At 43.2% G+C, this 57671-nt stretch carries 58 protein-coding genes (2 of these 58 running past the window's edge); 19 read left to right on the top strand and 39 right to left on the bottom strand.

From position 1 onward, the window contains the following. The 3 genes from FXV91_RS03940 to budA all read left to right on the top strand — a co-directional run. Positions 1-348: the end of an isocitrate/isopropylmalate dehydrogenase family protein gene (locus FXV91_RS03940; protein WP_229388529.1), read on the top strand. The gene continues 645 nt to the left of window position 1, outside the view; only the last 348 of its 993 coding nucleotides appear in the window; its start codon lies beyond the left edge, outside the window; its stop codon occupies positions 346-348. Positions 349-572: 224 nt separating this feature from the next. Next, on the top strand, positions 573-1208 hold the full coding sequence (locus tag FXV91_RS03935) for a cyclase family protein (protein WP_229388527.1): 636 nt from the start codon (positions 573-575) through the stop codon (positions 1206-1208). A 925-nt stretch (positions 1209-2133) separates the two neighbouring features. Continuing rightward, positions 2134-2982, top strand: coding sequence for an acetolactate decarboxylase (gene budA / locus FXV91_RS03930; protein ID WP_229388525.1), 849 nt, complete (start codon positions 2134-2136; stop codon positions 2980-2982). A gap of 433 nt (positions 2983-3415) precedes the next feature. Here the strand turns inward: budA and FXV91_RS03925 are convergent, their stop codons facing one another. The 10 genes from FXV91_RS03925 to FXV91_RS03880 all read right to left on the bottom strand — a co-directional run bounded on the left by FXV91_RS03925 (position 3416) and on the right by FXV91_RS03880 (position 9583). After that, a complete protein-coding gene (locus FXV91_RS03925; protein WP_229388523.1) occupies positions 3416-3559 on the bottom strand; it encodes a hypothetical protein in 144 nt (47 codons plus the stop codon). 547 nt (positions 3560-4106) lie between these two features. Beyond that, complete coding sequence (locus tag FXV91_RS03920) at positions 4107-4613, bottom strand: ferritin family protein (protein ID WP_229388521.1); 507 nt, start codon at positions 4611-4613, stop codon at positions 4107-4109. A gap of 45 nt (positions 4614-4658) precedes the next feature. Then, complete coding sequence (afpA, locus tag FXV91_RS03915) at positions 4659-5297, bottom strand: archaeoflavoprotein AfpA (protein ID WP_229388519.1); 639 nt, start codon at positions 5295-5297, stop codon at positions 4659-4661. Positions 5298-5425: 128 nt separating this feature from the next. Continuing rightward, a complete protein-coding gene (locus FXV91_RS03910) occupies positions 5426-6115 on the bottom strand; it encodes a flavodoxin family protein (RefSeq protein WP_229388517.1) in 690 nt (229 codons plus the stop codon). Between the two features lie 137 nt (positions 6116-6252). Further along, complete coding sequence (locus FXV91_RS03905; protein ID WP_229388515.1) at positions 6253-7629, bottom strand: cytochrome c family protein; 1377 nt, start codon at positions 7627-7629, stop codon at positions 6253-6255. A gap of 46 nt (positions 7630-7675) precedes the next feature. Further along, positions 7676-8161 (bottom strand): desulfoferrodoxin family protein, encoded by a 486-nt coding sequence (locus tag FXV91_RS03900; RefSeq protein ID WP_229388513.1) that lies wholly within the window; start codon positions 8159-8161, stop codon positions 7676-7678. Positions 8162-8352: 191 nt separating this feature from the next. Then, positions 8353-8700, bottom strand: a complete 348-nt coding sequence (locus tag FXV91_RS03895) for a carboxymuconolactone decarboxylase family protein (RefSeq protein ID WP_048137634.1) — start codon at positions 8698-8700, stop codon at positions 8353-8355. Between the two features lie 187 nt (positions 8701-8887). Beyond that, positions 8888-9109, bottom strand: coding sequence for a DUF2180 family protein (locus FXV91_RS03890; protein WP_229388510.1), 222 nt, complete (start codon positions 9107-9109; stop codon positions 8888-8890). Between the two features lie 11 nt (positions 9110-9120). Then, a complete protein-coding gene (locus FXV91_RS03885) occupies positions 9121-9351 on the bottom strand; it encodes a DUF2180 family protein (RefSeq protein ID WP_229388508.1) in 231 nt (76 codons plus the stop codon). A 106-nt stretch (positions 9352-9457) separates the two neighbouring features. Then, on the bottom strand, positions 9458-9583 hold the full coding sequence (locus FXV91_RS03880) for a desulfoferrodoxin FeS4 iron-binding domain-containing protein (RefSeq protein WP_229388506.1): 126 nt from the start codon (positions 9581-9583) through the stop codon (positions 9458-9460). A 729-nt stretch (positions 9584-10312) separates the two neighbouring features. Between FXV91_RS03880 and mer the strand changes: the two genes are divergently transcribed. The 3 genes from mer to FXV91_RS03865 all read left to right on the top strand — a co-directional run bounded on the left by mer (position 10313) and on the right by FXV91_RS03865 (position 13016). Continuing rightward, positions 10313-11299: a 5,10-methylenetetrahydromethanopterin reductase gene (mer, locus tag FXV91_RS03875; protein ID WP_229388504.1), complete on the top strand. Its 987-nt coding sequence runs from the start codon at positions 10313-10315 to the stop codon at positions 11297-11299. Between the two features lie 102 nt (positions 11300-11401). Next, a complete protein-coding gene (fpoF, locus tag FXV91_RS03870; protein WP_229388502.1) occupies positions 11402-12442 on the top strand; it encodes a F420H2 dehydrogenase subunit FpoF in 1041 nt (346 codons plus the stop codon). Between the two features lie 52 nt (positions 12443-12494). Next, entirely contained in the window at positions 12495-13016 is a 522-nt protein-coding gene (locus FXV91_RS03865; protein WP_229388500.1) for a nicotinamide-nucleotide adenylyltransferase, read from the top strand. 492 nt (positions 13017-13508) lie between these two features. Here the strand turns inward: FXV91_RS03865 and FXV91_RS03860 are convergent, their stop codons facing one another. The 8 genes from FXV91_RS03860 to FXV91_RS03825 all read right to left on the bottom strand — a co-directional run bounded on the left by FXV91_RS03860 (position 13509) and on the right by FXV91_RS03825 (position 22725). Further along, a complete protein-coding gene (locus tag FXV91_RS03860) occupies positions 13509-14069 on the bottom strand; it encodes an adenylate kinase family protein (RefSeq protein ID WP_229388497.1) in 561 nt (186 codons plus the stop codon). A gap of 102 nt (positions 14070-14171) precedes the next feature. After that, positions 14172-16526 (bottom strand): PEP/pyruvate-binding domain-containing protein, encoded by a 2355-nt coding sequence (locus FXV91_RS03855; RefSeq protein WP_229388495.1) that lies wholly within the window; start codon positions 16524-16526, stop codon positions 14172-14174. Positions 16527-16666: 140 nt separating this feature from the next. Continuing rightward, entirely contained in the window at positions 16667-17188 is a 522-nt protein-coding gene (locus FXV91_RS03850; RefSeq protein WP_229388493.1) for a pyridoxamine 5'-phosphate oxidase family protein, read from the bottom strand. Positions 17189-17254: 66 nt separating this feature from the next. Continuing rightward, positions 17255-17485, bottom strand: a complete 231-nt coding sequence (locus FXV91_RS03845; RefSeq protein ID WP_229388491.1) for a cytochrome b5 domain-containing protein — start codon at positions 17483-17485, stop codon at positions 17255-17257. Positions 17486-17574: 89 nt separating this feature from the next. Next, positions 17575-19668, bottom strand: a complete 2094-nt coding sequence (locus tag FXV91_RS03840; protein ID WP_229388609.1) for a thioredoxin domain-containing protein — start codon at positions 19666-19668, stop codon at positions 17575-17577. A 21-nt stretch (positions 19669-19689) separates the two neighbouring features. Continuing rightward, positions 19690-20478: a rhodanese-like domain-containing protein gene (locus FXV91_RS03835; protein WP_229388489.1), complete on the bottom strand. Its 789-nt coding sequence runs from the start codon at positions 20476-20478 to the stop codon at positions 19690-19692. Positions 20479-20923: 445 nt separating this feature from the next. Further along, entirely contained in the window at positions 20924-21820 is an 897-nt protein-coding gene (uppS, locus tag FXV91_RS03830; RefSeq protein ID WP_229388487.1) for a polyprenyl diphosphate synthase, read from the bottom strand. A gap of 635 nt (positions 21821-22455) precedes the next feature. Beyond that, a complete protein-coding gene (locus FXV91_RS03825; RefSeq protein ID WP_048109002.1) occupies positions 22456-22725 on the bottom strand; it encodes a DUF2551 domain-containing protein in 270 nt (89 codons plus the stop codon). Between the two features lie 1254 nt (positions 22726-23979). On the opposite strand from FXV91_RS03825, the gene FXV91_RS03820 reads away from it, so the two are divergent. From FXV91_RS03820 to FXV91_RS03790, 7 genes are all read left to right on the top strand, one after another. Further along, complete coding sequence (locus FXV91_RS03820; protein ID WP_229388485.1) at positions 23980-24642, top strand: hypothetical protein; 663 nt, start codon at positions 23980-23982, stop codon at positions 24640-24642. Between the two features lie 298 nt (positions 24643-24940). After that, on the top strand, positions 24941-25186 hold the full coding sequence (locus FXV91_RS03815; protein WP_229388483.1) for an acyl carrier protein: 246 nt from the start codon (positions 24941-24943) through the stop codon (positions 25184-25186). A gap of 5 nt (positions 25187-25191) precedes the next feature. After that, positions 25192-26670, top strand: coding sequence for a class I adenylate-forming enzyme family protein (locus tag FXV91_RS03810; RefSeq protein ID WP_229388481.1), 1479 nt, complete (start codon positions 25192-25194; stop codon positions 26668-26670). Continuing rightward, positions 26651-27688 carry a hypothetical protein gene (locus tag FXV91_RS03805; RefSeq protein WP_229388479.1) on the top strand — a complete coding sequence of 346 codons (1038 nt, stop codon included), beginning with the start codon at positions 26651-26653 and terminating at the stop codon, positions 27686-27688. Before FXV91_RS03810 ends, FXV91_RS03805 begins: the two co-directional genes overlap by 20 nt. Before the next feature lie 168 nt (positions 27689-27856). Beyond that, a complete protein-coding gene (nadE, locus tag FXV91_RS03800) occupies positions 27857-28921 on the top strand; it encodes an NAD(+) synthase (RefSeq protein WP_229388477.1) in 1065 nt (354 codons plus the stop codon). A 159-nt stretch (positions 28922-29080) separates the two neighbouring features. After that, complete coding sequence (locus FXV91_RS03795) at positions 29081-30214, top strand: DUF362 domain-containing protein (RefSeq protein ID WP_229388474.1); 1134 nt, start codon at positions 29081-29083, stop codon at positions 30212-30214. Between the two features lie 176 nt (positions 30215-30390). Then, a complete protein-coding gene (locus tag FXV91_RS03790) occupies positions 30391-30939 on the top strand; it encodes an acyltransferase (RefSeq protein WP_345945461.1) in 549 nt (182 codons plus the stop codon). Positions 30940-31098: 159 nt separating this feature from the next. On the opposite strand, the gene FXV91_RS03785 is transcribed toward FXV91_RS03790, so the two are convergent. Both FXV91_RS03785 and FXV91_RS03780 read right to left on the bottom strand, forming a co-directional pair. Then, a complete protein-coding gene (locus tag FXV91_RS03785) occupies positions 31099-31686 on the bottom strand; it encodes a metal-dependent hydrolase (RefSeq protein ID WP_229388470.1) in 588 nt (195 codons plus the stop codon). 219 nt (positions 31687-31905) lie between these two features. Then, positions 31906-32967, bottom strand: coding sequence for a radical SAM protein (locus FXV91_RS03780; RefSeq protein WP_229388468.1), 1062 nt, complete (start codon positions 32965-32967; stop codon positions 31906-31908). Positions 32968-33134: 167 nt separating this feature from the next. Here FXV91_RS03780 and FXV91_RS03775 point away from each other — a divergent pair, with 167 nt between their 5' ends. Together FXV91_RS03775 and FXV91_RS03770 are read left to right on the top strand one after the other, a co-directional pair. Further along, positions 33135-33320 (top strand): 4Fe-4S binding protein, encoded by a 186-nt coding sequence (locus FXV91_RS03775; protein WP_229388466.1) that lies wholly within the window; start codon positions 33135-33137, stop codon positions 33318-33320. A gap of 62 nt (positions 33321-33382) precedes the next feature. Then, positions 33383-34111 (top strand): cyclase family protein, encoded by a 729-nt coding sequence (locus FXV91_RS03770; protein WP_229388464.1) that lies wholly within the window; start codon positions 33383-33385, stop codon positions 34109-34111. A 53-nt stretch (positions 34112-34164) separates the two neighbouring features. On the opposite strand, the gene FXV91_RS03765 is transcribed toward FXV91_RS03770, so the two are convergent. After that, positions 34165-34767: a hypothetical protein gene (locus FXV91_RS03765; protein ID WP_229388462.1), complete on the bottom strand. Its 603-nt coding sequence runs from the start codon at positions 34765-34767 to the stop codon at positions 34165-34167. 305 nt (positions 34768-35072) lie between these two features. On the opposite strand from FXV91_RS03765, the gene FXV91_RS03760 reads away from it, so the two are divergent. Beyond that, positions 35073-35432, top strand: coding sequence for a hypothetical protein (locus FXV91_RS03760; protein ID WP_229388460.1), 360 nt, complete (start codon positions 35073-35075; stop codon positions 35430-35432). A gap of 43 nt (positions 35433-35475) precedes the next feature. On the opposite strand, the gene FXV91_RS03755 is transcribed toward FXV91_RS03760, so the two are convergent. The 14 genes from FXV91_RS03755 to FXV91_RS03690 all read right to left on the bottom strand — a co-directional run bounded on the left by FXV91_RS03755 (position 35476) and on the right by FXV91_RS03690 (position 49023). Beyond that, the gene (locus FXV91_RS03755; RefSeq protein ID WP_229388458.1) at positions 35476-36030 is read right to left on the bottom strand and encodes an XTP/dITP diphosphatase; all 555 of its coding nucleotides are present in this window, start codon (positions 36028-36030) and stop codon (positions 35476-35478) included. Then, a complete protein-coding gene (locus tag FXV91_RS03750; protein WP_229388456.1) occupies positions 36023-37711 on the bottom strand; it encodes a bifunctional N(6)-L-threonylcarbamoyladenine synthase/serine/threonine protein kinase in 1689 nt (562 codons plus the stop codon). Before FXV91_RS03750 ends, FXV91_RS03755 begins: the two co-directional genes overlap by 8 nt. A 232-nt stretch (positions 37712-37943) precedes the next feature. After that, positions 37944-41006 carry a tetratricopeptide repeat protein gene (locus FXV91_RS03745; RefSeq protein ID WP_229388454.1) on the bottom strand — a complete coding sequence of 1021 codons (3063 nt, stop codon included), beginning with the start codon at positions 41004-41006 and terminating at the stop codon, positions 37944-37946. A 473-nt stretch (positions 41007-41479) separates the two neighbouring features. After that, entirely contained in the window at positions 41480-41644 is a 165-nt protein-coding gene (locus FXV91_RS03740) for a hypothetical protein (RefSeq protein WP_229388452.1), read from the bottom strand. A 370-nt stretch (positions 41645-42014) separates the two neighbouring features. Beyond that, complete coding sequence (locus tag FXV91_RS03735) at positions 42015-42164, bottom strand: 30S ribosomal protein S27ae (protein ID WP_229388450.1); 150 nt, start codon at positions 42162-42164, stop codon at positions 42015-42017. A gap of 21 nt (positions 42165-42185) precedes the next feature. Continuing rightward, entirely contained in the window at positions 42186-42491 is a 306-nt protein-coding gene (locus FXV91_RS03730) for a 30S ribosomal protein S24e (RefSeq protein ID WP_229388448.1), read from the bottom strand. Beyond that, positions 42472-43059 carry a GTP-dependent dephospho-CoA kinase family protein gene (locus FXV91_RS03725; RefSeq protein ID WP_229388446.1) on the bottom strand — a complete coding sequence of 196 codons (588 nt, stop codon included), beginning with the start codon at positions 43057-43059 and terminating at the stop codon, positions 42472-42474. The genes FXV91_RS03730 and FXV91_RS03725 overlap by 20 nt, the downstream gene beginning before the upstream one ends. A 1-nt stretch (position 43060) precedes the next feature. Then, entirely contained in the window at positions 43061-43246 is a 186-nt protein-coding gene (gene spt4, locus FXV91_RS03720; protein ID WP_229388444.1) for a transcription elongation factor subunit Spt4, read from the bottom strand. Between the two features lie 32 nt (positions 43247-43278). Continuing rightward, on the bottom strand, positions 43279-43863 hold the full coding sequence (locus FXV91_RS03715; RefSeq protein WP_229388442.1) for a DNA-directed RNA polymerase: 585 nt from the start codon (positions 43861-43863) through the stop codon (positions 43279-43281). A 61-nt stretch (positions 43864-43924) separates the two neighbouring features. Beyond that, positions 43925-44290 (bottom strand): DNA-binding protein, encoded by a 366-nt coding sequence (locus FXV91_RS03710; RefSeq protein WP_229388439.1) that lies wholly within the window; start codon positions 44288-44290, stop codon positions 43925-43927. Further along, entirely contained in the window at positions 44287-45513 is a 1227-nt protein-coding gene (locus FXV91_RS03705; protein ID WP_229388437.1) for a translation initiation factor IF-2 subunit gamma, read from the bottom strand. Before FXV91_RS03705 ends, FXV91_RS03710 begins: the two co-directional genes overlap by 4 nt. 380 nt (positions 45514-45893) lie before the next feature. Continuing rightward, a complete protein-coding gene (locus FXV91_RS03700) occupies positions 45894-47057 on the bottom strand; it encodes a formate--phosphoribosylaminoimidazolecarboxamide ligase family protein (RefSeq protein ID WP_229388434.1) in 1164 nt (387 codons plus the stop codon). Between the two features lie 283 nt (positions 47058-47340). Beyond that, positions 47341-48084, bottom strand: coding sequence for a stage II sporulation protein M (locus FXV91_RS03695; RefSeq protein ID WP_229388431.1), 744 nt, complete (start codon positions 48082-48084; stop codon positions 47341-47343). Positions 48085-48165: 81 nt separating this feature from the next. Next, positions 48166-49023, bottom strand: coding sequence for a DUF63 family protein (locus tag FXV91_RS03690; protein ID WP_229388429.1), 858 nt, complete (start codon positions 49021-49023; stop codon positions 48166-48168). An 833-nt stretch (positions 49024-49856) separates the two neighbouring features. On the opposite strand from FXV91_RS03690, the gene FXV91_RS03685 reads away from it, so the two are divergent. From FXV91_RS03685 to FXV91_RS03675, 3 genes are all read left to right on the top strand, one after another. Next, positions 49857-50927, top strand: a complete 1071-nt coding sequence (locus FXV91_RS03685) for an NAD(P)-dependent glycerol-1-phosphate dehydrogenase (protein ID WP_229388426.1) — start codon at positions 49857-49859, stop codon at positions 50925-50927. A gap of 284 nt (positions 50928-51211) precedes the next feature. Further along, a complete protein-coding gene (locus FXV91_RS03680) occupies positions 51212-51661 on the top strand; it encodes a UPF0179 family protein (RefSeq protein ID WP_229388423.1) in 450 nt (149 codons plus the stop codon). Positions 51662-51736: 75 nt separating this feature from the next. Next, positions 51737-52372: a DUF2150 family protein gene (locus FXV91_RS03675; RefSeq protein WP_229388420.1), complete on the top strand. Its 636-nt coding sequence runs from the start codon at positions 51737-51739 to the stop codon at positions 52370-52372. 130 nt (positions 52373-52502) lie between these two features. Here the strand turns inward: FXV91_RS03675 and FXV91_RS03670 are convergent, their stop codons facing one another. From FXV91_RS03670 to FXV91_RS03655, 4 genes are all read right to left on the bottom strand, one after another. Then, a complete protein-coding gene (locus FXV91_RS03670) occupies positions 52503-53666 on the bottom strand; it encodes a glycosyltransferase family 4 protein (protein WP_229388416.1) in 1164 nt (387 codons plus the stop codon). A gap of 502 nt (positions 53667-54168) precedes the next feature. After that, entirely contained in the window at positions 54169-55179 is a 1011-nt protein-coding gene (locus FXV91_RS03665; protein WP_229388414.1) for a DUF4921 family protein, read from the bottom strand. Positions 55180-55212: 33 nt separating this feature from the next. Continuing rightward, a complete protein-coding gene (locus FXV91_RS03660) occupies positions 55213-57033 on the bottom strand; it encodes a glycosyltransferase family 4 protein (protein WP_229388412.1) in 1821 nt (606 codons plus the stop codon). A gap of 380 nt (positions 57034-57413) precedes the next feature. Next, positions 57414-57671, bottom strand: partial view of a DUF1638 domain-containing protein gene (locus FXV91_RS03655; RefSeq protein ID WP_229388410.1) — the final stretch only. The gene runs 531 nt beyond the window's last position; the window shows 258 of its 789 coding nt (coding positions 532-789); its start codon lies off the right edge, out of view; the stop codon is at positions 57414-57416.

Here is a 57671-nt window from a genome sequence, read left to right as displayed (position 1 = left end):
GTGGTTACAACCAATCTTTTCGGAGACATTCTGAGCGATATGTGTGCAGCCCTTGTAGGAAGCCTTGGCCTCGTCCCGAGCGCTAATATCGGGAAAAAATACGCATTTTTTGAACCTGTGCATGGGAGTGCGCCTGACATTGCAGGAAAAGGAATTTCAAACCCTCTTGCTGCAATTCTCTGTGTAAAAATGTTTCTTGAATGGATGAACAAGCCCGAAGCCCTGCTGATTGATGATGCAATAGCCGATATACTTCAGAAAAAGACTATTACTCCTGACCTCGGGGGTAGGGCAAGCACGGCAGAAGTAGGGCATGCGGTTGCGAAATATATTATACAGAACCTGTAAACAGAAATATGTAGAGCAGAATATCCGTAAATAAATGCCGGAATAAACCATATATTCTCATTTTACTCCTTGCCTGAGGAGGGATTTTAATATTTTAAAATCCATTTTTATTGCAGGCATGGTTTTGCTGTTAAAGGCAATAGAGTTATACGGCATAGAATTATGCTGTTACAAAGGCTGTTACAAAGAACAATCAGTAATGAATTTCGTATATGTCGCTACGAATGAATGGGGGTTTCATTCTGCCAGAGTTTTTCGATGTTTCACAGCTTATTAATGAAGAGATGGTTGTATATCCCGGAAATCCCAAACCTTCGATCGAGAGGTATGCATCCTTACCGAAGGACAGGGTAAATGAATCTATTCTTACTCTAGGAAGTCACACAGGCACACATGTTGACTCAAGGCTGCATCTCAAGGAAGGTAGAGAAGGAGTCGCTTCCCTGCCTCTTGAAAGTTTTTATGGGAAATGCAGGGTTTTTGACCTTGTCCATGTGGAAGAAGAGATTAACAGGCAGGACCTTGAAGAATTCCAAATAGATTCTGGAGATATAGTGGTCCTCAAGACAAGAAACTCTACCCTTGGGTACGTAAAATTCCTTGAGAACTATGTGCACCTTAAAATGGATGCAGCCGAATACCTTGTCAATGCAGGAGTCAAAACCCTGGGATTTGATTACCTGAGCGTAAAAAAGCTTGAAGGGGATGACGAGGTTCATGAACTGCTTATCAATAATATGACCCTGTTTGAAGGGCTCAACCTTGCCGGTGTTCACGAAGGGGAATATATGTTTCTGGGTTTGCCTCTTCTTATAGATACTGATGGAGCTCCGGCAAGAGTTATACTGGTTAAAGAATGATAAAATCATGAAAAACAATAAAGTTGTCTAGACAAAAACAGTAATCCATTACATTTTAACTCTAAAGCGGGAAGTCCCCTTCCTCTACAGGTCGGATTTATCCGAGATGGCAGGTGGGGGATGAAAGCCGTCAACTTTCACACCTTCTATTGTTATTGATTCAGTAAATTTTCTTATACTTTCAACTCCTATTGAATGTTATCCGTAGCTCTTCCTCGCCCTCGTGGTAACAAAGTAGGGAATAGCCGGAACTGTCAGGTACAAACTTTCTGAACTTAGACTATAAGGTTCKTCGAAGAAGTTTCGAAGGTAAAAGTTTGAACGRTGAACAGTARAGCTTGACTGAGTATCTCGCAAYTGAAGGTTGTGAAACCTATTGCAAAATGCTCTGTGRACGAGCTTTCGGTAGCTTGCTACTGGAAATCTRCGATAAACRGGCTTATTGAGGAATTGAGGATCTTTGAGATCCGAAGCCATAYGAGATAATGTACTCGTAGGAAGCTCACCCCGCGAAACTGAGCCGGAAGGCGAAGAATTCAGGGAGGAGTAGTTCACAAGCCAGAAAAGAAATGAAATGCAGGTTGATTCTACCTTATATGCTCTCTCCACATTTAGTATTTGCTATCCGGCCTTTAATATTCTTTTTGTTTAATTCTTAATTATTTTTTCCGTTTCTTCCGGAACTGTACACTCCTGCTCAGTTCCATTTAAAACTTTCTGGTATCCATATCTAAAAAATTCAAACATCGCATAATATCGGACTCTCCCAGCAAGTTCTTTGAAACATCCATAAGTTCTTCTCGTTTCCCACACAATACTTCTGTCTTCTGTTTGATAAATATTTGTAAGTCTATCTCCTATTATACTAAAAAAATTTATAATATCGATAACGAGAATCTTACTAAAAATTCTGTGAGGGACATACATGAATAAAAAAAGTTTTTTGATCGTTTTAATTCTTTTATCAGTTATTTTAGCTTCAGGTTGCACCGGTTCTGAAGATAGCTTTTCCGAAGAATCTGACAATATTGAGAGCAATGAAGACTCAGGCTCAGGTAGTCGCGGGGGTGAGGCTGATGTTCTCTATCAGGTCTCAACAATCGACGCTCTGCTTCAGGGTGTTTATGATGGGGTCCTACCACTTGCAGAACTTGAAACCCATGGGGATTTTGGTATAGGAACCTTTGACGGGCTCGAAGGGGAAATGCTTGCCCTCGATGGAAACTACTATCAGATAAAAACAGATGGAATTGCCTATCCGGTATCCGGGGAAATGACCACTCCTTTTGCCACTGTCACTTACTTTGAAGCTGATGAAAATTTCCGGCTTGAGGAACCTGCAAACCTTACCGAGCTTGAAGCCTTTCTTGACCTGAACCTGCCTTCGGAAAATCTTTTTTATGCGATTCGGGTTGATGGAAATTTCTCTTACATAAAGGCGCGAAGCGTACCCATACAGGAAAAGCCCTATCCCAAACTTGCGGATGCTGTATCCACCCAGTCCGTCTTCGAATTTGAAAATATAAGCGGCACACTGGTAGGGTTCAGAGCCCCCGAATACGTGAAAGGTGTAAATGTGCCGGGATATCATCTTCACTTTATTACAGCAGACAGAAATGCAGGAGGGCATGTTCTGGATCTTGAAATGGAAAATGGAGATGCTGCCCTGGACACTACCAGCGCATTTTTCATGGAGCTTCCTGCCAGCAGGGATTTCTACACCGTAGAGCTGGGTCAAGATCTACAGACTGATCTGGAAAAAGTTGAAAAGTAATCTCAAATTTTTACTTTTATATTTTTCTTTCGATTTTTGGAGGAAAATTCCCCCCTCCCCTTTTGATTTTGTTTTTATTCCTCTTACTCCCTATTAATTTTTTAGTTAATTCCTCCGTAACTTTCCTTTAATTATTCTATCCTGTTTCCCTTAACTCCTTTTTAGTTTAATTTATATTTTGCCTATTTCCGTTTTGCACTTAATATGTTCTTGTAAATTTTCAGGTCTGTTAGTCCTGTTTACTTTTTTATTTTTTTCTTTACTTCTTCTTTACTTCTTCTTTACTTCTTCTTTACTTTTTCTTAATTTAATTTTTTGTTGAGAAATGAATCTCAACACTCCGCCTGTTCATAGAGGTTTTGCAGCTTTTACTCTCCTGATTTATTATTCCTTATGCATTATTCCCGATATATCTTTTAACTCTATTTTGGTCTTACAAGTTCAGTACTGAAACTTTCAGTTTCAGGTTCATTCCCGTTATGTCCCCAAACTGACCGGAAATCTCTGCGTTTCTGAAGCTTTCAAACTGTTCATAGTACTGAGCTCGTTCAACCAATCCTTTGAATATCTCTTCCATTGTATTCACCTCTATTCCTAAAAACTACTTCTGTATTTATTAACCTCCGCCAAGCAGGGTGAAAGTATTTTTTGATAGAGTCTCGGAGCTAAAGGTTTTAAATCTATGACTACTAAGCCTGAAAATCTCTCAAGAAGGCGCCTGGAAAAATCTCGGAAAGTTTCAAAAATAAAAAAAACGGCTAACTTTAAATCCTGTATCCTGAACTATATAACTGCATTCGCCGCATTGATTCTACTCTCTTTCGGGAAGGCACCGCAAGACAGGCTGGTGAAGTCACTTTATAGTTTGGGTTAAAAACAGTTCGAGATTAATGGAAATCTTTCTCGTGTCAGAGGTATTATTTCTCCATAGTATTTATTTATCAGAAGGCATTAAAAAAGAATTTAAAATAAAAAAGTTATAGAGAGATTTGCTTACAGCTTTTTTACAACAATCGCAGGCTGTTCTGCAAGTTTTCTGCATCTCTCCAGTTCTTTTTCTTCTATATCTATTACTAACAGTCCATATCCTAACAGTCCATATCCTAACAGCCCTCTCAGTTTTTTCAGGTCTGCATCCGGAACTGAGTGACATCTTCAAGGTAGTTGTCAATAATTTCGTAGTGACCTCTTTCATACCTTGACAGCATCTGGAAGAAATTTCTCTGGTTTTCGTCTTCGGCTCTTTTTGCCAGTTCCGAATAGAAATCCTCACTTTTTCTTTCATGCCTCATGGCTGCAAGAAGAATCCCTGCATCTCCAAGGGTGATCTCTCCCCCTTTTGTCCGGGCTGGATCGAACTCAGGACTGAAAGACTGCCCGCTTGGAACTTCAGTACTGATTGCAGGCAGTTCTTTCTTGTCGCGGTATTCTTCGAGATAACTGAGATGCTTTACTTCCTCACCTGCCAGATGCTCATACAGTTCCTTAAATTTCGGGTTTTCCATTAAGGCAGCCTGCTGCATGTAGAAGTCCTTTGCCTCTATTTCTCTCTCAATTGCCAGAGCTATGGTTTCTTCGATTCCTTTAAGATTTTTTACTTCCTCTATTACATTTTGATATGCACTTTTCATACTTCTTACCCCCACTGATGTCTTATCTCTTTAGATTTCCTCATCTTAAAGTTTCCCGATTTCTTCCTTCATTTTCGCCTTCTTTCGTTCTTTCACTTTCATTATTATATCTTCAGAAGGCCGTTCAAGTCCGAATATGTCATATATTTCATAAGGACTGGCAAGTACGTTTATATTTTCCATCTGAGCAAGTTTTTCCGAATTTGTAACATCTACTTCACGCATGCTTAGCTCAAATGCTCTACCACTGGGCGCAGCAGTTTTTACACTCCCCCTTTTCTGGTCTACAGGCAGGATGAAAATAGGCGTTTTTCCTTTTGCGGTCTGAGAAACCGCATTAGTAACAAGGGTATCTGCAATCCCGTATACGATCTTTGCCACTGTATTAGCAGTTGCCGGGGCTATCAGCAGAAAATCATAGTATCCCATCTGCAGCGGGCCTGCAATGAACGGGGAGTTGGGACCTGCGTCCACTTTGAAGTTAGGGAAATCGTTCTGAATTTTATCCCACAGATGATACCATTTCATTACGGTTTCCCCTTCTTTGGACAGGAAAACCATTGCTTCAACCCCGGTTCGGTTCTTAATGTCCACCAGAATACTGTAAGTCTCAATCATCTGGTCTCCTGAACCCGTAATTCCCCATGCTATGCGTTTAACTTGCTTGCCTAACGATTCTACCAAGATAACACCTCTTTAGGTTTCAATCTAAACTCTAATACTTTATTATCCTGATTATATAGTCTCTAATCGGACTTCTAAATCTCCAGTCCTTTATTCAATCATGCTGATTTACTGCTTATTGTGCTTGTTTACTGTTTATTTGCCTCTTCTTTCGTTTTCTCAGGTGCCGGAGTTTGAGACTCCTCTACGGAAGCAGCTCTCTTCACGAGCTGGGCTGTCTGGATAAGCCTCTTAAGAGTTCTTCTAAGGCTTCTCATACCTTCCGAATCCTCTGAGACCCCTTCTGCTCCTTTGTCTTTTGACCAGAAAGTTCCTCCCAGGTTTGCCCCAAAGGAACCCCCACCAACGGGAATCATTTCATTAATTATATAAAAGTTATGAATCGTCTGGATAGCATGTTCCTGCCCTCCTATCCGGTCTCCTCCGTCCGCGATCCCCATCCCAACCTTGTTCAAAAAAACCTTAGGATCTTTTGCAACCACAGCTCTGCAGCGGTCCATAATTGTCTTCGTCTGAGCACTCACGGTTCCCTGATAGACAGGAGTGCCTATAATCCAGGCGTCTGCCCAGATCATTTTGTCGTACAGCTCAGCCGCAATATCGTCCTTATGGATGCAGCCTTCCTTTTTTCGAATACAGAAGTCACAGTGGATACAGAAGTTTAACTTTTTTCCTTTTGAAGAAAAATAATCTGTCTCTGCGCCGTACTTCTCCTTTGCAATCCTTAGGGCTTCCTGAACCAGAAAATCAGTTGCCATATTCCTGGGACTTCCCGATATTCCCAGAATCCTTATTGGTTTGGTTTCGGTTTCCTGCATGTCCCCTCGCCTGTATCTATTATAAAAAGTGCCTGCTCGAATATGTCTGTATGATAGTGTCTCTTCAGGGCAATAATCTTATGCCTGAGTTACTTTATCCTTGATTTTTAACTTTTCTCCTCTTCCTGCCTTTATTTTTACTTCTTACGCCTTCTGAGAGTGATCCTTAGAGAAAGGGCAATAATAGCCCCTGTGATTCCAAAGCCTGGAGTCGAGGTTTTTTCCTCCTCCGGGTACGTTGCCATATCAATTACAGGCACGTTATAGGCTCCCTCTCCGAAGAGCTTGTCGATATGCTCCTGAGGAGCCGACCTGTAGTGAAGAACTGCCTTTGTACTGATAGGATTCGAGGCATTTTCAGGCATTACAAAAGAATGCTTTTCAACTACAGATCCTTTCGGACCTATCCTGTTGTCCGATAGAATACTTTCTGCTTCCCATAATTTAACTGTGGGCTTTCCCCCAGAGTCTGCAAAGACCGTATGATAGATTGTTGCTCCAGAATCAATTTTTCCTGCGCTGTCAAGAGCTCCTGAGTGATAAAGTTCTCTACCTTCTGAATCGTTTACTGTAAGTTCAAGCCACATTTCTCTATCTTCAGTGACTCCGGTTGGAATTTTATGCCCTGCCCCTACATTCGTGATTTTTATTTCCACTTCTACGCTCTCTCCCGGTCCTGTCGAATCAGGAGCATTTACTTCAAGTTCTGCAGCGTGCTGGAGATATTCAATAGCTCTCTTTTCGTGCCTGTTTTCGCCCATAACATCTGTTACGAAAGCATTTGCGCCCACAAAATGATGAGTATATACATGTTCCCTCTCAGGACCTGTCGAGGCAGCTTTTCCGGGGTTCTCTTCGAAGCCGATAATCCCGGGAGTCATGTGGCAGGCCTGACAATTTACTCCTTCTTCAGCATACGGGCTTTCCTCCCATTCGGTATATGTGGCTCCGAGAGTCAAATTGTTTACTGGATGGTAGATGTTATGGCACATACCGCAGTACGCGGATTCGTTATAAAACTCGTGTGCTTCTGTCTCATGGGAAGCAGACTCCGTATCTGGCCTGTTTCCCCATTTTACATCTCCGGGTTCAAGGACAAAGGGAGCATTTCCTATCCCTTCGCTTTCGGCAACTGAATGGCAGAAATCACACTGTACCCCTTCTTTTGAAACCTCACTCAGGTGAGAACCGTCAAGGGGCGGAATTTCAGCCGAAACCACCCCTATAGGGGTATGGCAGCGGGAACAAAAATCGGGGGAAAGCCCCTGGGCTTCTGCAGCCACACCATATTCCTGAAGCGTTGCCTGGTAAAAGAAGTCGCTGTCCGCATTTGAATGCATGGAGCCGTCCCATTCTCCAAAACTGCTACCATGACAGTTCGAACAGATGCCGGATTTCGAAAATTGGTCAGATGTAAAATCTCCGGGCTCGCTCGGCGCTGCGGCTCCGGTAAATACAATCAGTCCTGCAAAAAGAGTAGTTATGATTAGACTTAGAAGTCCAGGGCTTTTCACTGCCTTTTCCCCCAGTTACTTTTGTCCCCCATTTATTTTCTGGTCTTCAGGCTTTCCATACGCATTTCTTGCCTTCTTCCTTTTCCTCTCCGGACATGACCTCTATCTGTCTGTACGTCTCCCAGACCCCATGAATATTACACTTCTCCACTGCACGAAGGTTTGCGATCACTGATTTTTCTCCGCAGTTGCCGCAGATATTTACTCCGCGCACCCTGCATGTTTCAATTTCTTTGATAGCAATCAGAGCCTCATCAGCTTCTACTCTGAAAGTCACTTTTGCTGTTTTCTCGCCGGAAGGAGACAGTTCTTCTCTTCCTATGAGTTTGTTTTGAAGATAAAGCTCAACCCATTCTATGAAGTGCTTTTCTTCCATCACATGAGGAATACTGCCAACGGTAACAATAACTTCAAAAGGCTCGCCCGCAATTACCGTTTCAGGAGCTTCGATAACAGGTGTGTGTTTTTTCTCTCCTTCTGTAAGGTTTGCCAGGTCCACAGGTTTGTTTATTTTTTCTTCAGTTCCAATCATAGTCATAACCCCGTCTTCTACAATCTGTTTTTACTCCGAACTTTTTACCCCTTGCATTTTGAGTGTATGTATCCAGTCTCTTTCCATCTGGATTTCTGGATACACACTATTCTCTCTGCATCTATATTTATAATTGAATACGTATCCAGATGTTTAACAGGTTTCTATTCTGGATAACTCTAAGTATTCCTTTATTTTAATAGTTTGAGGGCTTCTCTGCAGGCAGCTACAGCCGGAGCTCCCGAGGTAATGAAGATGACATCCATTGTCTCCATAATTTCTTCTTTAGTTACTCCGTGGTTCAGGGCGCTTTTCATCTGAGCCACGGTACAGGCTTCACACTGTTTGGATGCCACGACTGCAAGAGCCATAAGGATCTTTGTCTTTGCAGGCAGTGCTCCATCAGACAGTAATTTTCCATCACAGCGCCTGTACTTCCCAAGGAATTCAGGATCAAGTCCTTCAAGAGTTTCCAGAATATGGGGTTTGAATCCCATTTTCTTTCCTATACTTTCCACTACTTCTTTATGTTCTGTCAATTGTTAACCTCCTCTTTACTACGTTTTTATTTCTTAACTGTTATGTCTGTTATCGGATACCTGATTAATTCAATAGATATCTTTTGCTATAAGGAACACCCTTCTATGACTTTTGCTTTTTATTGTTCATACATGAATAAAGAAAGGAAAGAAAGGCATTTTATTTTCAATGGTGTAAACATTGGAATTATACGCAGAAGTCCTCACCAAGAGTAGAGTCGATGCACTCACGGCACATCATCCTGGGAAGTTCTTTCTTGAGCGTCACATGAGGCAGCGGATATCCCCCTTTCATGGGGAATTCTACCTGCTTGATATGCTCCATACATAGACCTTTCCCGCAGATGATGCATACACCTACAGCTTCGCTATCCTTGTTCTTTTCAAGGCAATCGTAACATTTCAGCATATTTGACCACCTCAACAAACTTCATCAAACAAACAGTTTTCTTTCAGGGCTACATGGCAGGGGACACAAACAATTCTTTTAATGTGTTCCTGGTCAGCTTTGAGCTCAATAGGATAGCTGCCTTCCCAAGCAGGGGTTTCCTCATGGATAAGGTGCTCTTTGCAAACCCCTCTCCCACATACGATACAAATTCCCACAGCATCCATATCTTTACCTTCTCTGGCACATTCGTAACATTTCATCACTTTCCCTCCAAAATCAGGAAATCCTGTTTTTTCGAATTTATCCGAATTTTAAGGTCTAAAACATCCTACCTATTTTTATGTGAGAGAATTTCTGACCCTCTCATTATTCTTCTATGAGGGTCATGTCCTCTCCACAGCAAACGAGCGTTCCACCGCCTACTTTTGTTACGGTAACTTCGTTGCCACAGATCTCGCAGAGGTATTTTTCTCCTTTTTTGGATACAGCCATAGCTAATTCACCTCCTTATTTTTTAGTTTAAATTCCTCAAAACCTCTAAGAGGGCTTTCCCCTTGCCCTGTTATTCCCGGTACTTACTTCGGGTTTTTATTAACATCCATACATATTAACCATTCTTTGTATATAATTGTAAGGATTTTTTAAAAAGTAACATAAATCTTCCCCTTCTACCCACATCTGTTTTACTTTTTTCATACACTTCTGTCAAGGGGCTTGAAGCTTTTTCTTTTCATCTTTTCGGTAGCTTTAGACACGAAATATATCACTTACTTATCATGGAAAAAATTATTCAAATTTCGACTCCTATATTTTTATGATATAAACCTTTTCCTGCTTCCGGAAGAAAAACTTCCTTTAAAATAATCGAATTGTTCTTTTTACTACACTTTATCGTTCTCGTTTGAAATATGGATTAAAAATGTCCTGTTCTGGAAAAGGTTTATAAGGTTTGATTATTTCTTTTGAATGGGTCAGGTCTTGAACAGGTCTTCGCCATAAGGACTGTTTAAGGAATTCTTTTATCAGTCCTTTTATATACATTTCATTTAATACAGTTAATTATATATAGATTCTTAAATACTGTTATGTGAATTCTAGTTAGAGGTTGTAATTAACACCTACTATAATGGATGTTAATTATAATTTAAACTCTATACTTTTATGTGGGACGAAAAACAAACCCATCTAGCCATTAAGCAGTAGTTAAAGGAGTAATCAAAGATGAAGTTCGGAATCGAATTTGTGCCAAGCGATCCTGCCTTAAAGATCGCATATTACGCAAAGCTCTCAGAACAGCAGGGATTTGACTACGTCTGGATCACTGACCACTACAACAACCGTGACGTATATTCCACTCTTACCGTTCTCGCTCTGAATACCAACAGCATCCAGATCGGCTCCGGTGTTACAAACTCCTATACCAGGAACCCTGCAATTACAGCATCCAGTATTGCATCTATTGCCGAAATCTCAGGCGGCAGGGCAGTCCTCGGTCTCGGACCCGGAGACAAAGCAACTTTCGATGCTATGGGCATTGCATGGGAAAAGCCTCTCGCAACCACAAAAGAAGCAATTCAGGCGATCAGAGGTTTCCTTGCAGGTCAGAAGGTCTCCATGGACGGCGAAATGGTTAAGTTCGGAGGCGCCAAGCTTGCTTTCAACGCTGGAAAAGTCCCTATCTACATGGGTGCCCAGGGTCCCAAAATGCTCGAACTTGCCGGTGAAATTGCAGACGGTGTCCTGATCAATGCTTCTCACCCCAAGGACTTTGAAGTCGCTGTGGAACAGATCCGCAAGGGTGCCGAAAAAGCCGGCCGTGATCCAGGTGAAGTCGATGTTACCGCATATGCCTGTTTCTCCATTGACAAAGACCCGGCAAAAGCAATTAATGCTGCAAAAGTAGTGGTTGCCTTTATCGTCGCAGGATCCCCTGACCTTGTCCTCGAACGCCACGGAATCCCGGTCGAAGCCAAGAAGCAGATCGGTGAAGCTATTGCCAAGGGAGACTTCGGATCTCTTATGGGCGGGCTTGTTACTCCCCAGATGATCGAAGCCTTTGCAATCTGCGGAACTCCGGATGACTGCATGAAGAGGATTAAAGACCTTGAAGCAATCGGAGTAACCCAGATTGTCGCCGGATCCCCTATCGGTCCTGACAAAGAAAAAGCAATAAAGCTTATAGGTAAAGAAATCATTGCAAAGATGTAATTTTATTACATCCTGCAATAATTATTTTTTAATTTACTTCATTATACTTTTAAAAACACCTTGCCTGTAAGGCAAGCTTATAAAGCCATTGGAGGTAACTGATTGCCACCAAAGATTGCAGAAGTCATTGAACATGACGTATGCGCAGCCTGTGGGGCGTGCGAAGCCGTATGTCCCATTGGAGCTGTTTCCGTAAAGAAGGCGGCAGAAATTCGAGATCCGAACAATCTGGGCCTGTATGAAAAAGGGGCTGGATACCAGGTTTGCGAAGGTTGCTTAACCTGCAGCAGGATCTGTCCGGTAGTGGACGGTTTCATCGGAGATGAACTCTCAAACGTCCGCAAGTTCTTTGGCGCAAAGTCTAAAGATAATATCGGCAGCCAGGACGGAGGCGTAACGAGCGGAATTCTCAAAGCTCTCTTCAAGAAAGGCGAAATTGATTGCGCTGTAGGGATTACCCGAAACGAGAACTGGGAACCTGAAGTCGTTCTGCTGACAAGTGCAGAAGACGTGGAAAGGACAAGAGGAACAAAATATACCTCTGACCCTGTAGTAGCAGCTCTCAGAGAAGCCTTCGAAAAGTACGACCGGATTGCAGTTGTAGGGGTACCCTGCCAAGCTCATGCTGCCAGGTTGATCAGGGAGAACGTAAACGAGAAGATCGTGATTATTATCGGCCTGCTCTGCATGGAAAGTTTCCATCATGAAGTAATGCTTCACACGATTATCCCCGATGTCCTGAAGGTCAATGTTCAGGATATCGTGAAGATGGAGTTTACAAAAGGTAAGTTCTGGGTCTACACAAAAGACGGAGAGGTCCACTCTGTGCCGATCAAGGATGTTGCAAAGTATGCAAGAAATCCCTGCCACCACTGTTGTGACTACACCTCTGTCTTTGCCGATATTTCTGTAGGTTCAGTCGGAGCTCCTGATGGATGGAACTCTGTTTTCATCAGGACCGAAACCGGTGAAAAATACTTCGATAAGGTCCGCGATGAGATGGAGATCATGGAAGACCCCAAGCCGGGCCTCGAACTTGTCGGAAAGCTTATTGATATGAAGCGCAAGAACAACGCGGAACATTTCCTGGAAGTCTGCAAAGAATTCAGCTTTGAAACAGGAATTCGCAACGAGACGATCTGAATCAATATCAATTCAAAAAGAGAAACCCGGTACAAATTCGAGTTGGATCCGAATGACACGAGCTTTTTATATAGGACGTTTTCAGCCGTATCATTTCGGACACCATGCCGTAATTACGCGGATTGCAGAAGAGGTGGATGAACTGGTCATAGGCATAGGAAGTGCCCAGAAAAGCCATGAAGCCACCGACCCGTTTACTGCAGGGGAAAGGGTTCTGATGCTCTACAATGCACTTGAACACCTCCCTATCCGTCATTACGTCCTTCCCATCGAAGATGTCAGGTATAACTCTATCTGGGTTCACCATGTCGCATCCAGAACTCCTCGTTTTGACGTGGTGTACTCGAATAACCCTCTCGTTATTCAGCTCTTCCGGGAAGCCGGGTTCTGCGTTAAAGAATCCCCTCTTTATATCAGGGAGAGATACTCAGGTACTGAAATCAGGAGAAGGATGATTGCAGGAGAAAAGTGGGAACATCTTGTCCCAAAACCTGTTGTGGAATCAATACGAGAAATCGATGGAGTAACACGCCTCCGGAATGTCTCTGCAAGCGATAGCAATTTTTCTTTATAATTCTTTTTAACTGTAAGGCGGGAAGTCCCCTTCCTCGGTAGATGCGATAAATCGCATCRGACAGGTGGGGGATGAAAGCCGTCAACTTCCACACCYTCTATTGTTATTGRTTCTGCTTAACTACTTATACTCTGWAATTATTATAATATTCGTGCGTAATCATACATTACACCCTTGTGGTTACAAAGTAATGTAGACCGTACTTATATTTTGATATTGAGCGTTTCGCTCTATCAAAGAATGCCTTGTGTAYAGGCTTTCAGTAACTTGTTACTGGRAATCTACGATAAACAGGCTCCCAGAGGAACTGAGRTTCCCAGGAATCGAAGCCATATGAAAGGATGTACTCGTAGGAAGCACCTTCCTCAAAATCTGAGTTTACGAAGGTTTTAGGTGGGCGTAGTTCACGTAATACTTTTCTTTTTAGTTTCTTTTAGTTTCTTTTAGTTTCTTTTAGTTTCTTTTAGCAGTTTTCTTTAGCAATACTTTCTTTCAGGGTACTGAATCTATCCAGTCAAGGGAGCCAGGGATGTATTCTTGCAGTTCCTCTTCTTTTCCGCTCAGAAGAGAGTCTATAATTTTCTCAACATCTCCTGCAGTCTCTTCTATAGTCCTGCCAGTTGTATTTACTTCAAAAATTTTGTCGCACCATTCAAAAGCTTCTGCAAGAATCAAATCAATTGATTCAGCTTCTGCGTTTTCATTTACCTTTTCTTCAGAGTACCCGCGCTTCTCAAGCCTTGTTTTTAGTTCTGGTGGATAAGCCCTGAGCACGATTGCAATGTCTGTTATGTAGTGGGCAAGGTGGCTTTCAAGAATTATCACTTTGTTTGTTGACTCCTTTTCCATTTCATCGGTAAGCTCAAGAAGGCGGCTTCGGATAAGCTCCATATCCGCTACTACCGAGTCCCTTTTTTCATCAACCTCGGTGTAGAGGTGTTCTTCTTTGATCAGATCATTAAGGTGAATCACTTTCCAATGCCTTCTTTTCTCGAGAAGCTTACTTACCGAGGTTTTTCCCGTACCTGGCGTACCTGTGAGTCCTATGAGCATGGAGAGGGAAATAGGGTTTATCGCAGTTATAATTAATCCCGGTTAAGGTGGGCTGACTTGCTGATTTTGAGACCGCGAATTAAGGATTTTTCGGAATTTTGTTTATTCCCGTCTCTTCAACACCGTGATGATCCCCAGGTATCCGTCCACTGCCAGGTAGTCCCCGTTTTTTATGAGTTCTGTTGCATCCGGGACGCCGGTAACGCAGGGGATCCTATATTCTCTTGCAATGATAGCTCCATGGATTAGCATTCCTCCTCTGCGCTCCACAATTGCAGAACACAGGGGCACTATAAAAGTCATATTTGGGTCTATGGCGTCACAGACGAGGATTTCCCCTGCTTTCAGGTCGAAAATATCTGTTTCTTTCAGGATAACCCTTGCAACTCCTTCTGCTACTCCTCGCCCGGAAGGGTTTCCCAGGAGCTGCCTTGGCTTTACCTTTTCTCGGAGAGGTTTTGGCTTCGGCAGGAGTTTTTTCCATTCCGGGTTATAAGAAGGGTCTCGAAGAGTTTTTATAAGCTCTGCAGCGAATTCCCGTGTATAAAAAACCTGATCTTCCGGAAGCCTGACTTCTCCAGAACCCCTTTCAATTATCCGTTTTCTGCCTTCAAAAAACGCCCGTTTGAGTTCAGCCTCTATTTTCCCGAGATGGATATTGTCATCATCCCTGAGACGGTAGCTTGCCCGGCCGAGGTCAAGCAGTTCGGCTGCACACTGTTTATTTTTGCCTTCGAAACCGGTGAGAAATTTTTCTTTCAGGTGCTGTATACGGTTATTGCTCTTACTTTCTGCAGACACTGGGATAGGAGGATAGAGAGCTATCTCAAGGAGTAACCTGTAAATGCCTTTTTTTGTCCCGGGGCTTTCAGAATAGCTCCCGCCGTATCTGGATATGAATAAGTCAATTTCCTCTTCGAGTTCATTTACAGCTTTCTGCTCAGATTTAATTTCCGGTTTCTCCTCAAGCTCAATCCCTTTTGTGTCTGCAGGTTCAGTTTTACCCTCATGTCCGATCCCAGTATCATCCACATTCTCTTTTTCCGGGAAAATTTCTTCAGCTTGAATTCGTTCCTTTATCACCTTTATGAGTTCCGTACTCTTCCGGAGCTTTTCGGAGATTTCCTCAAGTTTCCTGTTACGTTCGAGACTCAACATTTCAGTTCCGGAAAGGAGGTCTGCAAACTCATAGGGGTCTTCCGGGTTTACGGTTTCATTATAGACTTTTCCAAAAAGACGGGCTCCGTGAGCAAAAGGTATGAACTCCTCCCAGTAAATATCATACCATTTCCTGTAAATTTCAGCTCTTCTTTCTATTTCCCCCGCGAGAGCAGAATCTAACAGTCTTTCAATTTTTTCTCTTTCCAGTTCACGGGCCTCTGCCTGCATGGCCGGGACATATTTCTCCTCTATGGCTCTCCTGAGCCCCTTGAGATTTTCGAAACTTCTCCTGAGACTCAGGTGCCAGCGCCTCTTTTCGTCCCTGTCTTCCTGCAGGAAGGTTGTTATCGATCTTGCCTGGAGAATATAAAGAGCTGATCCTCTGAAGGTCCACTCTATGTCCTGGGGGCTTCCAAGCAGCTTTTCTGTTCTCCGGGCCAGTTTAAAGATTTCCAGGACTTCAGCATGGGTAAGAGGCGGGTTTTTTTGAAAAACCTCAGGCAGGGCTTTAAGTTCCGTACCTTCTTTTCCTGCAAATATCGCTTTTTCCCTTTTAGCCGGCGTGTAAGTTTTTATGCCTCCTGTCTGCCTGGAAAGGATCCAGCGGTCAGGCTCCACAGTGCCGTCAACAAGCCCCCTGTTAAGCCCATATACAGCTTCGATAATGGCTTCGGACTCGTTATCCGGATTCTTCCCGAAAGCGACTCCGGATACCCTTCCCTCTATCATTTCCTGTACCAGCACGGCCATTGTACTGCTGAGGATATCAAGCCCCATTTCTTTTCGATACAGGAGAGCCGCATCCGACCAGAGGGAAGCCCAGACAAGGCGGAGATGCCGAAGGATAGCCCTGGCTCCATGGATATTTACATATGAGGCATGAACACCTGCAAAAGAAGTCTTTGCGCTGTCTTCCCCGGGGGCAGAAGACCTGACTGCGACTGCTTTGCCTCCAAAATAACTGGCAAGCCCTTCTTCCAGTTCTTTTTCCATTTCCCCGGGAAAGGGAGTCCTTATGAACATGTGCTTGATTTTTTCCGAAATGTCCCAGAGTTCTTCCCAGCGCATTTCTTCAAAAGGCTTTCGGCTGAGCTCAAGAAGAATTCTTCCTCTTAGCCCTGTCCTGTCAAGATATGTTTCGTACGTTGCAGTGCAAATGCAAACACCTGCCGGGACAGTCAGTCCCTTCCTCTGCAGGGCGCCCAGTACAGAAGCTTTTCCTCCGCAGGCTTTTCCGGTATTCCCCCAGGTCTCTTCTATAGGTATAAGCCACCTTCTCGTAGTTTGCCCCCCCAATTTCGTATTTTTACTTTATCCTGCCCTCCATATCCGGGTTGATACTTTCCCGGTATCATTTCATTTGTCAGGGCAAAAAGAGGATACAAAAAAAGGATATATTCTACCGGGAAAATAAAAAGCTCTGACTGGAAAAGCAGTCAGACCGAAACTTCTACAACATGCTGGAAACGGGTAACTACGATGTACTTTTCTATTCTGATTTTTAGAAAAGCAGTTGTAGGAGAGTGCAGAAAATCCTCAAGGTACGGGTGCTTCATCAAATAAATTTTTTTCATTATGCTTAGCTCGAAATCTTCTACAGGTTCAACCCTACCCAGGGCTGTTACTGCCATTGCATCCCGGAAATCCTCTATCTTATTCTTCCGGTTATCAATCAACAGAGATACTTCAGGGTTTGCCATCAGGTTTGAGTACTTCCTTGTAGCCCTGGTAGTTGAAAAAAGAATATACGTAAGCCTCTCATTCGAGGCAAAGGCAACGAGACTTAAATAAGGTGCCGTTCCGTTTTGAGTCGCCAGAACAGCAAGGGGTTGGGACTCAAAAAACTTCCTCAACCTTCCGAGACACTCTTCTTTCTCAAGTCCTATTTTTTCTACAAAAGTTTCCCCTACTCCCTCTTCCGGTTCGTGAGGGATAACCGATGCGATTTCATCTTTCACAGTCACAGCTCCCTAATTCACTATTTCTCTTTTCACTTGAAAAGTTACGATCTGTTAAAAAACAGATTACTTTTTAAGAGTTCCCACAACAGGGTAGTCCTTAAACGTTTCAGGGCCGTGAGGTGCTTCATCCATTGCTTCCGTAAGGTCCTCTCCTGCTTCGTGGAGCCCCTGGTGAGTGCCATCCTCCCATAAATAACTGTCTGATACATCGTATACCTGACCATCATATGCGATGTAAGCCTTGCCGTTCTTACCATTGTACTCTGAAAGTTCTTCCAGTGTGTATTCTTTCATTTTCCATTCCTCCACATTTCTTTAATTTTGCAGTAATTATTAGGTTTTTACAGTATTCCTCAGGTTTGCATCCGGCTTGAATACGAACCTTAAACATTAAGCATTTTTAACATCTCGCTGATTTCGGTGGTTGGAAGCTGGCATTCATAATCCTGGCAGACATATGCAGTTGTCTTTCCCCCAATAGGGAACTGTTCTTTTGTGTATTTTGCCAGGTCTGCAATTTCGGGATTTTCTCCTTCGGGCCTGAAAATTAGCACCTTATTAGGCACGAAGTAGCTCCAGAGCTCTTCCAGCATATGTGCTGTATCCGGAGCCTCGGTTTTTCCTGAAATTATCACTTCATAAGAAGGCCCAAGCCTGAAATCAAAGGCAGAGAGAAACTGGGTATACCCCGAAGGCACTTTTCTAATCAACTTTGAAAATGCACGTTCGAGCCTATCAGCAGTTTCCTCAAGCTCAGGATCTGCAATTATTCTGGAGAGGCGCAGAAGGTTTAACATTTCAACTGAGTTCCCGGATGGAATCGCTGAATCTGTGAACTCTTTTTTTCTGAATATCAGGGATTCGCTGTCGTTAGCTGTGAAATAGAGTCCCCCGTTAGCCGGGTCCCAGAAGTGTTCAAGCAACTCTCCATTCAGGGAAACGGCTGCTTTGAGGTAACGCAGTTCAAACCCTGCCTCATAAAGTTCCAGTAGCCCCTGTGTCAGGAAGGCGTAGTCATCGGAAGTTCCGGAAATTCCTGCAACTCCTTCCCTGTAACGATGAAGTAGCCTGCTGTCGGGACTATAAAGGGTTTTAAGAATAAAATCCGCGGCTTTCTCTGCAGCTTTCAGATACCTTTGCTCTCCGAAAACCTGGAAACCTTTTGCAAAGGCTGCAATCATAAGCCCGTTCCAGTCGGTCAGGATTTTGTCGTCCATCGAAGGTCTTTTGCGCTCGTACCTGGCTGCAAGGAGTTTTTCTCTGGCATCTTTTACCCGTTGTTCAACTTTTTCTACGGGCATCTTAAGTTCGGCTGCAAGGGATCCCGGAGAGCGGACCATGTATAATATGTTTGTTCCGGTTTTCCTTCCCCTTATCTCTTCTTCAAAGTTGCCCCCTTCCTGAACGTTAAACATTTTAATAATCAATTCGGAATCCTCAGGGCCAAGTAAACTCCTGACCTCTTCTATGGTCCACAGATAGTACTTTCCTTCTTCTCCTTCGACATCCGCATCTTCCCCACAGTAAAACCCGCCTTCCTGAGATGTGAGGTCTCTTAACACGTAATCCAGAATTCCTTCTGCTGTTTCTTTATACAGCTCTTTTCCGGTAACCTGATAGGCTTCAGTGTATGCAACTGCGGTAAGAGCCTGGTCGTAGAGCATTTTTTCAAAGTGAGGCAGGACCCACATATTGTCCGTGGAATATCGATGGAAACCCGATCCCAGATGGTCATAGATCCCTCCCCTGCGCATATTGTCCAGTGTATGTTCTACCATCTGAAGGGCTTCAGGGTTTCCGCTGCGCCTCCAGTAGCGGAGCAAAAACGAAATTTTGTGCGGAGTCGGGAATTTTGGGGCTCCTTCAAAACCTCCGTATTCCGTATCAAAAGAATTCAGCATTTCGTCATAAGCTTCTTCAATTATCTCTTCACCGAGTCCTTCCCCTGCAGATTCCACAATTATATTCTGGATAGTAGATGTGATCTTTTCCGCTGAATCCAGTACATCTTCGTGTTGCTGGTTCCAGATTTCTTTTATTCTGGGTACCAGTTCCAGCATTCCTGTCTGATTGAAACGGGACTTTTTCGGAATGTATGTGCCTGCAAAAAACGGTTTTTTGCCAGGAGTCATGATTATATTAAGAGGCCAGCCCCCTCTCCCAAGGATAATCTGGCAAACAGTCATGTAAATATTGTCGATATCAGGTCGTTCCTCCCTATCTACTTTTATAGAAACGAAAGCATCGTTCATCAGTTTTGCAACTTCTTCATCTTCAAAAGACTCATGTGCCATTACATGGCACCAGTGGCAGGTAGAATATCCAATTGAGAGAAAAACAGGCTTGTTTTCTTTTCTGGCTTTTTCAAAAGCCTCTTCTCCCCAGGGATACCAGTCCACAGGATTATAGGCGTGCTGTAGAAGATAAGGACTTTTTTCGTTAATCAGGCGGTTAGGTTTTCTTTGTTCTTTTCCCAGTACAATTCCTCCTGAGTCTCCTCAAGCTTGCAGATCCCGCCAGGCAATCATGCCACCTCTCAGGATCTTTACCTTCTCAAAATCGTTTCGGGCAAGAATCTCAGCAGCTCTGATCGCACGCATACCTGAACGGCATACAACTACTATTTCCCTATTTTTCTCATTTTCAAGTTCCAGAACCCTGTTCTCCAGGCTTCCGACAGGAATATTTACCGAGTTTTCCAGATGCCCCAGTTTTCCGGAAAGCTCATTTTCCTCTCTTACATCAAGGATAAGAAACGAAGTGCCAGAATCAAGTTCCTTCTGCAGTTCAGAGGCCGAAATGGTTTTTGTACTCGAACCCTCTTCCCTTCTGGATGCGGCTTTTCCTGCACCTGAGCTACCGGACTCGCTGGTTTCTCTGGAGGCCTGGGATCTTCGGATGACAGAATCTCCGGGTTTAAGAATTTTTTTCATCCAGCTTGCAGATCCAACCTTCAGTTCCTCTGTCATTTTATAATTCTCATTTCTTCCGTAAATTCTGAATTGAAAACTCATTTTTTCTCTTACTTCGGTCCTTAAAGAGTTTATTTCATTCATTGCATATTTGCAGCTTTTGAGGGTTTTCAGGGCAGAAGCTCCTGAAACATCTCCCGGACAGAAGTAGATGCTTTCAGCTCTCAAGAGTTTTATTTTTCGTCTTTCCAATAATTTTAAATAATCCTTAAAATGGCCCTGTGCCAGATAGGCATGTACAGCACCATCCACTCCTCTGAACTTTAAAATATGTGCCCCACAGGAGTAAGGATTAAACTCTTTAAAAGTATCCATAATAACTCCCCTTATCCATATAAGTAGCTACAATGTATTTGATCCTTTACCGGATAATCTTGCCGGATAGCTTTAATCCCATCGATGGATGTTTTTACTTTTATGGGTATGCAATAAGTTCTCAGAGGAATCTGATACTCATGGAAATTGAAAATCATATATAGCCAAACTTTCCCCAATTTACATAGCTCTCACCGGAATATCAATATATCGGTGCTACTGGGGCTATTTTCTAGCAGGCTGATAGATCAGAAAGGCAATTTTGAAAAGAAAGAAGCATAAAAGAAGTATGAAATTCGCGAAATGTTAAAAAAGTTTATGATGTAAGTCTATATTTACAGGTTAGCAAGGACATTGTGAGTTTCCCATATTTAGTTTTCCCTTACTATTGAAACTTTTTAGTTATATGTCGACCCGCGTCGACCCTTCATAGATATTTAATCCCTCAGGATACTCCCTGTTTTTTTATTGGCAGAAGTTGTCCGAGTTCTTCGTTTTTTTCCCCGCATTTTCCTACCCTGAGGAAATTTATAACTTTTGAGACGCGGTATGAGTGTTCGCGCTTTTTTTCGTCTTTTCGCGCCTGGTATATTCTGATCGAACGAAGGAGGTCGATCTTTCGGAATTCGGGCCAGAAAGGAGCACAGAAGTAAGTTGCACACTCGCTTCCGTTAGCCTGCCATGGCAGGAAGTTTGAGACTCTCTCATCTCCGCCGGTGCGGACGATCAGATCCACATTCGGGACTGATACTCCCGGAGCAGGGTAAAGGTGTTTTGAGATCAGGTTTTCATCAACATCTTCAAGAGAAAGTTTTCCACTCGATACGCAGGCTGCAATATCCCGCACCGCCTGCATTATATCCTGCCTGCCTCCGTAAGCAATGGCCACGTTCAGGTTAAACTTCTTATGGTGTTCGGTGGCTTTCTCAATTTTTTCAATTGATTCATTAAGAAAAGCCGGTAGTCTTGCCCGGTCTCCTATTGCCCTGACCTGCATTTCTTTTTCGTAGGTTCTTTTGTCGCTATAAAGTTTTAAAAACTTTTCATTGATCAGATTGAAGAGTCCATCAACTTCTTCTTCCGAACGGTGAAAATTCTCCGTAGAAAGGGCATAAAGTGTAAGCTGTTTTACTCCTATCTCATAACACCATTCAATAACCTGTTCAGTAACTTCTGCTCCCATAGCGTGCCCAAAACTTCGAGCTTTTCCCAGCTGCCCCGCATATCTGCGGTTTCCATCCATAATTACAGCTATGTGGTCAGGGATTTCAGATCTTAAAATCTCCTTCTCAAGCATCTGCTCATACTTCTGGTAGAATATGCCGAAAGCCCGGTTTTTCATGAAGCGAAGCCCTGCCCGGAAGGCCCCCGTATTCCACGATTCTATTTTCAGGCTAATTATCTGTTTTCCCCCTGGCAGTATACATAAGTAACAGGAATATTCATATACATTTTTTGTGGTATGGAATTTAATATTCCTCAGACCAAAACTTTAATTTTTTTCTTAAAGGGTTTTACTGTCTAGCTTTATTCGTTATACTCAGGTTTATTTATTATATTTCAATTTTTACTTCAGTTGCCTCATAAATTTGCTAAATTGAAATAGTCAAGCTTTGTTTTATGCTATTATATAATAGTACAGGTGAATAAAAAAGCCATATGATATATTAACAGGAATCGTAATTAAGTATAACAACTAACTATATTAACTTTTTTCAAACCCGTCAAGATGATCATCCTGTTTTCAAAGAGCCAGGAGCAGGGTATCAACTCCGAGGAGAGGCTAAAGTTTTTGATGCTGATTTTAACCGGAAACTCATTTTTGATATACCTGTTTTTATCTCCAGAAAAAAGGAGTTTTCAATAGAGCTTTTAAACCTGCAGTTCACTTGATTTATCTGTGTTTCAGCAGAGTAGAACAGGGAATTTGTGAAGTTCTCGTCACACGAAAAACAGGATTTACAGCACTAAGGCGGCTCAGTAGTTCTCAAGAACAGAGCCGACAATGTTTTTGTAACTTTCTTTCAGGGAATAAACGTTGTGATCCCCGGTGACATTTATGCTCAGGATCCCGAGTCTCGTATTCATAAGCCCGACCATGGCTGACACTCCCCGGTAGCTTACCTCGAAGTTTCCTTTATCAAGGTAGTCATAAACTTCACCGGTGGTGAACTTGTCTCCGGTCAGGAAGAGATTGAGCACAACCTTGCGTATCCCGTTTTCATCCCTGCCGAGATACTTTATCAATCTCGCTCTTACCCTTTCTTCCGCAGTCTGCAGTTTCGGACACCTCAGTTTTAATGATAATTTAAACTATATTCTTTTTTATGCTGTATTCATCTCATTCTGGTTGTTATTTCCAAACAGATGCAACCCTTACGTAAGGGCGCTAAGAATCGAATACCCTATATCCTTATCGTTTATATATTTTAGGATTACTTTTTTTTAAATATTTATATTGAAGTATATTATGGATATCCAGATATGTTATGCAGATCCACCGATCAATTCAGAAAAGGATGAAACCTCATAGTCTTTATCTGTCTAACCTTCAACTTCATAATAACAGGGAGTGGTGAAGGTTAACTGTCAGTTATTATACTGAAATGATCCCTGCTTGAAGATCCATTAGTATTGCAGAATAAGATCTTATGTATAAGTAGTTTACATTAGAATTGATGGAAACAATTTTGAACTAATGTTACCAGTTCAGCCTGCAAGCAGAAAGACGGCAAAAGATAATTAGAGTGTGAATTAGAAGTATGGATTCAAAGTATGAATTAGAAGTATAAATTCAAAGTATGAATTAGAAGTATAAATTCGAAGTATGGATTCAAAGTATGAATTAGAAGTATAAATTCGAAGTATAAATTATAGTCTAAGTTCCCTTGTTAAAGTTACCTGAACAAGCAACCTGAATCTTATTGATTATATTTATCTGGGGTTATCCAGGGCTCTTCTGAGATAAGTGGTTTGTGAATAGTCGTAAAAAAGTGAGCTGCTACAAGAACAAGATTATATGTTAACGTCGTCTGGCATGTGTAATCCTGAAACTTATCCTGAAACAGCTAGTGACCATTTTTTCCTGTCTTACGGTTTGAGTTTTGGAGAATGTAGAGAGAATTTGCCCTGACCTATCAAGTCTTTTCTCTTTCCTTTATTCTTTCCTGCAGGAGCTTTCTTCTGCTGTTCAAATCAACTCTCTCTTTATACCAGCGCCGTTTCAGAACAGACTCATGAATCAAGTCAGGTAGGAAATAACAAATAAAAATTAACGGGTAAAGATTGAAACATTTAGGATGAAAGGTAACAAACTGACATCTACAGAGTAAATCTATGTGTGTTTAGAGATTCCGTGGAATAAGTATCATCGAATTTGGAATTTTTGGCTGATAGAAAATCAAATTGATTTTTGTATTTTTTCACCAGTTGTGAAATGAATTTTTATATACAGCCAATTGTAGTAAATATATTGTGAGCTGCATATATACTGAGAATTTAATGATGCTTTCTTCCGTTCCTCTGGAAAATATACCCTACTTATGGGAACGAAACGATATTCTTATTTTTCTTATTGATCTGGATGATTATGACATACTAAATCAGGAATATCTCAATAATATCGAGAAAGAGCATCTGGAAAAACTGAAAACCATATATTTCAAAAAAAGATATATTGTATCCAGAGTGGTTTTGAAACATGTTCTATATCGTCTTCTTAATAAAAAATCTATCATGGATGTCTCTACTTATAAAGACGAGTATGGAGAAGTCCATATACTAAACCATAAAGAATTGCACATCTGCTTATCCTACTCTGAAAGTATTGTAACTCTTGCAATATCCAGGGTTGAACTTGGGATTGATGTTGAAGTTATAAGACCACTGGTACTAAAAAATACTTTAAAATACTTTCAAACAAAACCTTCATGCATAGACAAATCATTAAGTGGCACCGACCTCTTGAAGACATGGACCATGAAAGAAGCTTACTGTAAGTTTTCTAATGCAAGCATATTTTCCATTCTTGGTAAAGAGCCGGACTGTAATAATATCTGTTATTCTATTTACATACTGGACAATAAATATACATTTTCTGTCGTTACCAGTTCAGATCCATATACTATTAATATAAGTCGACTTGGAAAAATCAACTATAACTAAGGTAGAAAGTTTGATACTGTTTTGCGTAAAGTTCATTTCTTTCTAAGGTAGTACACGGATAGATAGGTTCCATTAATTAATTCCAGTCATGTTACTGCTAAATCCGTATGAATCGAGTATCATGACCTGATGCGTTTGAGCTCTTTTCTATTTTGTTTTTCCAGTAACATTTATCTGGGATATATACTCTCAAATTATTTATATAGTTGTATTACATAACTACCTGTGGGGCTTTCAACTACTATGGACAAAATGTGTGTTACTTGCAATTAATAATTTAATTAAGGGGTAAGATTACATGGAACATATAAAGAATGGTATACTTGATTATTTGAAGGACAATTCTTTCATGGAGCGGGGAGCTGTTCTTAAAGATAGCGACTCTCTCACCCAGAACGGCATCATAGATTCTATCGGTTTACTCGAATTGATAGACTATATCTGTGAAACATATTCTATCGAAATTCCTGAAGATATGCTGACTCCCGAGAATTTCGACTCCCTGCAGGGGATCACCGACCTGATAACCAGACTGGCGAAGTGAGGGGCATGAAAATTGATGCTTATATCACTGAACACGCCAGAAAAACTCCTCACCAGACTGCCCTTGAAGAGGGTAAAAAGTCTATTTCTTATAGCCGCCTTGATGAGGATATAAGCATAATTGCTTCATCTCTGACTGACTTTGAGCACTGCAGATTTGCAATACTGGCTGAGTCCGGCACACAATACATAAAAATACTTATGGCAGTATACCGGTCAGGCAACATCGCAATACCTCTTCCAATAGAATTGCCGGGGTTAAGCCTTGAAAGAATCCTTGACGCTGCATGCATTAACAATATAATTGCAACGAGAAAGCAGTACTTGAGATTTGGAGATGGATTTTTTGAGCGTTTCGGAACGGTGATCGTCGTTTCAGACGATAACGTAGTAGAGACTCGCAGTAAAAGAGTGATACTCGAAAGAAACAATCCCGAACTGAAGCTGGTGCTTTATACTTCAGGCACGACAGGCACTCCTAAAGGAGTTATGTTAAGCAATAAAAACCTGGTCTCAAATGCCAGGTCAATAATCGAGGTTCTGAGCATAACTCCAGAGGATAAAGCAGCACTTGTAATCTCTCCTCATCACGCCTTCGGGAATTCGATTATTAACTCCCACCTGATAGCTGGAGGGTCAATCCATACCGGAACAATGAATTTCATAGACCCTGTTTTCAATCTTATAGAATCCGGAGTATCTATATTTTATGGAGTGCCCAGTACCTATCGTATTCTTCTCAGATATCCGGAAAGGTTCAAAAAAGCCTTTACGAATGTCAGGACTGCTGCATCTGCTGGCGGAGCCATGGACCGGGCTATTGTACGGAGTATCAGGGAGTTAAGTCCGGGTACGCAGATTCTGCCAATGTACGGCCAGACCGAAGCTACAGCAAGACTTGCCTACCTGCCAGCAGAATATGTGGACGAATTTATCGATACTATCGGAAAGGCAATTCCTGGAGTCACACTTGATGTCTTTGATTCTGAAAACAGGCCGGTAGAGCCTGATGTAACAGGCGAGCTTGTTGCCAGGGGAGACAATATCCTTCTGGGTTACCTGAATGATGAGGACGCAACTGAGAAGAGAGTTATCAACGGGTGGCTTCATACAGGGGATCTGGCACAGAAATTACCAGGCGGGTATATCAGGCTTCTTGGGCGTAAGGACGACCTCATAAAAATAGGGGATCACCGGGTTAACCCGAGAGAGATTGAAAAAGAGATAGAAAAGAACAGTGAGGTTTCCAGTGTTTTTGTTGTGCCTGTAACCCATGAGCTTATGGGCAATGCAATCAGCCTCATGGTTATACCAAATCAGGGAACTGAAATTGATGCGATTTTTGCCTTCTGCAGGAAGAACCTGCCAGGCTACCTGTACCCCAGGGAGATCCTCTTCATCGACCATCTTCCGCTAAGTGAGAACGGGAAAATATCCAACAGGTCTATTATAGAGGAGTATCAGCATGTCAAAGCTAGTATGTAAAAAGTGTGTTCTGGACTCGGATATTCCAGGCATAGAATTTAATAAAGAAAGCGGCACCTGCCATTTCTGTGAGACGTATGTCCCTCTTTCTTCTCAGGAAAAGGAGCAGTACCTAAACAGGATTGAAGGGCTCTTTAAGGAATACAGCGGCAGGGGCAATTATGATGTGATATTTGCACTTTCAGGTGGAAAAGACTCTTCATACACACTTTACAAACTTAAAAAAGACTACCCATTCCTGAAAGTACTTGCTGTCCAGTTTGATAACGGATTTACTTCAGATTATGCCGTGGTAAACGCAAAGAAAATGTGTGAGATTACGGGATGCGACTATTTTAAGCTGACAATAGAAAAGGAGGTCCTGTACGAGCTCTTCCGAAAGGCAGCCGAATCACGTGACGCGTTCCCGAAGTTTGCCAAATACAGGGCAAGCGACATATGCAATATCTGCATCAGCATAATAAAACAGAAACTGCTGGAACAGGCAATAGTGCAGAAAGCACCTTTTATAATATTTGCTTTTACAGCAGGACAGTCGCCCAATCCTATAATCAACCTATCAGCTAATTTCATACAATGGTCAAGGAACCTCTTTGAAAAGCAGCTGCAAAAAATAGGAATTGATGACAGAGATGAGCAGTTTCTTATTAAAAACGAGGTCATTAAAAATATAGGCGAGATTGCTCCATCCATTTTGCACCCACTCTGCCTGTGGGAGTACAGCGAAGATAAAGTACTTGAGACCATAGTTGGACTTGGATGGAAAGCTCCTGACCTCAATGACAGCAATTCAACCAACTGTACATTGAATTCTTTTGCATGCTATAACCATCTGGAAAAGTATGGCTTCCATCCATACGCCTTTGACATAGCAGGGCTTGTCCGAAGCGGGGAAATGTCAAGGGAAGAAGGGCTGGAAAAACTTAACCAGGAACTATCGCAGCCACTGATAGAGGAAGCTGCAGAAAAACTTGAACTAAAGATAAATAGTCCACAAAAAATCCTGCTTAAAATTTAATCAACAGCTATCCGGCAAAGAACTATTTCGGCAAAAACTATCCAGGCAAAGGGTCAGATAATTAATAACTAATTGCCAGCAGTTTAAATATAGAAGTTTAACATGTGACCAATCACCTAAACGTATAACCAATTACCATCACAAATAATCGATCAGGGGAGTAATACTATGCAGATAATCGGAAGTAGCGTAGCGCAGACTACAGAGAGTAATATAGGGAAGTTATCCAAAAATAGCACTGAGGGGTCAATAAATTACATCAATGCACAGATCATGGATGAAATGAACAGAGATACTGATAAGCTTGCTGAAAAGCTCAAGGGTTTCATACGAGACCAGGTTACCGCTTTTAAGAAAAAGGGGGTAGTCCTGGGAGTTTCGGGAGGTATTGATTCAGCTGTAGCCCTTACGCTTTGCGTACAGGAATTCGGGAAGGAAAACGTGTACGGAATTCTCCTCCCTGAAAAAGAGTCAGCTCCTTCAAGTAGAACCCTGGGGGCGGAAATCTGTGAAAGCCTGGGAGTTTCATATGAGGAAGTCCCTATTTCTCCAATTATTGAGGCCCTTGGCATCTACGACAAAAAGGAACAGATAATAAAAAGGACCTGCCCGGAATACGACCCCGAGGTGCACAAAACCTCGCTCGTGCTACCTGACTTCCTCAATCAGGGGCTGTTAAATGTTCCGTATATCAGGCTGATAAAGGATGGGGAAACGGTTGCCAGGTACAGGTTGAAAGCAAACGATTATCTGGAATTAATTGGCCTGCAGAATGTCAAACAGAGGTCCAGAATGATAGTCCAGTATATGTATGCCGAAAAGATGAATTACGTTGTTTGTGGCACAACCAATAAGACCGAACTTGTCCTTGGTCAGTTTGTGAAATACGGAGATGGCGGCGTCGACCTCGAGCCTCTTGCAGACTGCTATAAGACTCAGATCTATGCCCTGGCAAAACACCTCATGGTAAATGAGGCAATTATAAAGCGTCCGCCAAGTGCCGATACATGGAGCCATTATACAACCGATGAGGAATTTTACTGGCGCATGCCCATGCATATCATGGACCAGCTGCTGTACGCTAAGGAACATAAACTATCCTTAGAGATTACTGAAAAGAACACCGGTCTGCCCGGAGATACTATAGAAAAAGCCTGGAGGCACATCGACAGAGTAAGGGATACGACCGAATATGTGCGGGCTACTCCTCCTGTCTATTATCTGGGAAAGTAAGCTGCATAGAGTAAGCCTTATACTAAACGTAAGCTGGTGAATTGCCAGAAAAACTATTTGAGGGCTTTACCCTAGAAAATCCAGAAGTTTAAGTTCAAAGTCGAGGCTTGAAGTCAAAGTTCAAGATAATATCTCGGTTAATAATCCAGATGGATAAGCATGAACACCACAGTTTCTATTGTACGCTGCTCCGACTACTCAAACGTAAAAAGTGCAATTAAAGAGTCACTTTCCCTGATAGGCGGACTTGAGAATATTATTACTCCGGGTAAGCGCGTGCTGCTTAAACCTAATGTGCTTGCTATCCGGGCTCCTGAGGACGCTGTCACAACTCATCCTGCAGTAGTATCTGCAATGTGTGAACTGGTTAAGGAGGCAGGCGGTATCCCGGTGATAGGAGACGGGTCAGGGATTGTGAAACCGGGTTCTACTACAACTTCGGAGGCTTTTCATGCATCGGGAATTGAAGATGTCGCATCAGCTTACGGTGTGGAGCTTATCAATTTCGAGACTTCAGGTTACACCGAGATCTCTGTTCCCGGTGCAAGGCAGTTTCCACGCCTGTATATCGCAAAAGCATTCCTTGAAGCTGATGTGATAATCTCACTTCCGAAACTCAAGACCCATGAATTGACACTTTATACAGGGGCTGTCAAAAACTTCTTTGGAGCTGTACCTCAGAAAATCAGAAAACAGGCACATGCTCTGGAAGACCGTGACCGCTTTGGGGAGGCCATAATTGATATCTACTCAATAATCAAACCTCATCTTGCAATTATGGACGGAGTGATCGGGATGGAGGGAAATGGCCCTGCCAACGGAACACCTGTAGCTTCAGGAGTGGTCATGGCAGGTTACGATTGTGTAGCCCTTGACATGGTTGCTTCCGAACTGATAGGAATCGATCCTTTGAAGGTGCCTACAAACAAAGCCGCACTTTCAAGAGGGATCGGGACCAGGTATCCGGAACTTGCAGGAGTACCTCTGGAGGAGGTGAAAGTCAGATTTAAAATGTCCGAAGGTGGAGCCACCGCAATGGTGCCCTCTTTTCTTATGAGAGCCTTTAGGAAACATTTGACTGTAAAGCCTTTTATCAACACCTCAAGCTGCGCACTTTGCAAAGCCTGTGTCTTGAACTGTTCAGCACATGCAATTGAGGAAATAGGCAGGACACTGAAAATTAATCAGGAAAAGTGTATCCAGTGTTATTGCTGCCGTGAACTGTGCCCTAATGATGCGGTAGAAATAAAAAAGTCCTTACTCCTTAAAATTGTAACCCGAAGTAAAACCTGATCAGGTATCACATGATAAGATAAATCATGGAATAAAACTTCTTTCTAAATTGTGTATTATCAAATTTCAATAATATGGTTCGAACTTCAATTAACGTAGTCCAAGACTAACTATAGGAAATATATTTATCGGTGGAAGAGTAATGAAAAGTAAGTATCACGCGTTTTCACCACAAAATGGGGGGCATTACCATGACTGCTGTAATATCTAACAGAGATAAAGTAACTTTCAGTGAAGTGGCTGATCACTACCATAGCAATAAACTCATCTTCGGGATAAAGTATCTTAAAAACTGGGTTCTGGAACGTCTCGCCTCGTGTGCCCCGGTTCCCTCCTGGAGAGCAAAACTACATAAAATGCGAGGTGTGAACCTTGGGAAAAATGTATATGTCGGTTATGATGTGGTCTTCGACAGGCTCCATCCCGAAATGATCACAGTGGGGGATTACGCTGAAATCGGGGACCGCTGCTTCCTATCTGCTCATTCAAGAGGCAGCCTGACCACAAGACAGGCGTATCCGAGGACCATAGCTCCCATAAAAATCGGGCGTGGGGTTTCTGTGAATCCAGGATGTATAATCACCCAGGGCGTCGAGATCGGAGAAAACTCGATAATAGGGATTGGCTCTGTAGTTAGCCGTGACATCTCTCCGAACAGTCTTGCCCTGGGTTATCCGGCTCGAGTTGTCAAAAAGCTCGATGGTGTGGGTGATCTCCAAAACTGATTTACAGATCCCTTAATCTTTTTTTTCTTTTTGTCTCCTTATCAATTATTAACTTTTTTACTATTAATTTCTGATTACCTGACCACAAGACAGGCTTTTAATCAATAATTTTTATTTTTGCCTGACGTTTTTTGTTTAATATATCAACCCGATTTGGAATCATTTTTCAGCTTTGTAACTGAATTCAAACCCAAATTGACTCAGAGCAAACAATACCATTATTATTACAATAAAAACACAGAAAACAGATACAAGAGATACTATTAGATAGTTAAACAAGCCGCCAGCTTCTGCGAACCCGGTATCCATTATTGAGAATACACTTATAGGCTTATTGTACAGCGGATAAAGATAAGCACATCCTCCTTCAGCAATATCATCTAAAAGCAGATGTGTAAGGAAAGCAGACCCTGCAAAAATTGCCATGTATACTGCTTTGCTGAGCTGCCTATATGCAATATATCCGACAACTCCTCCGAACAGAACTGCAGTAGAACTGAACATTAATGAATGTGTCGGGATCGAGCCAATCGAGCAGTGCTCTAAAGTGCTGTTTACGAATATATTATATACAACCATTATATCCGGAAACAGTGTAGATAAACCGCCTACGAATGCCAGCAATAACAGCTTCCTTGAGTCTTTAAATGAGAGTTCTCTGCGAGAGAGAGCTGTTGTTGCAGCATATACACCTACAGCGCCGACGCAAAACAAAAAAAACAGAACATGTACAACCGGATATGGCATGAGAGACCCTTTTTTCAAATGTTTGAAATATCTTTTTCACACGAAACGTATCTAAGAGATTTTAGAATCTTCCAATCTGATCAAACCTGAGAAGATCGATATCTCTATAATCTCTATTGATCAATCTTCTATAAAATTTTGTTCCTCTCTGGGCTCGCTGAATAAGTGTCGATATGTTTTCTTTAAAAGGAATTCGGAAAAAAGCCCGAGAAGATATCCTCATAAAGGAATAAGTTCTACAAGTAACCCGTCTTCAAAAGGATGCCTTTCAATAATGAAAATTCTTGTTCCAAGAGGTTCAAGTTCTTCTTTAAGCCCATCCTTAAGGTCTTCAAGCACCCACCAGGCGATCTCAATTTTTCCGCTTTTTACTTCGAAAAGTTCATCAGGAACTTCTATCTCCCTGAGGATCTCTTCTGCAAGCTCCTGATTCCCCCCATTGATAACCCCATAGATGAGAGTTCCGTCTTCAGTGATTTCATCAAACTCTCTTGCTATGTTTTTTGCAATTCTCTGAAATCTTTTGCGCAGCTGGACTGCATCCTTATAGGTCGAAGAACAGAAATGTACTTTCTTACAAACATGGAAAGCTGTTTCAGCATGCGTGCAGGAACCGGCAGCGGCACAGGAAGTGTCTGATTCCAGGGAAAACCCGTTTTCAAGAAGAGCTTCTGAGTTATTATCGGAAAATTCCAGTTCGTTCAGGTTGAGGAAAATTCCCATTTCCTCTGCAAAAGTTGCGACCCTCTCCGCACCTTCCAGAGAAGGGATTTCTATTCCGGTTTCCATTCCAAGATCTTTTGCATTTCGCAGGGTATCTGCATAGGGGCTGTGCATGAGCTCTCCCCATAATGCCTGCGGAGGATGAAAGCGGATTTCATCAAGGCCTGCTTCTGCCAGCTTTTCAAGGGTTTTCCTATCAGGAGCTAGAGACGTATAAAGATGAATATGATGATTTTTCCCAAAAGAGGACTTAAGCAGTCGGACGTAGTGCAAGACTCTCTCCAGCTTAAGTAGAGGCTCCCCACCAGTAATCCCTGTCCCGAGGGCATCCATAGTCTCAGCTTCTTTAAGCAAGTCTTCATCGCTTTTTACAGGCCTTTCATTTGCGAAAACCAGGTCTTTTCCATGTCTTCCGTCAGAAAGCGGGCAGTAAAAACAGCTTTTAGGGCAGAGGCCCGTTACAAAGAGCACCATTTTGGCACCCTGCTGACAGAGCCTACAGCCCTCTGAGAGGTAACTGCAAAAAGAGCCTGTTTCATCCTCGGTGAACTTTTCCATACCTGAGACTGCATATTCTTTTGTCCTATATAAGGCTTGTTTCCTGATGCCTTCTTTCCCCAATGATGAATGGGAACCCAATAGAAAGGGATTTTCCTAACCTGCTTAGAAATTAATCGAATCCGGCTTAGAAACTAATATATCTATCAGGTGCTAAAGGTTCACTGATGTCAAAGATGGATGGATACGTCGTAGTTTTCGGCTGCAAAAGATGTGGTAAGTGCAAGGATGTGTGTCCTGTGGGAGCCATTTATGAAGAAAACGAGCTTGCGAAAATCGATCCTAAAAAGTGCAACCTTTGCATGAAATGTATTGACGAATGTAATAACAGGTCCATCATCTACATGGACTGATATGAAAATGACGTCGTAATGAGGCTGAACAGAATCAGAAAATCAGGACAAGGTGGAAAGAGATGTTTGACCCGGAAAAAGTTCCAGTTAAGGGAAAGGTCACAGATATTACAGTCCCAATTTCTTCTTTGACTCCCATTTTTCCAGGAGATCCGGAACCTTCAATTGAAATGACCTGTACTCTCGAAAAGGATGGGTGTGCAGTATCCAGATTGAGTTTCGGGAGCCACACAGGCACGCACGTTGATGCGCCATCTCACATCCTGAAAGACGGATTTTCAGTTGATAGACTGGACATAGAGAGCCTTATGGGTAAGGCGGTTGTTCTGGACTTTTCTCAGAGAAATGGGGCATTGACAGACTATATTCTTGATGAGGCTTACAATGACCGGAAAATTACTGAAAGTGTTCCTATACTCCTTCTGAAAACCAGATTTTCTTTCCGGAAAGGAATCCATCCCGAAAGTTCAGGTCTTCAGGAAGAAGAAAGCGACAAGGAGAAGGAACCTGAGGAGCCACTTGAGGAATCTGTTTATCTTGATGCAGGCGCCGCATCCTGGATTGTTCGGAACGGGTTCAAAACAGTGGGAACTGATGGCTTTTCCGTTGATAACCTATCCTCAGAAGTCCTGCCTGCTCATCACACACTTCTTTCAAATAACGTGAACATCGTAGAATGCCTTGACCTCAGCGCAATAGAAACAGGAATATATTTTTTCCTGTGCTTGCCCCTGAAAATTGATGGATGTGATGGTGCCCCGGCAAGAGCATTACTGATTTCTTACTCCTGATTTCTTACTTCTGATTTCTTACTCCTGATTTTTTCCTAATTTTTTTCTGATATTCAGAACCTGGCCATCGTATATCTCATGCCGTCCAGGGTGACCATTTCAAACAGGAACTCGCCTGAGACAGGGTATTCTATTACCACTGCCGTGTTTTCTTCAACAACTGACAGCATTTCACTGCCCTCCTGAGTCCGGGCAGGAACCCATACGCCTTCAGAATTCGGGATACCTTTTATGAAATGGATTGTTTTTCCTTCAAGAAGTACTCTTTTTTTAACTCCGTTTTTGTACTGATATATAATGATATTATTTTCAGGGATCCACTCGGAGTCGGTCAGGTTGCCATTACATTCCTGATCAGGATCTACTCCGAAACTGATATATCTGACAGATGGCGGGAGAGAAAAGGTCAGGGTGCACATACTTCCCTCAGGGCTATACCTGTCCGCAGAGTCACGGGCGTACCCTTCCTGGATCGAGAGAAGAGAAAGGGAGGCGGTTTCTGCCTGGGCTTTTATCTCTGCGTCCTGAAGGACAGGCGAGGCTATATTCCAGGCATGGGCCAGAAGGATCACTACTGCAGCCAGAAGCGCAAGATACACTACAAGCTTAAGAGGAATCGTATCTGCGGCTATAGTGTTGGAAATAAAATTTTTCATATAACTGTGAATGATCCTTACATAATAAAAATTTTTACTCTACGGGAGGGGCCAGTTTTCTGACTGCTAATAACTAAAAGGAAAACTTGAAGATAAATAACAGGTTAAAGGATAACAGGAGACGACTGATAAAAGAAAGCTTGACTAAAATAATGATCAAAAGATAAAAATGATATGAAAGGTAAAATTCATCGGAAAACACAGGAGGGTCTGGAATAATCGAGGAATGCGACGAAAATCTGCTATGTATTTCTTTTACTGAGGAGCAGCTTGAGGAAATCAAAAAGTATGCAGCCCTTAACGGTATGGAAGTTGAAGAATTTATACAAAACGTTTGCCTGACTCACTGCCTCCAGCAGATGGAATATGTCTACGGGCAGAAACCTGAAGAATCTAAAGTTGCGGGTGGGGCTGCAAAATCAGAAAACGGACATAAAATCGAGCCAAAGGAAGTAGAAGCCAAAAGCAAAAAGCCGACTTCAAAAGACCTGCTTGACGGGCCGCTCGTACTGGATCAGCAGTGCATAATGGATCTCTTTTCCATTAAGAGGGAATTCGGACATAGTTCAAACAACCAGATAATCACAATTGCCCTGAAACTGGGCTTAAACCAGCTCAGTGTAGCCCTTGATCTGCTCAAGCATAAACCAAAAGAGAAAAAGTAACTATCGGAAAAATGAAACGACAGCTTCTGAAAGTGCAGGGTTTTTACGCCCTGCTGGTAAACCATTCAAGAAACTTATCGATAGCCCTGCGCCGGTGGGAAACTTTATTTTTCTCTTCGTCCCCGAGTTCCCCGAAGGTCGTGCCCTGGTATTCGAAGATAGGATCGTACCCAAAGCCGCCAGTTCCACGCTCTTCATATGCGATCCTTCCTTCAACAATGCCGGGGAAGATCAGAGGCTCTTTTCCGGGTTCGCAGTATCCGATTACGGTTTTAAAATATGCTGCCCTGTCCTTTTCTCCTTCCATCAGTTTCAGTACTTTCGGGTTTCCTAGTTTATCCTCTACAAAGCGGGAGTAGGGGCCAGGAAAGCCGTTTAAGGCATTTATGAAGATCCCGGAATCATCTACCATCACAGGCATGTTCAATTTGTTTGCAACATACTCGGCCCCATGAGCCGCAATTGGTTCAAGTTCATCTTCCTGAAGTTCAGGATAACCATTTTTGTCCTGAATGACTTCGATCCCGAAAGTTTTGAGGATCTCCTTTATTTCGGCAAACTTGCCTTTATTTCCCGTAACAAAAACGATCTTATGCATAGCGAGCCCTCTTTTTTATCTCTTCAACTCGCCTGAGTACTTCCTCTGAACCTATAAAAGTACTTGCATATCCTTTTTCGAAAGCTTTAATAAGGGTTTCATGGTCGCGGTGAGTGCTCTCAAAGGTCTGGAACAGTACATGAACATCCACGCCTCTGGCTTCCAGGCTTTTGTCAAAATAAGCAAGTCCGAAGTCAATAAGGTAAAGCCTCTCGCCTGCAAGAAGGAGATTTGAGGTGGTAAGGTCCCCGTGTACTATACCTGAACTGTGCAGTTTGCCTACAAGCTCTCCAACTTTTTCCGAAACCTCAGGATTTATGAGGTACTTTATGGGGACTCCTTCGATGAACTGCATTTTGAGCTTGAAGTCCTCAACATCATAGATGATCGGTGTTGGCACTCCTGCGCGCCTGGCTTCAGACATAAGGCGGGCTTCTGTCCGGTTTCTCTCTCTTCTTATCCTCTCATCTATCTCTTTATGCCTGTAAACTTTGGGAACTCTTTCCTTAATAAGTGCTTTCTTTCCTTCAGGTCCTTCTTCAAGATAAATAACAGCTTCAGCCCCGTTGTCCAGCATTTCTCCGGGTGGCATCCTGAAGAAAGCCTCAGGGGAAATTTCAGGGACCTTTTTCATCTCTTTTTCCTTTATCCACGTCACTTCCACATCATCGGTCCTGAAACTCGGGTTTACACGAGAATCCTCGATGGAGATGGTATTTCCGGACCTGTACATCAGGAGCCCTGTGTATGCAATCATTGTCCCGTTATCGCCCATGAAGCGTTTTTCCGGCACATAGAACTTTGCATCCCTGGCTTCACACATCTTGTCTAACATTTCACGGAGCCTGGTATTTGCACCTACTCCGCCTGCAAGCAGCACTTCTTTTTTTCCTGTGTGGGCAAGGGCTCGTTCTGCAACTTCCACGACCATCGCAAAAGCGGTTTCCTGATAGGAGTAGCAGACATCCTCAAGAGAAGCTTTTTTCAGGGCTTCGCTCGAAGCAGTGGAAAGCCCTGAAAATGAGAGATCCATTCCTTTAATTACGTATGGGAGAGGGATGTATCTCTTTGCGTCTTTTGCACACGCCTCAATTTTAGGCCCTCCCGGGTGAGGCAGGCCTGCTCCCCGCGCAAATTTATCAAGGGCATTTCCAAGGCCTATATCAAGGGTTTCTCCAAAGACCCTGTATTTCCCTTCCATATACGATATAACCTGGGAATTTGCCCCACTTACATAGAGGACAACAGGGTCTTTTGCAGGAGTTCTCCAAATCCCTATTTCTATATGTGCAATGCAGTGGTTGACCCCTATCAGGGGGATTCCAAGGGACAGGGAAAGCATCCTGGCTGCTGTTGCAATAGTCCTCAGGCAGGGTCCGAGCCCTGGTCCCTGCGAAAAAGCTATGCCGTCGATATCTGAAGGCTCTACCCCTTTTTCTTTTGCCTCCGCAAGGAGTCTTTTAATAACGCTTGCTGCAAATTTTGCATGGTGTTGGGCGGCTTCCCTCGGGTGGATTCCGCCTTTTTCAGGCTTATAAGTTTCTGTAACCTCGGCAATAATTTCGGTCTCGGTCACGATTGCGGCACTGAGGTTCCAGGCAGTGCCTTCGATTCCAAGGATGAATGTGTTTTTCAAGGCTTCCGGTCTCCTTTCCAGTCCTTTTCCTCTGCTTGCTGTCACTGCCTTCGATAATACCGGAGAGGGTTATATACATTTGCTTTTCTGACATCCTTGAAGGATTTCTGGTTTATCCCCCTTTTCTCCCAATCTTTTTCTCTTCAGCCCCTCTTTCTGATTTATTTTTTCTAGCTTCCCTTTTCAATTTCTCTTTTTCAGTTCTCCTTTTCAGATTCTCTTTTTCAATTGCTTTTTTATTTTCTAATTTCCCTTTTTCAGTTTCTTTTACAGGGTCTCAGAATTTTCCAAGCTTTTCCACGCTTTCTCTCATGGGTTCTGGAGAGAACAGGCTTTTTTCAAGCCTTTTTGTAAACTCTTCAAGAATTGATACAGGGATGTCAAAATCCGGAGGTGGAGGGGTAAGCGTCTCAAGTTCGAGTTCTTCTTTTTCCGTCCTGTCGGGCCTGAACCCTGGAAGGACCAGAAGAGAGGATAAAATCAGAATCGTGAGCACATACTCTTTTCCATAAAGAGCCCATGAAACGCTGTTTGCACCAGCCGGGTAAAAAGTCTGGCTTATAATGGCTGCAGGCCAGGATATGAAGGGCAGGGTCGAGGCTGCGGGGTGAGATAGCAGCACGCTGAAAATTAAAAAGAAAATTAGGCTGAACCCTGTTTTTTTAATAAAACCATACGTTTCCGGAGCAAGCCACCATTCCCACCAGGCATTTCTGAGGTGTCTTGCACGGATACTTTTAAGAAGCAGGGATGCAGGCTGTTTTACCTTCCTGGAATTTTCGAGCTTCAAGCATTCTTCAAGCCTTTCGGAAGCTTTTCGGAAGTAACGGACCTTGCAGTAGAAAAGGCCCAGGAAATACAGGGCATAAGCCTTCAATTCGTTGTCTCCGGGCTCAAGGCAAATGGCTGCCTTTTCAAGTTTTCCGGCAGTTGCAAGGAGCATATACCTGAAACGTGCACTATCCTCCTCAAAAGAAGATTCTGCATACATATACCTGGCATACGCATCCCAGAGCAGGAGCTTCTGGTCTTCCGTATCCAGGGCAAGAGCTCGCCTGAAGGACTCAAGAGCGTCTTCGCACGCCTGTTCTTCAAGTTCTACTCTACCCTTAAGGCTCCTTGAAAATGCATTATCCGGAGCTTCTGCAATTGAAGCTTCAAGCTCTTTTAATGCACCCCTGCTGTTCCCCAGCCTGAAGTAAATCTCTGCAAGCCCGTTTCTGGCATGAATATTCTTCGGGTTTGCTTCAGTTGCTTTCCTGTACGCCCGCAGGGCATTTTCAAAATCTCCCTGCCTTGAACAGGCAAAACCCAGCAGGCAGGAGGGAGTATCAGAATCTGTACCCTCTACTGTGAACCTCTCAAGGACCCTGGCAGCTCTCTCAAAATCCTGAAGCCTTATAAGAGCAAAAGCTTTCATTACCGAAGCCAGTGTATCTTCGGGGTCGGAGATAAGGACGCTATCAAATACTTCCAGGGCATTTCTCCATACTCCGCAGTGGACAAAAACAATTCCCTTCCCGAAGCAGGAGGTTTTTCCGTATCCAGAAAGTTTTCTGGCACTCTCAAAGGCTTTCAGGGCATCTTCGTATCTGCCAAGAGCGTCAAGGGCAAAACCTTTCCCTGTCCTGAGCACTTCCAGCATGGGCTTTTTCCTGGCAGGGTCCGGAATCCAGAACTTTTCCGCCTTTTTTTCTCCACCGTTTTCTCCAGCCTTTTCTGTGCTTATGGCTGTATAAAAAATCTCTTCTGCCTGCTCAAAAGCCTCCAGAGCTTCTTCATATTTCTCAAGACATATGAAGGCAATTCCTCTATAGATCGGGGAAGATATGTCCTCTGAGCTATAATTTGTTGCCCTGTCAAAGGCTTTAATCGCTTCTTTATATTCCCCAAGTTCGGCAAAAGCAAGCCCCCTGTACTTCCATCCTTCGGCTCCGATTTTGTCTTCAGGAAGCTTCCCGGATAGCTCAAGGTATTTTTTAAAAGCTGTCTGCAGCTGATTTTCAAGAGGTTCTTCGGTATCTTTTTGCCTGGTTTTAAGCATGGAGAGGGCAACTCCCCTGTTGTATCGGGCAGGCAGGCTTTCATAGTCAAGTGTAAGGAGATTTTCATAAGCTTCCAGAGCTTCCCTATATTTCCCTAGCTTACAGAGCGCATTTCCTTTTCCATTCCAGGCAAAGGCATTCTCGATATCAAGGCTTAGAGCCTGCTCAAAAGCCTCCAGAGATCTGGAGTAATCCCCAAGCTCATAATAGACCTCTCCAATGCCGCTCAGGATGCAGCTGTTTTCAGGCCCGAAAGAGAGGGCTTTTTCGTAAGCCTGCATTGCTTCATAATATTTTCCGAGGGCAAGGGAACAGCTGCCCATTCCTCCCCAGGCTTCTGAATTTTCAGGATTTTCTTTAAGGGTTTTACTGAAAGAATCAAGCGCACGCTGGTAATTCCCAAGAGCCAGCAGGGCTTTTCCCCTGTCGATTTCTGCCTCTTTATAAGAACTGTCCATCTGAAGTACACTTTCAAATGCCTGAAGAGCTTCCCCATACTTTCCCAGACTTCCGAGCAGCCTGCCTCTTTCTATCCTGTTTCTTACATTCTTGGGCTCAAGAACAAGGCTTTTTTCAAAAGCTCCAAGTGCTTCTTCTCTTTTTCCTATGCCTTCCAGAATTTTACCCTGAGTTTCCCATGCACCTGCAGAAGCAGGTTCAAGCTCCAGAGACTTTTCACATGCTCTCAAAGCTTCCCTTCTCCTGCCCAGGGAAAGGTATGCTTTTGCCCTTCCTTCCCATGCTCCTGCATGTGAAGGTTCCAGCGCCAGGGCTTCTTCAAATGATTCAAGGGCCTCTGCATTCTTTCCCAGAATATATAGGGACACTCCTTTGTAATACCAGGCTCCAGGATTTTCAGGATTTGTTTTAAGTGCTCCTGAGAGCGCTGAAACTGCCTCAATGTGCTTCCCTAGCTGGTTCAAAGCAAGCCCGCTGTAATAAAGAGCACCTGCATGTTCCGAATCCCTTTCAAGCACTCCTCCGAAAGCCTCCAGAGCCTGCTCAGGAAGATTCAAATATCCTAATGTAAGCCCCTTAAAGTAACGGGCAAGAACATTGTCCGGGTCAAAAGCGAGAGCCCTTTCAAAAGCCTCCAGAGCTTCTTCAGGGCGGTCGAGGTACCGAAGTGTATTTCCCCTGTACTGCCAGGCGACCGTGTCATGAGGATTAATCTCAAGCAGGTAATCAAAGGCTTCAAGAGCTTTTTCAAAGTTTTTCTCTGACCCGATAGGATTTTTCAGGTTCAAAAGAGCAAGGGCTTTACTGTACCAGGCTCTGGCGTAAAGAGATTGCATAAGACCTCTGGCATTATCTTCTAAAAATATTTATATGGAATTATATATGCGCCCAGATATAAATACGATTGCAGAAAAGAGTTACTGATTTACTAAATCCGGTATTTGCCTAAGCTTAAAGCTCAGATTCTCTTTGAGCCCCAAAACTGTTTTTTAGTTATAGTTATAAATACAACTCCACAACTCGTCTGGCTGCATGTCGGAAGAAATAAAGACGAGAAACAAAGACGAGAAACAAAGACGAGAAACAAAGACAAAAAATAAAGACAAAAAATAAAGACAAAAAATAAAGACAAAAAATAAAGACAAAAAATAAAGACAAAAAATAAAGACAAAAAATAAAGACAAAAAATAAAGACGAGAAATAAAACTAAAAGTGAAGCGAGGAGTAACACGAGACTTGAGTAAAAAATAGGGCAGAAGAAAAGGATACTTAAAAAATTCGTTTTGACATAGTATTTAATCCTATTTATTTAATTCTGTTTCTTTTCCGGCGGCAGCCTGATAATCAGCCTGACATTTTTTAAGGTCAGGTTTTTGATAACAAGAGGTTTTTGCCTGAACCCTTTTATTTTCAGGTTTTCTACATGCATATCCTTAATTTCAATAATCTTTACTCTCTCTTTTTTCTCGGACATGTTTTCCCCTTTTCTTATCTGAAAGCGTATATTTCATTTTAGTCTCATATTTCTGGTTGAATATAATATTTCATAAATAAACCGCTTTCTGTCCCCAGTTGAAGTTCGGGAACCCGGTTGAATTCAGGAACTAAATTTTATTTTCCGGGATCTGAAGTTGAGAGTGTTTAATAATATCCTTTTTCGGGAACTACTTTCCGAAAGCTGCGGCTTGCAGTCGATCAAAAAGACGGGTAAAAAGACGGTAAAATTAAGGTCAGTAAATTGAAAAGCTGGTTGAAGAAAAGACTCTTAGTAATCTGAGTGAAAGGAGCCGCAGGAAAACTCCTGCGGTCCGGGTTGAAAAATAAGTTATGATTTCCCTTGCGGGTTATTTCTTGAACTCGGTATAGCCGCACTTTCCGCAGGCAAGGCGGTTTTTGTGTTCGGCAAGGAATGTACCGGGTCCGCATCTGGGACAGAACTGTTTGAGTCTGGTTACGGAGTCGCCCTGGACTTTATAGTAATCTTTTACTGCCATGTTTATACACCTCAGTAAGGCTTAAGCCTCTTCTCCCTCGGTCTCTGCTCCCGGGGCAGGGTTCCTCTTCAGGACGTATTCCTGTTCTACCTGTTTCATGCGGGCTGCATCTTCGTAGAGCTTTGCATAGCCCTTGCTTTCCTGCATCCCGTATTCGGTCTTGATCCTCTGGATGACCAGCAGTTCAAGGGGGGCGTTTAACATTGCAGCAAGTTTGTTCCTGATGTCACTTCTGGAAGGAGTCGAACCTTCATATTTCACTATGAAATCCAGTTCCCTTCTGTTTAAAAGTGCATTTTTTTTATCTTTAAGGATCTTTATGTCCATCTAAAATTCTCCGTATCTTATCCAATTCATTATTCTGATTTTTGCTGATGAGCTTTTCAAAAAGAGCCCTTATTTCTTCTTTTTTTTCCTCAGTGACCTCTACAAAGACCACTCCCTCATCGGGCTGTCCGTAAAGGACCACAGACCCCAGTGGAGCCATAAGGATTACAGGAAGGGTTGCCAGATCCTCTTCTCCTTTTACAAAAATGCGGAGAAGCTTTTCTGAGGCAAACGCTTCGCAAAGGGTTTTTATCAGCTCATCGGTGATAATCCCTGCCGGGTTGTCAACCGAAACTTCTTCGTAGACTTTGTCCCTGTTCCGGGCCGACACATCTTTGGATACCGGTTTCCTTTTGGTGCGGTCATCCACAATACAGATGTCCGGAATAATCCCGGCTTCGAGCAGGTGGAAGGTAGTAACATCCCCTACGGATATAAGTTTTGTGGGGCTTGCAAGCTTCCCTACAAACTTTTCTACGGTATCCCTGCCCTTACCCCTGTATAAAGTACCAAGGGGTTTTTTCATAAGTGGGCGAAGTTCTCTCGGAAGTTCGATATGAACACTCAACTCAGCGCACCTTCAAGGCAAATCTATCCGGGATGTCAACCCCGAGTCTTTTTGCGATTTCCGAGCGTTCCGTGTCAAGGATAATAACAAGTCCACTCCATTCCTCTGCGAGGTCCGAAGTTCCGCAAACAGGACAGGTTTGCCCTTCCAGGACTCTCAAACAGTGTCGACATACTTTTTCTGGCATTGCAAATCCTCTCTTTTGCCTTTCTTTTCTATTCAGGCTGTCTCTTCACCTGCGATTTCCTGAGGCTGCTTCTTCCTGCGGGCTTCTTCGAGCCACTGCAGTTTTCCAAGGGCAGTCTGGCGCATGGTAAGCCCTATCTTACTTTCTTTTGGCTCCCTTTCATTGATACTGACCGCAACAATTCTGGCTCTTACATGGTCCCCTTCGGCAATTGACTTGCCTCCGGTTTTAGTTACAAGCCTTGCGTTTTTTGCATCATAAGAAATGAAGTCGTCAGTAATCTGGCTGACATGGAGCAGCCCGTCCATTGGTCCCAGTCCTATGAAGACTCCGAAGCCGACAGCTTCCACGACCTCGCCTTCAATAATCTCCTGGAGATCAGGAAGGAACATTACTGCTTCAAATGTCACATCGTAATATACAGCCCCGTCTCCGACGAGGATATGCCCTTCTCCGACCTCGTCGATATTATAGACCGCGACAAGAGAACCAAGCTTTTTGTCAACCTGTCCCTCAAGTTTTTCCCGTAACGCGTTTTTAATGGTAGGCATTATTTCTTCCCCGAGAAGGGTAGGAGGAATGCGAACAGTATCAACGAGTTTCATTAATTTATACATCTGCTAATCACCCGTAAACCTAATCAATGGAACTGCTGCCCGGAGATGTCCGGTGGGTTTTTCAAACAAAATCCAGTCTGTTTTTCTGGCGCAGAGATACGGTCTGGATCCCGTTTTCAGCAAGCCTGCGCTTCAGCCCTATATCATTTGTCAGAACAGCCGCTTCCATTTCTCTGGCGAGCCTGAGAATCAAGTCATCCGCGTGCCCCGTACCGGCTATTCGCCTGCACCTGTCCATCATGGACCTGGCAACCTTTGCGGCTGTTCTGTTTGAACCTTTTTCCCGCTTTATGAGTTTTTCTATTTCAAATACAACAGCTTCAGGCACATAGAACTCATTAAAACCCAGCCTTTTCAGTTCTTCGAAAATATCCACTCCGAACTGGACAGGGATCATGAACCCGTTAGTATCTATTATAATTTTCAACTCTTTATTACCCCTACTCCAATGAGCCTCCAGCGGGAATCGACTCTCCTGCTGATAGCAACCATAGCTCCAATGGCTGCACTTATCGGGCGCTTGAGTGCTACCTGGGCTTCATTTTTCCGGGCACTTGTGACCACACCTACCGTCGTTGCGGTCCCTATGTTGAGCATAAGGGGTTCGCTGGTCTTGATCTCGTTGATCTTTTCTTCCCTGGTGACTCCCACAACCCTCTCGAGCAGGTGCAGCTCCATTACAAACTGGTGCCTTGTATCAGGAAGAGTGCCTGGGGTGCCTGCGATTTGTCCGGTTAATGAGTCGCCTTTTGTCAGGGTAGGGTCAAGATAGGTTCCAACAGCCAGAAGGCCTCCAGGAGTTGCTTCTTCAACCTTTGTTGCGCCTGCATAAATGGATGAGACCGTGGTCAGAATAGGAACCCATTTAGTTGTACCTTCGGTTGTAATTTTTATTCCCGGCCTTATCTCGAGCTCGTCTCCGGGGTGAAGTACACCTTCTGTAAGGGTGCCTCCGATAACTCCTCCGCGGATTTCATCAATTGAAGCTCCGGGCCTGTTAATATCAAAAGACCGGGCAATCAGCATGCTGGCAGGCTTGTCTATTTTGTGTATAGGAGTCGGGATCTGGGTTTCGAGAGCATCGATCAGGATATCGATGTTAATATTCTGCTGGGCAGAAATCGGGATTACAGGCGCATTTTCGGCAACCGTACCTTTGACAAATTCTTTTATCTGGTGATAGTGCTCGACAAGGCGCTCCCTTGATACAAGATCGATTTTATTCTGGACAATAACAATGTTTTCAATTCCGATTATGTCCAGAGCCATAAGGTGTTCCTTTGTTTGGGGCTGCGGGCAGTCTTCGTTTGCGGCAATTACAAGCACTGCGCCGTCCATAATTGCAGCACCGGAAAGCATAGTTGCCATCAGGGTCTCGTGCCCCGGGGCGTCTACAAAAGACACTGTCCTGTGCTCTTCTGTTTTTTCTCCGCAGGTAGGGCAGGTTTCTGCCACAGTATATCCCTGAGGAGCAGGACATTTCGGACATTTCATGAATGGGGAGTCTGCATACCCCAATCTTATCGAAATGCCTCTTTTTACTTCTTCACTATGCGTATCCGTCCACACGCCGGATAAAGCTTTAACAAGTGTGGTTTTTCCATGGTCGACATGGCCTACCATGCCGATATTAACACAGGGCTGACTCAAGTTGTAGTTTCCTCCAGTAAAGTGAAGATAATCTGATATAAGGCAGTATTTTTCCGAAATCTGTACCTTCAGGAATTCTAACTGCTTTTTCCCGGAGTCTGCAGACTTCAAAGCTTAAACCTTATTGATCTTTAATTTTCACTATGTGATCCTTAGTTTTATTATAATCTGTAACTTGAAGCGGGATTTTTTCGGAACGGGTTTACATTAGCCCGAACCCCTTCTCCAGGCAGTTCTTTATTTCCAAACTGAAAACCCGGGCAAAATCTGTCATTAAATTTTTAGTTACGGCTTGAACCTAGCAGATTCAGGTGATACTTTTAAAGTTTACGGTATCCTGCACAATTCATATCTACTAATGCCGGAAAGCCTTAATAAATTTATGTGACGATCATATCAAGTTTCTCGAGCTCCAGAGCGCGCCTGATCTCAAAGGCAAGCCTTCTGCCCGTACTCATCGGCCTCCTCCAGAGTGAATTACCATAGGAGTGCCCGACTGACATGTGCACATTGGTCCCGCCGCCTACTCTCGGGGCAACATCGTAAATATAGAAATTCAGGTCCTTGTCCACGCAGGTCTGGAGGCAGAAAGGCCCTATAACTCCAGGTGCGTAGTGTTCCTGAGTAGCTTTTACGTATTTTTCCCCCATTTCGAACACTTTTTCAAGAAGAGATTCGCGAAGGGTTGCCGAGTTGTGCCCGCAAACAGTATATTCCGGGGTAAGCTGGTGCTGGGCAAGAGCCATCTGCTGAGGGGCAGGAAGCCTTACATGCCCGTCAAGGCTGGTCTCAAAGCGCCAATCAACGCCAAGGAGTTCCAGCTTGCTCATTTTCGGTTCAATCGGGGAATAGAACATATCAAGGTTGAAGACAGGTCCTATGATGTAACGCTCGATCCTTGCGTTTTCAAGAGCTTCGCGCGTAATCACTCCCTGCTTTATAAGAGCTTGAGATTTTTCCAGGTATTCCCCGTAGCTTGAAGCCGTAAAAAATCCCCTTTCGAGTGTCTTTACTGCATGTGGGAGCTTTACCATTACTAACTCGTCAATGTCCTCGGGAGACTCTATTTTTTCAGGAAACGGGAGCCCTGCCTTTTCCAGGATCCAGTAATAGCTCTGCTGTTCACTTCTTTCCTCACTCCTGAGGAGGTTCCTGCTCCCTACCATAGGCACCCTGAAATTTTCTTCGATCTCATCTATGCTGCAGTAGGAAGTAAAAGAGCGGTTAGGGATAAAAAGAACTTTCTCGTCAACCAGTTTCTGCTGGTTCTGGGGCAGGAGGATTTCGTTATATTTCTTAAATACAACTGCCTCATCGACGATTCCTCTTTTTATTCTCCCGTAAGGGTCTCTCTGAGCTTTGAAATATTCGGTGTAAGTTTTCTCCCTTCCCGCCTGGCAGACTGCAAGGGTCCTGAAATCTTCTTCAACTGCTCCGTCGCAGATGTCGAGTCCAGAGTGAGAGGCAATTGTCCCTACTTTAATCTTATCAGCATGCGCGTAATAGCCTTCAACAATTTCCTTAATTTCTTTCCTGTCAATCATATGTGATGTCTCTCAGCTTTTTCGAGGTATTGATACTTCTGTGAGATGGTGATCAGGTGTGATCCTGTATGATTCTTAACCTGACAATCGAGGTGATATGCCTGAAATACAGATCCCGGAGGTAGCCTGCCAGGTTTTATTAAACAAAAGCTTTGATTGGATTTTTCCCCATTAACAGCTTTACCTATTAAAACCCTTTCTAATAGAAGTAATCATTTATATAATGGAGGGTAAGCCGAAGTGCTGGTTTGCCTCTCGCGGCAGTCTCCATTTTATCTGATTTTTAGAGGAAACTAAGGATCAAAGGTGTAATAAAGGTCTCAGTTACGGCTGCCAGAAAAAGGAGAGGCAAAATCCAGCGGAAATAGAATCTCAGTCCTTCCTTAAATTCTTTTTTAATCTTGGTGGGTCTGCCTATAAGCGCAGAGAAAACCTGGTGCCCAAGTCGGAGCCCTATTCCGGCTGAAAGAAAGACCATTGGTAGTTCCAATATCCCATGCGGGAGAAGAGCAAGGAAAATAAAAAGCAGGCCTCTCTCCTGGGCTACGATGTGTGAAATTACTCCGACAATATACCCATTGAAGGCAATAAATATCACCGGAAGGACACCAAGAGCAAGCCCGAGTACAAGAAAGAGCAGGCTTACAAAGGCATTGTTAAGGAAGATTCCGAGCATAATGAATATCGGGGGCATAGCCAGAAGGGGTGCGAAACGGGAGCTAAAACCTTCCATGAGCGTATCAGCCATGTCCGGAAAATTTGCCGATGAAGTATAGCCTGCAGACAGGGCTCCGAAGAACACAAAGGTGATGAAAAGGAAATACGGCCAGATAAAACGAACGTAACTGGTAAACCCGGATCCTTTTGAGATACTTCTTCCTCCAGGCCGGGTTTTTGTTTTTCCACTGTCAGCTAAAAAAACATTTTCCTCTGGGGAATCTATTTCTCCTTCCCCCACTCTTTCAGGAGTTTCTGCCCTTACCTCTCCGTTTCTCTCCCGCAAATAATATTCTTCCTCTCTTTCCATGTTTATCCCCCAATAAAAACTTAATAAAAACTTAATACACAGGGTCCCGGTGTCAGATACAGGAACCTGTTTGCCTTTCTTTTAGATTCCCAGCATCATTCGGATTGTATTCCGGGTTGCCGGAGAAAGCCCGAGGATCAAAATAACCATTTTAATAAGCATTTTCAGGTTGGTTGACTCCTCATCTTTCTCAAACTGGGTATCAAGTGCATAAAGAACCCCTACGAAGATAATTAGCTTCAATGGATACATAACCAATGCGGTATCCGTAAGTTTAATGAGATAAGAAGGGAGCACGTGTTTTTCAAAGTATCCCAGTTTATCTATCCCGATGTATGTCGAGGAAGCGTCCAGCATATGGGCAAGCAGGATGGACAGATTAAGAGGGTCGGTAAAAATTGAGGATTTTAAGCGGCGCGCAACCAGGTAAAAGGCGAAGGTCAGCCCTGTTCCTGCTCCGAGTACGAATATCGGAACATACCCGGCTACAATGTTCTCAAAGTACAGCAGTGTGCCCAGGTTTAATAAAAACCATGCAAGCCCGAAGCCTGCAAAAACGGGGTAGTACTCCTTCACAAACCCAGCTTTCTGCAGCCTGATTGACAGCCAGAGGCAGATAACGGTTATCCCGAAGACCAGGAAATAAATATTCGGGGTTATAAGCAAATAGGTGAAAGGAGGGTGAAAGATGCCAGCCGGAGAATCTTCAAGCACGCGTAGGGAAGAACCCGCAAGTACGAACGGCAGGATTGAGATAATGAATTTGGGAGTTATTTTTACCTCCAGCTTTTCAAGGAGCCTGAAAATCCCGAAAATACAGATGCCCAGTACCACTGCCCAGGTAAAGGTGTTTACAAGGTTATACCCGTCATCGGTCCTTATGGGGTCCAGATAGTAGGTGTTGATAAATTGTGAAATCTTATCCGTTAAAAAACTCATCTTATCACTCAGTCAAAATGGCAATAACCTAATACAATTAATACTTACTGTACATAGCTGAATTTATGTACTGGCTTATATATATGAAACAAACTTATTTCCGAACTGTAAATGTAGGAGTCTCAACTGGCGAACGGTGTTCGGTTTAATTATAGATATTCTTTACCTTCTCGAAGCTGTGTTTCAGGAAAAGTAAACATATTATACTGATATTATATTATATGTTTATTATATCTCGATATTTTTATAATTTATCTATATATTTATATCTGTTAAAAGGTTATAGTTAATAAACTTATCAATAGATAGAGAATTGATTTAAGTAAGTTACCCTGGTAAAATATCAATCTTTGATTTACAGCCAGGTGCCGAAACTCCTTTCATAGGCTCTGAAGAACTTAAAGAACGAAAAATGGAAGTTAACTGGTCAGGAGCATTTTGTTCTTTACATTATTGAGAATTAAGCTAACAAATCAAGTTAATGATCAAGCTAATGAATTAAGTTCTCCTATTAAACTAGTAAATCATATTAAACAAGTTGTCGGGTTTTCTCAGGCACTATTTCTCAGTATTATCATCTGCAGTGTTGATGCCTGCATGTTATCTGCTGGTGTTAAATACCGGATGATTAGAAATATCTGCAATAACAGTTGAGATGTTAATTACCAGTAAGTAATCACCAGTAAGTAATCACCAGTAAGTAATCACCAGTAAGTAATCTCCAGTAAGTAATCTCCAGTAAGCTAACTTCAGTGCCTTGCTGGATTATATATAACGGGTTTATTAAATCCAGTTAGAGTATATCTTTATTACAATCAAAAATTCATGCGGGTATGAAATTGACCATCAATAAAAACAGCGCAAAATGGATGCAGTTCCCGAGAGATGTACTTATCGGGCACGGCGTGCTTGAAGAAGTAGGAGATGTCTGCAGGGATCTTAAACTGAAAGGAAATGCGCTGGTAGTAACCGGAGGCACTACGTGGGATGTTGCAGGCAGAAGAGTCTGCAGACTACTTGAAGATACAGGGGGCAGTGCAGAGACAGTCCTCACCTGCAGGGCTACGATGGAAGAAATCGAGAGAATTATGGAAAAAGCTCTTGAAACAGAGGCCAGCTTTCTCCTTGGAGTCGGGAGCGGTAGATCGATTGATCTTGCGAAGCTTGCTTCCACAAGGCTTGAACTCCCTTTTATCAGTGTGCCAACGGCAGCTTCTCATGATGGGATAGCATCTTCTCGCGCTTCAATAATGGATAACGGGAAAAACGCTTCTGTACAGGCTCAGGCTCCTATTGCAGTGATTGCGGATACCGAAGTTATCTCAGCAGCCCCTTTCCGCTTTCTTGCAGCGGGTTGTGGAGATATAATCTCCAATTATACGGCAGTTCTGGACTGGGAACTTGCAAGCAGGCTCAGGAATGAGTATTTCGGGGAATATGCTGCCGCTCTCTCAAGAATGGCTGCCCGCGTAGTTATCGAATATGCAGATTCTATAAAGCCTGAGCACGAAACCTCTGTCAGACTTGTGGTAAAAGCCCTGGTCTCAAACGGAGTTGCGATGAGCATTGCAGGCTCTTCAAGGCCGGCTTCGGGGTCTGAACATATGTTCAGCCACGCCCTTGACAGGATTGCCCCAAAGTCTGCACTGCATGGAGAGCAATGCGGAGTTGGTACAATAATGATGATGTACCTGCACGGAGGAAACTGGCAGGAGATCAGGGATGCCTTAAAAAAGATCGGGGCTCCTACGACTGCAGAAGAACTGGGCATAGAAGATAAATATATAGTCGAAGCCCTGTTACATGCACACAGTATCCGCCCGGACCGCTATACAATTCTCGGAAACGGGCTTACCCCCTCGGCAGCTGAGAAGGTTGCAAGAATCACAAAGGTCATAAGTTGAAAAGTTGTTCTAACTGAGGCGGAAACAGAAAATCATCAACTGTTTGAAATATCTTAAAACTGAATACCATGGAATACAAGAACCTTTTAAGACCTGGATTCAGATTTAATAAGTAATTAGGAGCTCACTCAAGTTTAAATGATTTGATTTATTCAGGATAATCTTACTTAAATGCCTTACTTCAGGTCTAATCTCAATACTCAATTCAAAATGTTTCGGGATAAACTCCAGGAATCCCGTAGAATCAATAAATGCCCGAAAAAAATTTAAATGGAAGAACCATTATGACAGAAAGCGATACCAAAATAACACTCATCGGATCACGGCTGGCAAGGGAAGGGCTGGAATTCATATTCAAGGGTGAAATGCCTGAATGCAAGAAATGCCGTTTGAAGAATACCTGCCTTAACCTTGAACCCGGGCGCAGGTATAGAGTCGAGAGAATCAAAAGTAAAGATATACACGAATGTTTCCTGCACGACAGCGGAGTACTTGCTGTGGACGTCAGCAGGGCTCCCATCCTGACAACAATGGAGTCGAGAAAAGCAGTTGAAGGGGCAAAAATTATGTATGAGCCCGCCAAATGTGGCAAGAGAGAGTGCGGTGTGTATGAGATTTGCCACCCGGAAGGGCTTTTAAGAGGGGACAAATGCAAAATTGTAGAGGTCCTTGAGAGCCTTGACGCAAAGTGCGAAGCCGGCAATTCCTTAAAAAAAGTGAAACTTGCCTGGTGAACATAAACAAACACCTTTTAGTAATAGTAAGACTGATTATTAATTAATAAAAAAGGTATATAAGCGGTGTTATAAGTGCCTGAACATGATATGAACCAGGTCCCCCCCTATGAATTTTATACCCAAAAGCGCTGGGAAAACTGGCTCGGACGGGCAAAGGAAAGCGGTTTTCAAATCAAAGAGTCCGAAGAAGAGGCCGGAAAGGAAAGTGCTGTATTCGTCAACATGGTTGACGATGTGATTCTTGCCTGCCTCAAATTAACCGCTCGCTTTGAAAAAAATCTGCTCTCCAAAGAAATGTCTTTAAAGATTCTTGAGGAGATCAGGGATATAGTGCTTTCCGAGGTCGAACCCATTTCTGAAGATATTGACCTTATGATCGATTCGGTACAGACCTCTTTGATGGGGGCACTCGTCGCCTTTGAATGCTATGTCATGGGCGATTACGAGGAGGAGGCAAATATCGAAGAACTTATAAAAGTAGCAATCGACGCCGAAGCCTCGGATGACCTTGAAACTGCTCTTGATTACACTGCACAGTGCGGCGCAATCGTACTCAAAGGACAGAGCCTGCCTGAAGAGATAATGGCTGAGCTTCCATATGGAATTGTTGCAGAGTGGCTTGACGGGATTGACTCAATTTCGGCAGCTATGGTAGGAAGCGACAGTTATAAAGAATTTGACGAAGACGACGAGGAAGATACTGTATAATACCTTCCTCTCACACTTTCTCTTCAAACTTTTTCAAGTAATATATTTTTTATTTTTTAAGTGCTAAGTTTTTTAAAGACACTGTGTTTTAGTACACAGGCTTTTTAAATATTCTTCATAATTTAAACACTCAGGCTTTTTCTATTACTTTTTCATATACTTCAAGGGTTTTTTCAGCTATTGTCTCCCAGTTGTATCTCTTTTTCAGAAGGTCGTACCCCTTCTCTCCCATTCTGTTACGTCCGAGACCCTCAAGTACGTAATTAAGGCCCCAGGCAATGGAAGAGGGTTCTTTATGAGCAATGATTCCCGTTCTGAAGTTCTCAACAAGAGCAACTGCATCGCTTGCAACCACAGGTTTTTTTGCATCCCATGCCTCAAGCACAACTATCCCGAAGGGTTCGTTTCGGCTTGGGACACAGACAAGGTCACAGGCATTGAACCAGTCTATGACAGTATTGTCCGGGGCGTAACCAAGGAAATTGCAGGAATCCCCAATTCCAAGCCTCTGAGCCTGGTTTTCACATTGAGCCCGCATATCCCCTTCTCCTATGAGCACAAACTGGGCAGCCCGCTTCCTAAGGACTTTTGCTGCAGCTTCAACTAGCAGATCAGGTCCCTTCTGATAGGACATCCTCCCAGTAAAAAGCACCACAGGAAGGCATGGATGTATCCCGTAATTTCTTTTTATTTTTCCGGGATCAACTTCTCTTTTTATTTTTCCCACATTTATTCCATTGGGGATTTCCCACAGCTTGTAATCGGGAATTTTGTATATGTGCTTGACTTCTTCTCTCAAAACTGTGGAGGTTGTAACTACATCGGAAGCCTCGTACCCTCCAAGCCATTCCCTGTGCGAAATCTCTTTTGCTTCCCACCAGTCCCCATGCCGGTTTCCGTTGCGGCCCCATTCCGTACTGTGGAATGTCAGGACAAAAGGCAGCCCGAACTGGGCTTTAATTCTGCAGAGTACGTTTACAGGATGCCAGTCATGCCCGTGGAGGATATCAAACTCTCCTGCCTCTTCCTGCACATCAAGGAACCGGCAATACATGGCATCGCACATCCTGTTCATTTGTTCCACTATTCCTCCAGTCCTGTCGCATGCAATTCTGTGATAGTGGACTCCACTGATTACTTCATTATTGTTTTCAAGGCCTCGGGTAAAAAGATGAACCTCATGACCCTCAGCTGCAAGAGCCTCAGAGAGTTCGGATACATGGGGCGAAATCCCTCCTACACGTATTGAATACAAACTTTCCCAACTAAACATTCCTATTCGAATCTTTCTCATAGACTCACTTGTTCCTTTTTGTCAAAGTAAATGACATCACGGTTGCTAAAAGTTACAGGCTTCCCCCAGCCTGTGCTGTTCAAACCCTTCAGCTTACCGGGTTAAACATATATTTCCCAGATTTGTCAAATATTTTTCCAGATTTGTCAAATATTTTCCAGATTGGTAAACTCAGGTTACGTCTTTCCTGCTGTAATTTCTCTGTACTTATTCCCCTTAAACCCTTTCACGTACCTGTTCAGAACAGGAATTATCTAAATATACCTGGTCTACAGGACAATTTTCGCATTAAGAATATATCTCTATACTTACCTAACTTTATTCCTTATTAATTGTACATAAACATATCTCTGATTTTTTCCATATGTTTTTACATTGGAAACTTTTACTCTAACTGTTTATTCCATTTTTTATCCCTTTTGTTTATTCAGGTTATTTGCTCCAATTGTTTGCTGGCTATTTGTTCCATGTCGATTTCTCTCTCCCGGGTTATTCTGAACACTCATTCATCCCCTCTGAGGTATGAGGCTGCCTTTTCCGGAGAAACCGTATTAATGTAGATTCCGGTGTTAAGTTCGAACCCTGCAGCAGTAGAGAGTCGGGGTACCAGCCTGAGGTTCAGGTGGTACTCCGGAGTTTCAAAAAGCTGGTAGAACATATAGTTATAGGGCAGGTTTCCAAGCACTTTTGCGTAATTCCTGAGGATAACTCGCAAAATCTCACCAAGGGCAAAAAGGAGTTCAGGACTAAAATCCCCGAGAAAGCTTATGTGTTTTTTTGGAAGGACCCATATTTCAAAGGGTCCTATTGAATAGTAAGGGGCAAAAGCCATAAATTTGCTATTTTCATGGATAAGTCTTGGTGAGACTTTTTCTTTTTCAATGATAGCACAGTAAGGGCACTCTTTTACTTCTCTAATAGCCTTCAATTCCCTTTCCAGAACCTGAGGACAAACCGGCAGGGCTATGAGCTGGCTGTGCGGATGGTCCTGGGAAGCACCTGCGTTTTTTCCAGAATTTTTGAACAGGGATACATAACGAATTTTTTCATGGGCTGTGTAATGGCATACCCTGTCCTTATAGACATTCATAAGCCCGGAGATTTCATTATCTGAGAAGTCTTCCAGCTTTTTCCCGTGCAAAGGCGACTCTACTATTACTTCGTGGAAACCGAATCCCGGGAGAACTTCAGGATCTTTCCCCTGAAATCCGGGAGGAGGTGGGGCAGGAGAAAGTGCAGGATAGAGGTTTGGGAAACAGCGAAAATCCCAGTTGCGTACTCTTTTTTCCCCGCTATCGGCAAAGACCTCCCCATTCTTATATACTGCAGTTGCAGGAGGCGTTTTTTCTTCATTTCCCCCGCAAAAAACGCAGCTTTCAAAGGAGCTTTCCTGAGAACCTTCTGAACCTTCAGAACCTTCGGCTGCCCCCACAAAATCCGAAGGCCTTTTAGCCCTCTCTTCAGCAATTATGCAGTACTCGGGGAGAAAATAATGCTTTCTGATTTCTGACATTTTCTGAAACCTCAGCCTTTCCCTTATTTCCCTTTACTCTTTTTCAGAGACTTCATCTTCCTGCGCGCAGAAGCGTGCCCCGCTTATAAGCTCATAGTACTGCTCTGTGGGCTTTTCCCAGCCCATATCCTTTGCAAGGAGAAAAGCTTCCCTGCAGAGCAGTTTGTATTTTACTCTGTCATCCACAAAATTTCTGGTAAAGTAACTGACTGCCAGGGCATAGTCAAGGACTGTCTCGTAATAGGAAAGGTCTATGTTGTCTACCACTATCACTCCTCCCAGACCTTCTACCAGGGACTCGATAGTTTTTATAGCATCACTGAAGCCGCAGACCCGGCTTACCACGCTCGGGGTTCCCTCTCTTCCGGCTTCAAGCCCTGTGAGCAGAAACGGGTCATAGCGGGAGGGGAATATCCCGGCACAGCAGCCTGCCATAAAGTCCCTGACTCCCATGCCCAGCCCTCCGTCCTCCGTTGATATAATCTGGGGATAGAGGACTGCTGCAACTGAACGCTTTCCTCTTACCAGTCTCGTGAAATCCAGCCCTCTTTCCTCTATCATCTGCTGAAGCCTGAGTTCGTTTCCTACAAGTACATCTTTTGGAAGGTGTACCGGAAACCCTTCTGGGAGGTTAGTTTTCGGGCCTTCTGCTGCTATAAGGAAGCAAATTACCTTTGTCCCCTCTTCCATATGCCCTTCCATGATGCTGTTCCTTATTATGTGCTCGAGAGCTAGAAGGGAATCTAGAAGGTCAGGGTATCCTTTGTTTTCGACCTCTATACGGGAGATTGTGAAAATAGGAATAATCTTTTCGGGCTCGACCTTTTCCCCTCCATAGTACCTGTGCATGTTTTCGGAAAGGAAATTCCTTATATGTGCGAGGCAAAGTTCTTTGCGGTTCCAGTCTATTTTTTCGGGCGCAATGGTTATTCCATTTCTAATGACAATCCCGTTAATCCCGTAAAAAAGCCTGGCCTCCTGGCGAGTTGATTCCCCAACGGCAGTAACCGTATCTGCATAGAGGGCAAGTGCTTCGAGGGAGGCAAGGTTTTGAGGCACGCCCTGAGACCATGTGCTGTCATTGTTTCTTCTTTTTTGAATGGAATTATATCCGGCAGCCCTGCCAGGAAGGGTGGCATGCAGGGTCGCGACAGTATTTATCGGGATTCCCAGCTTTTTAAGTCTTGCAGGTGCATAGAATGTCCCGAATTCATGACAATGAAGGGAAATTCCGGGACAGGGAATTGAATCTTTACCCGAACCTGCCTCTTCTGCCCAGGTATCGCCAGTTTTAGGAGCTGAACTTACAAGAAGCCGGATAAGCTCGGAAATCGAATGCGAAAGAGAAAGGTAATGAGTATATTCAGCTCCATTTGGCATGCTTTCATACCTCAGGGAGTCAAGCCCAAGAAGTTCATAGGCTTCGGCTTTGACCCTGCTTTCGAGAGTCATCTCTTTTCCCATATATGAGGAGCGGAGTTTCCCAAAATCCGAAGTCTGAAATTGCAGGTAACCTATCCTGGTTTCTCCAACCATCTCTTCTCCTGTGAAAACCTTTATACCTTCGTTTTCAAGGGCTTTGAGACTTTTCCGGAGCTCTCCGTCAGAGCTGAGAGGGGCAAGCCCGTCCATATTAGTAATCCTGTTCAAGCCCCGGTTCCAGTCTGCTCCCCTGTGCCCGAAATATGGCCCTGCAACAAGGATCTCTGTACTTTCTTTTGCCTTGAGTTTTCCGGAGTCAAAAAGAGCCGCAAGGGTATGCGCCTCTTCATCAATGACGTTCCAGATCCCGCCCATTTTGTTTGATGCAGGACCTGCCTCTTCTCCGGCAATCATAATAAAATGGTTTCCCAACTCCTGAATTCCCCCTCAGGTCTTTTGACGTTAGATTTCGTGTTTATTTTAAATCTGCCTACGAATATTAATACCTATCAATTGATAAAGGAAACTGATAGCTTAAATGTCTCGAACTCATTTGATACTCCAAAAGAATATGTGGAGGAATTGAATGAAAGAAGGATATAAAAATAAGAGAAAGAGAGAAAAATAAAAGAAGGAAAGAAAAATAAAAGAAGGAAAGAAAAATAAAAGAAGGAAAGAAAGGTAAGATATAGAGCGAAAAAAGTTTAAAGATTGGAAAGATGCCGGGAAAGAAAGGGGTCGAAAAAAATATTTCTCAAACCCGAGTTTTTCGACCCGAGCTTAAAGGTCAGGATTTATACCCGGATGTGAGGTCAGGCATTGATCACTGAAGCTTTTGTTTTTGCATAACAATTTTCTACAAGCTGCAAAGTCCCATTCAGGTCCGTAATTTCAAATTCAAAGAGTGTGGAAAATTCCTTTACACAGGCATCGAAATCTTTTTCGTAGGCAAGGCCTGTATTTATTCTGGCAACCTTTTTATAGCCTGCATAATCAAAGACAAACTTCGACATCGTTATATCATCCGGGTTCTGACTAAGGCCTGCAGTCCGGATCATTTCCCTCCAGTT

It is taken from the genome of Methanosarcina sp. DH2, assembly GCF_020804225.1.
GTDB lineage: Archaea > Halobacteriota > Methanosarcinia > Methanosarcinales > Methanosarcinaceae > Methanosarcina.
The sequence above is the reverse complement of the archived record's forward strand: the minus strand, read 5'-3'. Positions and strand labels throughout refer to the sequence as shown.

Excerpts from the sequence above, each read along its gene's own strand:
- FXV91_RS03715 (WP_229388442.1), bottom strand. The coding sequence starts at position 43,863 with ATGTATAAATTAATGAAACTCGTTGATACTGTTCGCATTCCTCCTACC.
- FXV91_RS03755 (WP_229388458.1), bottom strand. The coding sequence starts at position 36,030 with ATGCATAAGATCGTTTTTGTTACGGGAAATAAAGGCAAGTTTGCCGAA.
- FXV91_RS03735 (WP_229388450.1), bottom strand. The coding sequence starts at position 42,164 with ATGGCAGTAAAAGATTACTATAAAGTCCAGGGCGACTCCGTAACCAGA.
- FXV91_RS03880 (WP_229388506.1), bottom strand. The coding sequence starts at position 9,583 with ATGGCTGTATCCAAAAAAGGAGAAAAATACCTCTGCGAGATCTGTGGC.
- FXV91_RS03745 (WP_229388454.1), bottom strand. The coding sequence starts at position 41,006 with ATGCAATCTCTTTACGCCAGAGCCTGGTACAGTAAAGCCCTTGCTCTT.
- FXV91_RS03925 (WP_229388523.1), bottom strand. The coding sequence starts at position 3,559 with ATGGAAGAGATATTCAAAGGATTGGTTGAACGAGCTCAGTACTATGAA.
- FXV91_RS03685 (WP_229388426.1), top strand. The coding sequence starts at position 49,857 with ATGAAATTGACCATCAATAAAAACAGCGCAAAATGGATGCAGTTCCCG.
- FXV91_RS03695 (WP_229388431.1), bottom strand. The coding sequence starts at position 48,084 with ATGGAAAGAGAGGAAGAATATTATTTGCGGGAGAGAAACGGAGAGGTA.
- FXV91_RS03665 (WP_229388414.1), bottom strand. The coding sequence starts at position 55,179 with ATGTCAGAAATCAGAAAGCATTATTTTCTCCCCGAGTACTGCATAATT.
- FXV91_RS03690 (WP_229388429.1), bottom strand. The coding sequence starts at position 49,023 with ATGAGTTTTTTAACGGATAAGATTTCACAATTTATCAACACCTACTAT.
- FXV91_RS03740 (WP_229388452.1), bottom strand. The coding sequence starts at position 41,644 with ATGTCCGAGAAAAAAGAGAGAGTAAAGATTATTGAAATTAAGGATATG.
- FXV91_RS03935 (WP_229388527.1), top strand. The coding sequence starts at position 573 with ATGAATGGGGGTTTCATTCTGCCAGAGTTTTTCGATGTTTCACAGCTT.
- FXV91_RS03890 (WP_229388510.1), bottom strand. The coding sequence starts at position 9,109 with ATGCTGAAATGTTACGATTGCCTTGAAAAGAACAAGGATAGCGAAGCT.
- FXV91_RS03910 (WP_229388517.1), bottom strand. The coding sequence starts at position 6,115 with ATGCAGGAAACCGAAACCAAACCAATAAGGATTCTGGGAATATCGGGA.
- FXV91_RS03670 (WP_229388416.1), bottom strand. The coding sequence starts at position 53,666 with ATGAGAAAGATTCGAATAGGAATGTTTAGTTGGGAAAGTTTGTATTCA.
- spt4 (WP_229388444.1), bottom strand. The coding sequence starts at position 43,246 with ATGCCAGAAAAAGTATGTCGACACTGTTTGAGAGTCCTGGAAGGGCAA.
- FXV91_RS03860 (WP_229388497.1), bottom strand. The coding sequence starts at position 14,069 with ATGCTCATAGGACTCACAGGTACGCCAGGTACGGGAAAAACCTCGGTA.
- FXV91_RS03885 (WP_229388508.1), bottom strand. The coding sequence starts at position 9,351 with ATGAAATGTTACGAATGTGCCAGAGAAGGTAAAGATATGGATGCTGTG.
- FXV91_RS03680 (WP_229388423.1), top strand. The coding sequence starts at position 51,212 with ATGACAGAAAGCGATACCAAAATAACACTCATCGGATCACGGCTGGCA.
- FXV91_RS03920 (WP_229388521.1), bottom strand. The coding sequence starts at position 4,613 with ATGAAAAGTGCATATCAAAATGTAATAGAGGAAGTAAAAAATCTTAAA.
- FXV91_RS03770 (WP_229388464.1), top strand. The coding sequence starts at position 33,383 with ATGTTTGACCCGGAAAAAGTTCCAGTTAAGGGAAAGGTCACAGATATT.
- FXV91_RS03780 (WP_229388468.1), bottom strand. The coding sequence starts at position 32,967 with ATGGAAAAGTTCACCGAGGATGAAACAGGCTCTTTTTGCAGTTACCTC.
- FXV91_RS03815 (WP_229388483.1), top strand. The coding sequence starts at position 24,941 with ATGGAACATATAAAGAATGGTATACTTGATTATTTGAAGGACAATTCT.
- nadE (WP_229388477.1), top strand. The coding sequence starts at position 27,857 with ATGCAGATAATCGGAAGTAGCGTAGCGCAGACTACAGAGAGTAATATA.
- FXV91_RS03765 (WP_229388462.1), bottom strand. The coding sequence starts at position 34,767 with ATGAAAAATTTTATTTCCAACACTATAGCCGCAGATACGATTCCTCTT.
- FXV91_RS03865 (WP_229388500.1), top strand. The coding sequence starts at position 12,495 with ATGACACGAGCTTTTTATATAGGACGTTTTCAGCCGTATCATTTCGGA.
- FXV91_RS03805 (WP_229388479.1), top strand. The coding sequence starts at position 26,651 with ATGTCAAAGCTAGTATGTAAAAAGTGTGTTCTGGACTCGGATATTCCA.
- FXV91_RS03785 (WP_229388470.1), bottom strand. The coding sequence starts at position 31,686 with ATGCCATATCCGGTTGTACATGTTCTGTTTTTTTTGTTTTGCGTCGGC.
- budA (WP_229388525.1), top strand. The coding sequence starts at position 2,134 with ATGAATAAAAAAAGTTTTTTGATCGTTTTAATTCTTTTATCAGTTATT.
- FXV91_RS03730 (WP_229388448.1), bottom strand. The coding sequence starts at position 42,491 with ATGGACATAAAGATCCTTAAAGATAAAAAAAATGCACTTTTAAACAGA.
- FXV91_RS03845 (WP_229388491.1), bottom strand. The coding sequence starts at position 17,485 with ATGAAAGAATACACACTGGAAGAACTTTCAGAGTACAATGGTAAGAAC.
- FXV91_RS03900 (WP_229388513.1), bottom strand. The coding sequence starts at position 8,161 with ATGATTGGAACTGAAGAAAAAATAAACAAACCTGTGGACCTGGCAAAC.
- mer (WP_229388504.1), top strand. The coding sequence starts at position 10,313 with ATGAAGTTCGGAATCGAATTTGTGCCAAGCGATCCTGCCTTAAAGATC.
- FXV91_RS03700 (WP_229388434.1), bottom strand. The coding sequence starts at position 47,057 with ATGATTGACAGGAAAGAAATTAAGGAAATTGTTGAAGGCTATTACGCG.
- FXV91_RS03810 (WP_229388481.1), top strand. The coding sequence starts at position 25,192 with ATGAAAATTGATGCTTATATCACTGAACACGCCAGAAAAACTCCTCAC.
- FXV91_RS03820 (WP_229388485.1), top strand. The coding sequence starts at position 23,980 with ATGATGCTTTCTTCCGTTCCTCTGGAAAATATACCCTACTTATGGGAA.
- FXV91_RS03775 (WP_229388466.1), top strand. The coding sequence starts at position 33,135 with ATGTCAAAGATGGATGGATACGTCGTAGTTTTCGGCTGCAAAAGATGT.
- FXV91_RS03790 (WP_345945461.1), top strand. The coding sequence starts at position 30,391 with ATGGGGGGCATTACCATGACTGCTGTAATATCTAACAGAGATAAAGTA.
- uppS (WP_229388487.1), bottom strand. The coding sequence starts at position 21,820 with ATGAAAAACCGGGCTTTCGGCATATTCTACCAGAAGTATGAGCAGATG.
- FXV91_RS03795 (WP_229388474.1), top strand. The coding sequence starts at position 29,081 with ATGAACACCACAGTTTCTATTGTACGCTGCTCCGACTACTCAAACGTA.
- FXV91_RS03835 (WP_229388489.1), bottom strand. The coding sequence starts at position 20,478 with ATGGATACTTTTAAAGAGTTTAATCCTTACTCCTGTGGGGCACATATT.
- FXV91_RS03760 (WP_229388460.1), top strand. The coding sequence starts at position 35,073 with ATGGAAGTTGAAGAATTTATACAAAACGTTTGCCTGACTCACTGCCTC.